Origin of the sequence: Streptomyces sp. NPDC051677, from assembly GCF_044453465.1 — a bacterium.
Taxonomy (GTDB): Bacteria; Actinomycetota; Actinomycetes; order Streptomycetales; family Streptomycetaceae; genus Streptomyces.
Genome location: NZ_JBITCT010000009.1, coordinates 35270 through 79006, shown reverse-complemented (window position 1 = coordinate 79006; position 43737 = coordinate 35270). Strand labels below are relative to the sequence as shown.

General features: G+C 71.4%; 40 protein-coding genes. 20 read left to right on the top strand and 20 right to left on the bottom strand.

Features of this window, described 5'->3' with window-relative positions; translation table 11 throughout:
• Positions 1–255 precede the first annotated feature (255 nt).
• From ACIBAF_RS12980 to ACIBAF_RS12930, 11 genes are all read left to right on the top strand, one after another.
• The gene (locus ACIBAF_RS12980; protein ID WP_399463237.1) at positions 256–1548 is read left to right on the top strand and encodes a hypothetical protein; all 1293 of its coding nucleotides are present in this window, start codon (positions 256–258) and stop codon (positions 1546–1548) included.
• Positions 1545–2021 (top strand): hypothetical protein, encoded by a 477-nt coding sequence (locus tag ACIBAF_RS12975; protein WP_399463236.1) that lies wholly within the window; start codon positions 1545–1547, stop codon positions 2019–2021. Before ACIBAF_RS12980 ends, ACIBAF_RS12975 begins: the two co-directional genes overlap by 4 nt.
• 55 nt (positions 2022–2076) lie before the next feature.
• A complete protein-coding gene (locus ACIBAF_RS12970) occupies positions 2077–3585 on the top strand; it encodes an AlkA N-terminal domain-containing protein (RefSeq protein WP_399463235.1) in 1509 nt (502 codons plus the stop codon).
• A gap of 9 nt (positions 3586–3594) precedes the next feature.
• Positions 3595–4092 carry a methylated-DNA--[protein]-cysteine S-methyltransferase gene (locus tag ACIBAF_RS12965; RefSeq protein ID WP_399463234.1) on the top strand — a complete coding sequence of 166 codons (498 nt, stop codon included), beginning with the start codon at positions 3595–3597 and terminating at the stop codon, positions 4090–4092.
• Between the two features lie 171 nt (positions 4093–4263).
• Positions 4264–5154 carry an alkaline phosphatase family protein gene (locus ACIBAF_RS12960; protein ID WP_399463233.1) on the top strand — a complete coding sequence of 297 codons (891 nt, stop codon included), beginning with the start codon at positions 4264–4266 and terminating at the stop codon, positions 5152–5154.
• Positions 5155–5159: 5 nt separating this feature from the next.
• On the top strand, positions 5160–6428 hold the full coding sequence (locus ACIBAF_RS12955; protein WP_399463232.1) for an MFS transporter: 1269 nt from the start codon (positions 5160–5162) through the stop codon (positions 6426–6428).
• Positions 6425–7447: a TolB family protein gene (locus ACIBAF_RS12950; protein WP_399463231.1), complete on the top strand. Its 1023-nt coding sequence runs from the start codon at positions 6425–6427 to the stop codon at positions 7445–7447. Before ACIBAF_RS12955 ends, ACIBAF_RS12950 begins: the two co-directional genes overlap by 4 nt.
• A gap of 153 nt (positions 7448–7600) precedes the next feature.
• Positions 7601–8242, top strand: a complete 642-nt coding sequence (locus ACIBAF_RS12945; RefSeq protein ID WP_399463230.1) for a hypothetical protein — start codon at positions 7601–7603, stop codon at positions 8240–8242.
• Between the two features lie 113 nt (positions 8243–8355).
• On the top strand, positions 8356–8580 hold the full coding sequence (locus ACIBAF_RS12940; RefSeq protein WP_399463369.1) for a ferredoxin: 225 nt from the start codon (positions 8356–8358) through the stop codon (positions 8578–8580).
• Entirely contained in the window at positions 8537–9961 is a 1425-nt protein-coding gene (locus tag ACIBAF_RS12935; RefSeq protein ID WP_399463229.1) for an NAD(P)/FAD-dependent oxidoreductase, read from the top strand. The genes ACIBAF_RS12940 and ACIBAF_RS12935 overlap by 44 nt, the downstream gene beginning before the upstream one ends.
• Positions 9962–9985: 24 nt before the next feature.
• Positions 9986–11221: a cytochrome P450 gene (locus tag ACIBAF_RS12930; protein ID WP_399463228.1), complete on the top strand. Its 1236-nt coding sequence runs from the start codon at positions 9986–9988 to the stop codon at positions 11219–11221.
• 25 nt (positions 11222–11246) lie between these two features.
• Here ACIBAF_RS12930 and ACIBAF_RS12925 read toward each other — a convergent pair whose 3' ends face one another.
• The 3 genes from ACIBAF_RS12925 to ACIBAF_RS12915 all read right to left on the bottom strand — a co-directional run bounded on the left by ACIBAF_RS12925 (position 11247) and on the right by ACIBAF_RS12915 (position 13735).
• Positions 11247–11975, bottom strand: coding sequence for an SIR2 family NAD-dependent protein deacylase (locus tag ACIBAF_RS12925; protein ID WP_399463227.1), 729 nt, complete (start codon positions 11973–11975; stop codon positions 11247–11249).
• Positions 11976–12080: 105 nt separating this feature from the next.
• Entirely contained in the window at positions 12081–12581 is a 501-nt protein-coding gene (locus ACIBAF_RS12920) for an NUDIX domain-containing protein (RefSeq protein ID WP_399463226.1), read from the bottom strand.
• Positions 12578–13735, bottom strand: coding sequence for an ADP-ribosylglycohydrolase family protein (locus ACIBAF_RS12915; protein ID WP_399463225.1), 1158 nt, complete (start codon positions 13733–13735; stop codon positions 12578–12580). The genes ACIBAF_RS12920 and ACIBAF_RS12915 overlap by 4 nt, the downstream gene beginning before the upstream one ends.
• 218 nt (positions 13736–13953) lie before the next feature.
• Between ACIBAF_RS12915 and ACIBAF_RS12910 the strand changes: the two genes are divergently transcribed.
• Positions 13954–15072 (top strand): glycerate kinase, encoded by a 1119-nt coding sequence (locus tag ACIBAF_RS12910; protein ID WP_399463368.1) that lies wholly within the window; start codon positions 13954–13956, stop codon positions 15070–15072.
• A 53-nt stretch (positions 15073–15125) separates the two neighbouring features.
• Here the strand turns inward: ACIBAF_RS12910 and ACIBAF_RS12905 are convergent, their stop codons facing one another.
• The 10 genes from ACIBAF_RS12905 to ACIBAF_RS12860 form a co-directional block, all read right to left on the bottom strand.
• The gene (locus ACIBAF_RS12905) at positions 15126–16355 is read right to left on the bottom strand and encodes an alpha/beta fold hydrolase (protein WP_399463224.1); all 1230 of its coding nucleotides are present in this window, start codon (positions 16353–16355) and stop codon (positions 15126–15128) included.
• A gap of 177 nt (positions 16356–16532) precedes the next feature.
• Positions 16533–17351, bottom strand: coding sequence for a CDP-diacylglycerol--serine O-phosphatidyltransferase (pssA, locus tag ACIBAF_RS12900; protein ID WP_399463366.1), 819 nt, complete (start codon positions 17349–17351; stop codon positions 16533–16535).
• A 22-nt stretch (positions 17352–17373) separates the two neighbouring features.
• Entirely contained in the window at positions 17374–18030 is a 657-nt protein-coding gene (locus ACIBAF_RS12895) for a phosphatidylserine decarboxylase (RefSeq protein WP_399463223.1), read from the bottom strand.
• A gap of 171 nt (positions 18031–18201) precedes the next feature.
• A complete protein-coding gene (locus ACIBAF_RS12890; protein WP_399463222.1) occupies positions 18202–19407 on the bottom strand; it encodes an acyl-CoA dehydrogenase family protein in 1206 nt (401 codons plus the stop codon).
• 3 nt (positions 19408–19410) lie between these two features.
• Positions 19411–19917 (bottom strand): MaoC family dehydratase, encoded by a 507-nt coding sequence (locus ACIBAF_RS12885; protein WP_399463365.1) that lies wholly within the window; start codon positions 19915–19917, stop codon positions 19411–19413.
• Between the two features lie 5 nt (positions 19918–19922).
• Positions 19923–20882 carry an HpcH/HpaI aldolase/citrate lyase family protein gene (locus ACIBAF_RS12880; protein WP_399463221.1) on the bottom strand — a complete coding sequence of 320 codons (960 nt, stop codon included), beginning with the start codon at positions 20880–20882 and terminating at the stop codon, positions 19923–19925.
• On the bottom strand, positions 20879–22927 hold the full coding sequence (locus ACIBAF_RS12875) for a protein meaA (protein WP_399463220.1): 2049 nt from the start codon (positions 22925–22927) through the stop codon (positions 20879–20881). The genes ACIBAF_RS12880 and ACIBAF_RS12875 overlap by 4 nt, the downstream gene beginning before the upstream one ends.
• A 17-nt stretch (positions 22928–22944) precedes the next feature.
• Entirely contained in the window at positions 22945–24282 is a 1338-nt protein-coding gene (gene ccrA / locus ACIBAF_RS12870) for a crotonyl-CoA carboxylase/reductase (protein ID WP_399463364.1), read from the bottom strand.
• Positions 24283–24713: 431 nt separating this feature from the next.
• Entirely contained in the window at positions 24714–25529 is an 816-nt protein-coding gene (locus ACIBAF_RS12865; protein WP_399463219.1) for a TetR family transcriptional regulator, read from the bottom strand.
• Between the two features lie 136 nt (positions 25530–25665).
• Positions 25666–27471, bottom strand: coding sequence for a 3-hydroxyacyl-CoA dehydrogenase family protein (locus ACIBAF_RS12860; RefSeq protein ID WP_399463218.1), 1806 nt, complete (start codon positions 27469–27471; stop codon positions 25666–25668).
• Between the two features lie 388 nt (positions 27472–27859).
• On the opposite strand from ACIBAF_RS12860, the gene ACIBAF_RS12855 reads away from it, so the two are divergent.
• Positions 27860–28435 (top strand): adenylosuccinate lyase, encoded by a 576-nt coding sequence (locus ACIBAF_RS12855; protein ID WP_399463217.1) that lies wholly within the window; start codon positions 27860–27862, stop codon positions 28433–28435.
• Between the two features lie 30 nt (positions 28436–28465).
• On the opposite strand, the gene ACIBAF_RS12850 is transcribed toward ACIBAF_RS12855, so the two are convergent.
• Complete coding sequence (locus tag ACIBAF_RS12850; protein ID WP_399463216.1) at positions 28466–28993, bottom strand: GNAT family N-acetyltransferase; 528 nt, start codon at positions 28991–28993, stop codon at positions 28466–28468.
• On the bottom strand, positions 28990–29418 hold the full coding sequence (locus tag ACIBAF_RS12845) for a RidA family protein (RefSeq protein ID WP_399463215.1): 429 nt from the start codon (positions 29416–29418) through the stop codon (positions 28990–28992). The genes ACIBAF_RS12850 and ACIBAF_RS12845 overlap by 4 nt, the downstream gene beginning before the upstream one ends.
• 140 nt (positions 29419–29558) lie before the next feature.
• Between ACIBAF_RS12845 and ACIBAF_RS12840 the strand changes: the two genes are divergently transcribed.
• Positions 29559–30686, top strand: a complete 1128-nt coding sequence (locus ACIBAF_RS12840) for a tryptophan dimethylallyltransferase family protein (protein WP_399463214.1) — start codon at positions 29559–29561, stop codon at positions 30684–30686.
• Between the two features lie 91 nt (positions 30687–30777).
• Here ACIBAF_RS12840 and ACIBAF_RS12835 read toward each other — a convergent pair whose 3' ends face one another.
• On the bottom strand, positions 30778–32352 hold the full coding sequence (locus ACIBAF_RS12835) for an alpha/beta hydrolase (RefSeq protein WP_399463213.1): 1575 nt from the start codon (positions 32350–32352) through the stop codon (positions 30778–30780).
• A 143-nt stretch (positions 32353–32495) separates the two neighbouring features.
• Positions 32496–33548, bottom strand: a complete 1053-nt coding sequence (locus tag ACIBAF_RS12830; protein ID WP_399463212.1) for an Rv2578c family radical SAM protein — start codon at positions 33546–33548, stop codon at positions 32496–32498.
• 199 nt (positions 33549–33747) lie between these two features.
• On the opposite strand from ACIBAF_RS12830, the gene ACIBAF_RS12825 reads away from it, so the two are divergent.
• From ACIBAF_RS12825 to ACIBAF_RS12805, 5 genes are all read left to right on the top strand, one after another.
• Positions 33748–34191, top strand: a complete 444-nt coding sequence (locus ACIBAF_RS12825; RefSeq protein WP_399463211.1) for an SRPBCC family protein — start codon at positions 33748–33750, stop codon at positions 34189–34191.
• Positions 34192–34344: 153 nt separating this feature from the next.
• Positions 34345–36738, top strand: a complete 2394-nt coding sequence (locus ACIBAF_RS12820) for an MFS transporter (protein ID WP_399463210.1) — start codon at positions 34345–34347, stop codon at positions 36736–36738.
• A gap of 151 nt (positions 36739–36889) precedes the next feature.
• Positions 36890–39430: a SpoIIE family protein phosphatase gene (locus ACIBAF_RS12815; RefSeq protein WP_399463209.1), complete on the top strand. Its 2541-nt coding sequence runs from the start codon at positions 36890–36892 to the stop codon at positions 39428–39430.
• A gap of 159 nt (positions 39431–39589) precedes the next feature.
• Positions 39590–40315 carry a class I SAM-dependent methyltransferase gene (locus tag ACIBAF_RS12810; protein ID WP_399463208.1) on the top strand — a complete coding sequence of 242 codons (726 nt, stop codon included), beginning with the start codon at positions 39590–39592 and terminating at the stop codon, positions 40313–40315.
• 105 nt (positions 40316–40420) lie between these two features.
• Positions 40421–40762, top strand: a complete 342-nt coding sequence (locus ACIBAF_RS12805) for a DoxX family protein (protein WP_399463207.1) — start codon at positions 40421–40423, stop codon at positions 40760–40762.
• A gap of 47 nt (positions 40763–40809) precedes the next feature.
• On the opposite strand, the gene ACIBAF_RS12800 is transcribed toward ACIBAF_RS12805, so the two are convergent.
• On the bottom strand, positions 40810–41751 hold the full coding sequence (locus ACIBAF_RS12800; protein ID WP_399463206.1) for a sigma-70 family RNA polymerase sigma factor: 942 nt from the start codon (positions 41749–41751) through the stop codon (positions 40810–40812).
• A 48-nt stretch (positions 41752–41799) separates the two neighbouring features.
• A complete protein-coding gene (locus tag ACIBAF_RS12795) occupies positions 41800–42429 on the bottom strand; it encodes a rhodanese-like domain-containing protein (protein ID WP_399463205.1) in 630 nt (209 codons plus the stop codon).
• 101 nt (positions 42430–42530) lie between these two features.
• Here ACIBAF_RS12795 and ACIBAF_RS12790 point away from each other — a divergent pair, with 101 nt between their 5' ends.
• Complete coding sequence (locus tag ACIBAF_RS12790; RefSeq protein ID WP_189712054.1) at positions 42531–42809, top strand: metal-sensitive transcriptional regulator; 279 nt, start codon at positions 42531–42533, stop codon at positions 42807–42809.
• A gap of 15 nt (positions 42810–42824) precedes the next feature.
• On the opposite strand, the gene ACIBAF_RS12785 is transcribed toward ACIBAF_RS12790, so the two are convergent.
• Entirely contained in the window at positions 42825–43568 is a 744-nt protein-coding gene (locus tag ACIBAF_RS12785) for a sulfite exporter TauE/SafE family protein (protein ID WP_399463204.1), read from the bottom strand.
• Between the last annotated feature and the right edge of the window lie 169 nt (positions 43569–43737).

Sequence of the window (43737 nt, the reverse complement as noted above, 5' to 3'; positions counted from 1 at the left end):
CCTCCCGGTGCCGGCTCTCCCGGTGCCGGCCCTTCCGACGCCGGGCCTCTGGACAGCGGGCCCCCGGGCCGTGGCGCTGCGGACAACGGTGCCCTGGGCGACCCTGCCCCGGACAACCCTCGCCCCGACACTGGCGCGCACGGCAACCCTGCCTCCGGCAACAGTGCCCCCGACAACCCTGTCCCCGACATCCGTGGCCCGGACAAGTCTGCCCCCGACCACCGCGGCCCGGACAAGTCTGGTCGCGATGATCAGGTGTCGGGCAGCGGTGCCGTCGGTGGGGCGGAGTTGGAGGCGCTCAGGGCGCGGGTCGCGGTGCTGGAGGCGGAGCGCACTCGCACTCGCCGTCCCCCGCACCACCGGATCCGCTCGCTCGTCGCGGTCGTGCTGATCGTCCTCGGTTGTGTCCTGGCCCCCCTGGGGGCGTTGGCCGCCTGGACGGCCGACATCGTGGGCGACTCGGATCGCTATGTCGACACCGTTCGCCCCCTCGCCTCCGACCGCGACGTGCAGAACGCGGCCGCGAGCCGGGTCACGAACGCCGTGATGGACCACCTGGACCTCAACGCCCTGCTGCAGGACGTGGTCCCGACCCAACGTCCGCTCGTCCAGAAGGCGTTGGGCAAGCTCGGCGGCTCCATCGAGGGCGCCGTCGGCAGTTTCGTGCAGGACAAGACGCAGGCCGTCATCGCCTCCGACGCCTTCGAACGGATCTGGGTCGACGCCAACCGCCGCATCCACAGCACCGTGGTCAAGGCCCTCACCGGCAGCGGCGGCGGCGCCGTGAAGATCGAGAACGACACGGTGACCGTGGACCTCGCCCCGGTCGTCGACCAGGTCAAGAAACGACTGGTCGACTCCGGCCTGACGGTCGCGGGAAAGATCCCCGAGGTCCACACCGACTTCACGGTCGTCAGGTCCGACGACATCGGCAGGGTGCGGACCTACTTCCGGCTGCTGCAACTGGCCGGTCTGTGGCTGCCGATCGTCGCTGTCCTGCTGGTGGCGTCCGGTGTCCTGCTCTCCACCCACCGGCGACGCGTTCTCATCGTTTCCGCGCTCTGTTTCGCCTTCGCCACCCTCCTGCTGGGCGTCGCGCTCACCGTTTTCCGGGTCGTCTACCTCGACGCGCTCCCGGCCGGCATCTCCCAGCCGGCCGCCGGATCCGTCTACGACACGCTCACGCGTTTCCTGCGCACGTCCGTGCGGGAGGTCGTCGCCGTCGGGGTGGTGCTCGCGCTGGCCGCCTGGCTGACCGGGCCGGGCCGCCGCGCCGTTCTCGTGCGAGGGCTGTGGCATTCGGGCATCGGCGCCGTGCGGGCGACCGCCGACCACGCAGGACTGCGGACCGGCCCCGTCGGCCCGTTCGTGAACCGCTTTCGCAACTGGATCAGCTGGATCCTGGCTGGGGCGGCCGTCCTGGCGTATCTGCTGTGGCCGTACCCGACCGGCTGGGTCGTGATCGGCCTCGCCCTCGCCCTGCTCTTCGCGCTGGGCGTCGTCGACTTCCTCGCGGACCGGCCCCGCCGAAAGGACAGCCCCGCATGAGCGCGAACCCCCCGGCCGACGAGCCGCACGGCGAGATCGGCACCGCCTGGTCCATGCCGCGCGGCGGACCGCGCCGGCCCACCCCGCCCCGCAGCCGGTTCGGCGGCGGCGTCGTCTTCGCCGGCGTCCTGATGCTGTGCGGCGGCGTGCTCGCCGTCCTCCAGGGCATCGCGGCCATCGCCGAGGACGACGTCTACGCCCGCGTCGGCGCCTACGTCTACGAGCTCAGCCTCACCGGCTGGGGCTGGATCCACCTCGTCCTCGGCATCGTCACGGCCGCGACCGGCGCGGCCCTCCTGAAGAAGGCGGACTGGGCCCGCTTCCCGGGCGTCTTCCTCGCCGCGCTGAGCCTGGTCGCCCAGTTCCTGTTCCTGCCGTACGAGCCGCTCTGGTCGGTCACTGTCATGGCGATCGACGTGTTCGTGATCTGGTCGCTGGCGTCTGCCTGGGAGGGAGCGGGCCAGGCCACGTGAGGTCGATGTCGGATTCTCGCCAGCGTCGGGGCGGTCGTCGGCCGATGCTGGAGGCATGCAGAACGGGATGTACACCGATCGGGAGCGCTGTGTGCGCGCCGTACAGTCCAAGGACGCGCGGTTCGACGGCTGGTTCTTCACGGCGGTCCTGACCACCGGAATCTACTGCCGGCCCAGCTGCCCGGTGGTGCCGCCCAAGCCGGAGAACATGGTCTTCCATCCGAGCGCGGCCGCCTGCCAGCAGGCCGGGTTCCGCGCCTGCAAGCGTTGCCGGCCCGACACCACCCCGGGGTCCCCGGAGTGGAACCAGCGCGCCGATCTGGTCGCCCGCGCCATGCGGCTGATCGCCGACGGAGTCGTCGACCGCGACGGCGTCCCCGGACTCGCCGCGCGCCTCGGTTACAGCGCCCGTCAGGTCGAACGCCAACTCCTCGCCGAACTCGGCGCGGGCCCCCTCGCGTTGGCCCGTGCTCAGCGCGCCCAGACCGCTCGCCTCCTCATCGAGACGACCGAACTCCCCATGGCCGATGTCGCGTTCGCCGCGGGTTTCTCCTCCATCCGCACCTTCAACGACACGGTGCGCGAGGTCTTCGCACTCTCCCCGAGCGCACTGCGAGCCCGCGTTCCGCGGAAGAACCCCTCAGCCCCCGCGCACACCTCAGCCCATCCGGCCACGCCCGCCACGCTGGCCCTCCGCCTCCCCTTCCGCGCCCCCCTCAACCCCGACAACCTCTTCGGGCACCTCGCCGCCACCGCCGTGCCGGGCGTGGAGGAGTGGCGGGACGGTGCGTTCCGGCGCACGCTCCGGCTGCCGTACGGGCACGGGATCGTGGCGCTCACCCCGAACCCCGACCACATCGGCTGCCGTCTCACCCTCAGCGACCTGCGCGATCTCACCGTCGCCGGCAGCCGGTGCCGACGCATGCTCGACCTGGACGCCGACCCGGTCGCCGTCGACGAGCAGCTGCGCACGGACCCGCTGCTCGCGCCCCTGGTGGACAAGGCCCCCGGCCGCCGGGTGCCGCGCACGGTCGACGAGGCGGAGTTCGCCGTGCGCGCCGTGCTGGGCCAGCAGGTCTCCACGGCGGCCGCCCGCACCCACGCGGCCCGCCTGGTCACCGCGTACGGCGACCCGGTCGACGATCCCGAAGGCGGTCTCACCCATCTGTTCCCGACACCCGAGGCGCTCGCCGTCGTCGACCCCGAGCAGCTGGCGATGCCCCGCACCCGCCGCACCACCTTCACCACGTTGGTCGGTCAACTCGCCGACGGCACACTCCACTTGGGTGTGGAGAGCGACTGGGCCGAGGCCCGCGCCCGTCTCCTCGCGCTGCCCGGCTTCGGGCCGTGGACGGTCGACGTCATCGCGATGCGCGCCCTGGGCGACCCCGACGCATTCCTCGCCACCGACCTCGGAATCCGGCGCGCCGCCCAGGAGTTGGGCCTGCCCTCTACCCCGGCGGCACTCACGGCCCGTGCGGCGGCCTGGCGGCCCTGGCGCGCGTACGCCGTCCAGTATCTCTGGGCGACCGACAGCCACCCGATCAACTTCCTTCCGGTATAGGGGTGTTCAGTGAACCAGCACACGATCGTCGACAGCCCGTACGGCCCCCTGACCCTCGTCGCCGACGACGGCGTCCTGTGCGGCCTCTACATGACCGAACAGCGCCACCGCCCGCCCGAGGAGAACTTCGGCCCTCGCGACGACACCCTCTTCGGCGACACCGAGGAACAGCTCGAAGCCTATTTCGCAGGCGATCTGCAGGATTTCTCCCTCTCACTCCGCCTGCACGGCACCCCGTTCCAGCAAAGCGTCTGGGCCGAACTGCGCAGGATCCCGTACGGCGAGACCCGCACCTACGGCGAACTCGCCGAAGCCCTCGGCAATCCGGCCGCCTCCCGCGCGGTGGGCCTCGCCAACGGCAAGAACCCCGTCGGCATCATCGTGCCCTGTCACCGTGTGATCGGAGCGGGCGGCGGCCTCACCGGCTACGGTGGCGGACTGGAACGCAAGCAGCGCCTGTTGAACTTCGAGAACGGCACCGCGCCCGGCGAAACGACCCTCTTCTAGACAGAGCCGGAAGGACCGGACGGCTTTTGTTGTGCATGACCTGCGCCTGGTGTGACCTTTGCCTGATGAGGTCCACCGTTCGTCTGGCCTTCACTCAGGCCCGGCCGAGGGCTTCTAGGGTTTGCGGCGCTGCCCCCTCGCACGTCCGTCCCTTCTGTCCGGAGGACAGTCATGGCCGCCGTCAAGGCTTCCCAGCGCAACAGACGCCCCCTCGCCGCACTCGCCGGGGCCGTCGCCCTCACCGCCACGTCGATCGGCGTGTGGGCCGCCACGGCCTCCACCGCTGAGGCCGCGGCTCTCCCGACCCCCGACCACGTGGTGGTCGTGGTGATGGAGAACCACGCCTACTCGCAGGTGATCGGCAGCTCCAGCGCCCCCTACATCAACAACACCCTCAAGGCGGGTGGCGCCAACCTCACCCAGTCCTACGGCCTCACCCACCCCAGTGAGCCGAACTACTACATGCTGTTCTCGGGCTCCAACCAGGGCCGCACCGACGACAGTTGCGTCAGCGTCGGCTCCATCAACAAGCCCAACCTCGCCTCCGAGCTGATCGCCGCAGGCAAGACCTGGGCGAGCTACAACGAGTCGCTGCCCAGCCAGGGTTCCACGACCTGCAGCAGCGGCAACTACGCGCAGAAGCACAACCCGTGGTTCGGCTTCTCCAACGTGCCCACCAGCACCGCGAAGACCATGACGCAGTTCCCGACCGACTACACGACCCTGCCGAAGGTCTCCTTCGTCGTGCCGAACCTGTGCAGTGACATGCACGACTGCTCGGTCTCCACGGGCGACACCTGGATCAAGAACAACCTGGGCGCCTACGCCACCTGGGCCCAGACCCACAACAGCATCCTCGCCGTCACCTTCGACGAGGACAACAAGCTGTCCGGCAACCGCATACCCACCGTCTTCTACGGGCAGCACGTCACCCCCGGCAGCTCCAGCGCCACCACCTACAACCACTACAACGTCCTGCGGACCGTGGAGGACCTGGCCGGTCTGAGCGCGCACGCGGGCAACGCCGCCTCCGCCTCCGACATCAGCGGCATCTGGAACTGACGCCCGTGTATCTCGCGGACTCCCGCAGCACCAAGGCCGCCGTCGCCCCGGACCCCCGTCCGGGGCGGCGGCCGGCCGCCGTGCCCGGCACCGTGCTGGCCCTGGGTGCGGTCAGCCTGATCACGGACGTCTCCTCGGAGATGGTCACGGCGGTCCTGCCGCTCTACGTGGTCGCGGGCCTCGGTCTGTCGCCGCTCGGGTTCGGTCTCCTCGACGGCATCAACAACGGCGTCGGGGCCCTGGTCCGGCTGGCCGGAGGCCATCTCGCCGACCGGGGAGGCCGCCGGCACAAGGTCGTGGCAGGCCTCGGCTACGGACTGTCGGCCCTGTGCAAGCCGCTGCTGCTGCTCGCCCACACCCTCCCCGTGATCAGCGCCGTGCTCGCGGCCGACCGCACCGGCAAGGGGCTGCGCACGGCCCCCCGGGACGCGATGATCTCGCTGGCCACCGAACCCGCCCACCGGGGACGGGCGTTCGGGGTGCACCGTGCCATGGACACCACCGGCGCCCTCCTCGGCCCGCTCGTGGCCTTCGCCGTGCTGCGGGCCACCGTCGACGGCTACGACGCGGTCTTCGCGGTCAGCGGCTGCATCGCCGTACTCGGGGTCCTGGTGCTGGTGCTCTTCGTGCCCCGCCACATCGCCCCCGCCGACGCCGTGCCACGGCCCGAACCGGCCCGGCCGCTGCTGCGGGACGCGCTCGGACTGCTGCGCCGCCCCGAACTGCGCAGGCTCACCGTGTGCGCGACCCTGCTCGGCCTGACCACCGTCAGCGACTCCTTCCTCTACCTGCTGCTCCAACGCGAAGGGGACCTGCCCGCCCATCTCTTCCCGCTGCTGCCGCTGGGCACCGCCGCCGTCTTCCTGCTGCTCGCCTTTCCGCTCGGCGCACTCGCCGACCGGGTCAGCCGCCGTCGGCTCTTCCTGGGCGGCCACGGCGTCCTGCTGCTCGGCTACGGCCTGGTGCTCTCCCCTTGGCACGGCGCCCCCGCCGTGATCGCCGTCCTCGTCCTGCACGGCGCCTTCTACGCCGCCACCGACGGAGTCCTCGCGGCCGCCACCGCCGGCGCCGTGCCGGACCAGCACCAAGGGGCCGGGCAGGCGCTGGTCGGCACCGGCCAGGCGCTGGCCCGGTTCGCCTGCTCGCTCGCCTTCGGCGCGGCCTGGAGCCTGTGGGGCGGGCACACCGCGCTCGCCGTCACCGCCGTCGCGCTGGCCGTCAGCGCCGTGGCGGCCTCCTTCATCCTCCGTACGGCCGACGAGGTGCCCGCATGACCAGAACCGCCCGCCTGCTGATCCTGCTGGTCTCGGTCCTGCTGCTCGGGGGCGTGGGCACCGGGGCGGTGCTGTACGCCGCCCACCGGTCGGGCATGCGTGACCAGCAGCAGGCGCACGGTCCGACCGTGCGGGCCGGCGACGTCTCACTCCGGCCGACGACCGGCCGCCGGCTGCTGGTGCGCAACCTGGCCTGGGGCCCGCACCGCGACGAGATCGCCACCGTGCCCGCCGACGAACCGCAGGGGCCGCGGACCGCCTCGGGCGTCAAGTGCCTGCGCTTCCACGCGGCGGCCGGCACCGGCATCTGCCTGCAGGCCGTGCACGGCGCACTGCAGGACACCTACCGAGCGGTGGTGCTCGACTCGCACCTGCACGAGCTGCACCACTTCCCGGCCGCCGGGATCCCCACCCGGGCCCGGGTCTCGCCCTCCGGCCACCTGGTGGCCTGGACGGTCTTCGTCAGCGGAGACTCCTACGCCGGCACCGACTTCTCCACCCGCACGGCCATCGTCGACACCCGCACCTGGGCGATCGACGACAACCTGGAGACCTTCCGCATCATGAAGGACGGTCGGCCCTACCGCGCTGCGGACATCAACGTCTGGGGCGTCACCTTCGCCGACGACACCCGCTTCTACGCCACGCTGGCGACCGGCGGCCGGACCTACCTCGTCCAGGGCGACGTCACCGCACGCACCCTCACCACCCTGCACGGCAACGTCGAATGCCCCTCCCTCTCGCCGGACGGCACCCGGATCGCCTACAAGAAGCGCGTCAAGGGGGCCTCCGCCGACGCCCCCTGGCGGCTGTACGTCCTCGACCTGCGCACCATGAAGGAGACCGCGACCGCCGAGCAGCGCAACATCGACGACCAGGCCCTGTGGTCCGACGACTCCACCCTCGTCTACGCCCTCCCCGGCGACTACGGCTCGGACCTGTGGACCGTCCCCGCCGACGGCAGCGGCACGGCCCGCACCCTCATGACCTCCGCTGTCGCCCCCGCCTACCTGGGGTGACAGCTCTCCCACGGCAGGCCGCCGCGTCGAGCCGCTGGGGTGCTGTTCACCTCTATGGCGCATCAGGGTCTTCCTCCCGAGTGACCCAGGTGGCGCGAGCGCCTGGATCGCGAGTGTCTGTGCGAAGGAGCACCAGGCAGAAGGCGAGAGACCATGGAGCTGAAGCGCGAGCTCAAGCAGGATCCCCTCGCGACACCCTGGGCCGCCGGGGTGGCCGGGGTGGTGTTCGCGATCCTGATGGCCACGGCGATCGCCCTGATGCGCACCGCTCTGCCCGACGGCGGCGACGCGACCGTCGATGCCGGACAGCGTGGCGCCGTGCGGACCGCGCTGGAGCTGCTCCCGTTCGCCGGGATCGCCTTCCTGTGGTTCATGGGCGCCCTGCGCGAGCAGGCCGGGGAACGCGAGGACCAGTTCTTCTCCACCGTGTTCCTGGGCAGTGGCCTGGTCTTCGTCGCCACCCTGTTCGGCGCTGCCGCGGCGGCCGGAACCGTGCTCGGCGAGAGTCAGCAGCACCCTCCTTTCGGCCGGGACTTCGCCTACGCCCTGCTGACCACGTACGCCATGCGGATGGCGGCGGTGTTCATCATCACGACCTCGACCATCGGCCGCCGACACGGCGCCCTCCCGCGCCCGCTCGTCGTCCTCGGCTACCTGGCGGGCCTTGCGCTGCTCCTGGTGGGAGCGAGCGTGCCCTGGTCCGAACTGGTCTTCCCGGCCTGGGCGCTGCTCCTCAGCCTGAACATCCTGCGGGGTCGGCGTCCCGCACGCCCGCGGCCCGCCCCGTCGACCTGAGCCGACCGCACCGCTCACTCGAACGGCCTCCTTCTCGTCGCCGGATCCCGCCCGGCCGCCGAAGGTGGCAGCAGGGGACTGACCGGGCCGTTGGAGAGGAGACCGATCCCATGCTGAGGATTGCCGTCGACCTGAACCGCTGTCAGGGGTATGCGCAGTGCGCGTTCCTCGCCCCCGAGATCTTCACCATGCACGGTGAGGAGGCGCTGCTGTACGACCCGGAGGCCGACGAGGCGCAGCGCGCGAAGCTGGCCCAGGCTGCCGCGGCCTGTCCGGTCCAGGCCATCCTCGTCGATGCGGTGGACGCACCGGCCGAGGCGGTGTCCGGTGCACGGTGACGGAGCCCTGGAACAGTTCAAACGCGAGGGCCGCATCGTCGTCGTAGGCGCTTCGCTGGCCGGGCTGCGCGCCGCCGAAACCCTGCGGGCCGAGGGCTTCGCGGGCTCCCTGACCATGATCGGCGACGAGCCCCACGAGCCGTACGACCGGCCCCCGCTCTCCAAACAGGTGCTGTTGGGCAGGGCGGCCGCCGACCGCACCGCGCTGCCCAGGCTCCGCTCGGTCGACGCGACCTGGCGGCTGGGCGTCCCGGCCACCGGCCTGGACATGGCCGCAAGGCGGGTGCGGCTGGCCGACGGCGACGAGGTGCCGTACGACCGGCTGCTGATCGCCACCGGCGTTCGGGCGCGAGCGTGGCCGCGGGAGGCCGAGGCGGAACTCGACGGCGTCTTCGTCCTGCGGACCCGCGACGACAGCGTCGCGCTCGCGCGGCGGCTCGAGGAGGGCCCCAAGCGGGTCCTCGTCATCGGGGCCGGGTTCACCGGCTCGGAGATCGCCTCCGCCTGTCGCGAGCGCGGCCTTGCCGTCACCGTCGCCGAGCGCGGCGCGGCGCCTCTGGTCGGCGCTCTCGGCGGGGTGGTCGGCGCGGTCGCCGCAGAGCTCCAGCGCGCGCACGGTGTGGACCTGCGGTGCGGGATCATGGTGACCGCTCTGGAGGGCGACGCCTCGGGACGGGTGCGCGCCGCGCAGCTGTCCGACGGCTCCACCGTGCAGACCGACGTGGTGATCGTCTCGCTCGGCGCCATCCGCAACACGGACTGGCTCGCCGGATCAGGACTGGGGGCAGGCCCCCGGGGCATCGCCTGCGACGCCGGCTGCCGCGCCTTCGACATCCGCGGAATCGTCACCGACGACATCTATGCGGCGGGCGACGTCGCACGCTGCCCGCACCCCCTCTTCGGCTACCAGTTCCTGTCCCTGGAGCACTGGGGCAACGCCGTCACCCAGGCCCGGATCGCGGCGCACAACATGATCAGCGAGAGCGCCGACCGCATCCCCCACATGGAGGTGCCGGCCTTCTGGTCCTCACAGTTCGGAGTCAACATCAAGTCGGTCGGGGTGCCGTCGCTGGGGACGGAGATCGTCATCTCGCAGGGCACACTCGAGAGTCACCGGTTCATGGGCGTCTACGGCTACCAGGGGCGCGTCATCGGCGCGGTCGCCTTCGACCACGCCCGGTGGCTGCCGTTCTACCAGGAGCTGATCGAGACCACCGCGCCGTTCCCGCCGCCGTTCACCACGGTCGACCGGCACGCGGACGGACAGCGGCCGGTCGACGCGGACTTCCCCGACCCGTCGGTCCCCACGCACGGCCCCACCGTGACCCTCGGCGGATATGCGCCGACCGACCGCCGGATGACGTTCACCCCCGCGCACTGACCCGTACGGCCACGAGGACTCGCCATGACGCCATCCTTGCTGCACCAGATCCTGGACTACGCCAACCGCGCCAACCCGTACCCGATCTACGAACAGCTGCGGAAGACGCCGGTACACCACGAAGACGGCGGGCCGTACGTCATCAGCACCTACTACGAGATCCGCAGCCTCCTGCACGATCCGCGGATCAGCTCCGACGCCCGCAACCTGGCCTCGACCGCCCACGACCCGCTGGCCGAGCCGACCCAGGAGGAGAGCGCCCTGCCGCCCGGGTTCCTGCGGCTCGACCCGCCCGAACACGACCGGCTGCGACGCATGACGAACCGGCCCTTCGGCCCGCCGCACTCCCCGCACCGCGTCGACGGGATGCGCGCAGAGCTCCACGACATCGTCTCCGGCCTCATCGACGGCATCGGCGACCCGAGCCGGATCGACCTGGTCGAGCAGTTCTCGTATCCCTTCCCGGTGACCGTGATCTGCCGACTGCTCGGCGTACCACGCGAGGACGAGGCGCGTTTCCACACCTGGGCGGACACGCTCGCCGCGAGCCTGGACCCCGACCCGGACGCGGACCCTGCTGAGCGGGGCAAGGGCGCGCACGACGCCCGCATGCAGCTGGGCATGTACCTGGCCGGCCTGATCGAGGAGCGCCGCAAGAATCCCGGCGACGACATGCTCTCCCAGCTGGCCACGGCCAAGGGCGAGGACGGCGCGATGACGACGATGGAGCTGCTCAGCACCGCCGCGCTGCTGCTGATCGCGGGGCACGAGACCACCGTCAACCTCATCACCAACGGAATGCTGACCCTGCTGCGCCATCCCGACGTCCTGCAGCGGCTGCGCGAGGATCCGCGGCTGGCCGTGCCCGTCGTCGAGGAGCTGCTGCGCTTCGAGCCGCCGGTGCAACTGGTGCCACAGCGCACCACCCTCGCCGACATCGAGGTCCGCGGCGTCACCATCCCCAAGGGCGCCTCCCTCTGGCTGGTTCTGGCGTCCGGCAACCGCGACCCCCAGCGCTTCGAGGACCCGGACCGCTTCGACCCGGACCGCCGGGACATCCAGCACCTCGGCCTGGGCAGCGGCATCCACAGCTGCTTCGGCGCGCCACTCGCCCGGCTGGAGACCCAGTTCGCCCTGTCGGAGCTGGCCCGGAGGCTGGAAAACCCACGTCTGCTCAAGGACCCGCCCCCGTACCGGCAGAACGCCGTGCTCCGCGGGCCACGGCGTCTGCACATCTCCTGCGACGGGATCCGCCCCTAGGGCTCCCTTGAGGCGTGCCCGGGGGCTACTCGGCGCCGAGTTGGCGCAGCAGCTTCGGCAGGGCGGTGCCGATGGGCTCGCGGATGACCTCCCCGGCCCGTTCGTCGTACGGCGTCGCCTCGGCGTTGACGATGACGAGCCGAGCGCCGTGATCCGCGGCGACGCCGGCGAGCCCGGCGGCGGGCTGCACCTGAAGACTGCTTCCCACGGCGACGAACACCTGACATGCCTTGGTGATCGCGACGGCCTGACCCAGCACCACCGGATCGAGCCGCTCCCCGAACATCACGGTCGCCGACTTGAGGATGCTTCCGCACTCCAGGCACGGCGGATCCTCCTCCCCGGCCTCGACCCGGGCGAGGGCGTCCTCCATGGGCCCGCGCGCATGACAGCCGGTGCATACGAAACTCCGTGCGGAGCCGTGCAGTTCGAGCACCTTGCGGGCGGGCATCCCGCCGAGCTGGTGCAGCCCGTCGACGTTCTGCGTGATGACCCGCACCGGTACGCCGGACTTCTCCAGCTCGGCCACGGCGAGATGCGCGGCGTTCGGCTCGGCCCGCAGCGCCCGGTTCTTGCGCCGCAGCTGCCAGGATTGCCGCCGGATCTGAGGATCACCCATGTAGTACTCGTACGTGACGAGCTTCTCCGCCTCCGGATCCCGCCGCCACAGCCCGTTCGGACCGCGATAGTCGGGGATCCCGGAATCCGTGGAGATACCGGCCCCGCTGAGGATGGCGACGAGTGGCTTGCTCATGCGTTCGAGCGTAAGGCGGGGGATCCGGGAGCCGCGAGCGGATATCGCGGCGCCCCGCCGGCAGCCGCGTACGACCAGGGGGAGTCCGGGCGCGCCGTCCGGCGGTCAGCTCACCCGGTGGCCGTTCTCGAGCTCGGCCGTCAGCGACGGGTCCGCCAGGGCGTCCAGCGCGGCCAGGACCCGGTGGCCCAGCTGGCCCGGCAGGTAGTCGGTGAGCTCCTCGGGCCGGACCAGCCGCCAGGACAGCAGCTCCGCCTCCTGCAGCCGGATCGCCGCGAAGTCGTCCTCGCCGAGGACACCGCCGTCGTACACGTACGCCACCCGCGGCGGCAGGCCCGGGTCGAGCACCCAGTCGACCGCGAGCAGTCGGCCGAGCTCGCGGTCGAGACCGATCTCCTCGAGCGTCTCGCGCCGCGCGCCCTGCCGCGGGGTCTCCCCGCCGTCGGACTCGATCGTCCCGCCCGGAAGCGCCCAGCCCGCCCGGTAGTTGGGCTCGACGAGCAGCACCCGCCCCTCGGCGTCACGGAAGATCGCGGCGGCGCCCGCCAGGATCCGGGGCAGGGAGGCGAGGTAGGCGGCGAAGTCGGTCGTACCGGAAGCAGTCACCCGGAAAGGGTAAGGGGCGGGGGATCGACCGGTGGCGCGTCCGGCCGGTTCTGCGTCGGGCGTCGGGTGCGCGTGTCGTCCAGCCGGGCGAGCCGTGCCAGTCGAACCGTCCGTTGCGCCAGCTCGCTGATCCGTGCGCCGTCGAAGCCGAACACCGCGCTGCGGACCGTGTCCTGAAGCGGCTGGGTCCACTGGGGCGGGATCGCCGCGGCACCGGTCAGCACACCGGCCACCGAACCGGCCGTCGCCCCGTTGGAGTCGGTGTCCAGGCCGCCGCGCACGGTGAGCGTGATCGTGCGGGTGAAGTCGCCGTCGCCGTACAGCAGTCCGGCGGTGAGGACGGCGATGTTCGGGACGGTGTGGATCCAGCCCAGGCCCGCCGTCTCCGCCTCCATCGTCGTGAGCGTGTCCTCCCAGCTCATACGGGTGGCGTGCAGGGCGACGACCCGGCGTACGGTCCGGGCGAGACGGCTGCTCGCCGGGACGACGGCCAGCGCCTCCTCCAGCGCGTCGCGCACCGTCGGCGCGGTGAACGCCGCCGAGATCAGCGCGGCCGCGAACATCGCGCCGTACACGCCGTTGCCGGTGTGCGACAGCACCGCGTCCCGGCGGGCCAGGGAGGCGGCGCGACGGGGGAGTCCGGGGCTGGTCCAGCCGTGGACGTCGGCACGGATCAAAGCGCCGATCCACTCCTGGCAGGGGTTGTCGTACGTCGCCGTCAGCGGCGGCCTGAGCCCGTTTGCGAGGTTGCGATAGGCGGCCCGCTCGGCGGTGAACGTCTGCAGATACGGCAGCCGCAGCAGCCACAGCTCGCCGACCTGCTCGGTGCTGAAGCCGAAGCCGTGGGTCTCCAGGAGGTCGAGGCCGAGGATGGCGTAGTCGACGTCGTCGTCGCGGCAGCTGCCGTGGATGCGGCCGCGCACGCACGCGCGCCACTCCGGGCGCAGCCGCAGGGCGTCCTCCTCGGTGGGCGGTTCGGGCAGGTAGTCGGTGAGGGGCAGGGCGGCGGCCCGCCGCAGATAGCGGTCGATGCGTGTCCGCGTCCACAGGTCGCCCTGCTCGACCGGTTTGCCGAGCATGTTGCCCGCGATCCGGCCCAGCCAGCCCCCGAGGACACGGTCGGCGAGGTCCGGCTCGCCGCCCACAGGGGTCATGGTTCCGGTTTACCCGATTACGGATCCCGGGAACACTCGTGCGGGCCCCGACGGCCCACAGGCGGCGCTCAGGCCTGGTCCAGGGTCCGGTCTCCGCATGACGGCGGGGGCGTCCTCCGGTTAGGGTCGCAGCGGCGCGACTGGCCCTGACGTGCGCGGGGCCCGGAGAGCAAGGGGATGGCAAGGTGGCGGACGCTGCAGCGCAGGGCACCCGACGGGTGCTCGTGGCCGCGGACAAGTTCAAGGGCTCGCTGACGGCCGTGGAGGTCGCCGAGCGGGTGACGGCCGGGCTGCGCCGGGTCGTGCCGGACGTCGAGGTGGAGGCCCTCCCCGTCGCCGACGGAGGCGACGGGACGGTCGCCGCGGCGGTCGCGGCCGGGTTCGAACGCCGCGAGGTGCGGGTCGCCGGCCCCCTCGGGCACGAGGTCACCGCCGCTTTCGCGGTGCGCGGCGACACCGCGGTCGTGGAGATGGCCGAGGCGAGCGGGTTGCAACGGCTCCCGGCCGGCGTGTTCGCACCGCTCACGGCGTCGACGTACGGCTCCGGGGAGCTGCTGCGGGCCGCACTGGACGCGGGCGTGCGCACGATCGTGTTCGGCGTCGGCGGCAGCGCCACCACGGACGGCGGCGCGGGCATGCTGTCCGCGCTCGGCGCCCGGTTCCTGGACGGGGACGGCGAGCCGGTGGCGCCGGGCGGCGGCGGTCTCGCGGAGCTGGCCCGCGCCGACCTGTCGGGCCTGGACCCGCGCCTCGCCTCGGTCGAACTGGTCCTGGCGAGCGACGTCGACAACCCGCTGACCGGCCCCAAGGGGGCGCCGGCGGTGTACGGGCCGCAGAAGGGCGCCTCGCCGGACGACGTAGAGACCCTGGACGCGGCGCTCACGCACTACGCGACGGTGCTGGAGGCGGCGGTCGGGTCGAGGGCGGCGGAGTACGCGGCCGCGCCGGGCGCGGGCGCCGCGGGCGGCATCGGCTACGGCGCGCTGCTCGTCGGGGCCCGCTTCCGCGCCGGGATCGACGTCATGCTCGACGTGCTGGGCTTCGCGCCGGCGCTGGAGCGGGCGGAGCTGGTGATCACGGGCGAGGGGTCGCTGGACGAGCAGACCCTGCACGGCAAGGCTCCCGCGGGGGTCGCCGCGGCGGCCCGTGCGGCCGGCAAGGAGGTCGTCGCCGTGTGCGGCCGTCTCGCCCTGTTGCCGGCGGAGCTGGGCCGGGCGGGGATCCGCCGCGCGTACCCTCTGACCGACGTCGAGCCGGACGTGGCCACGTGCATCGCGGACGCCGGACCGATCCTGGAACGGGTCGCGGAGCGGATCGGGCGGGACTTTCTGTCCTGAGCCCCACGTGCCCTGGGCCCCTTTCCCGTACGGGTCTCATACCCGTACGGGTCTCATAGGGGGTACAGAACGCCGAGGTCGTCCCGGTAGTAGCTGCCGCTGGTGAGACCCTCGACCTTGCTCTTGTCGAGCCAGTGTCTCGCGTAGCGCTGTACGACCTTGGCGTTGCGCTCCCAGACCACGGAGTGTCCCGCACCGGCCAGCTGGAACATCAGCTTGTCCGGTCCCTGGATGGCCGTGTAGAGGTCCGGGACGGAGAAGTGCAGGACCGGAGGGAGCGCCGCCGACGTGTTGGCCTGCGTGTCCTGCTCGCCGTAGAGGATGAGTACGGGTACCCGGTCACCGAGGATGTAGGTGTCGCCCGGGTCCTTGTGCGGGACGGTCTGGTTGTTCCAGCCCCACCAGTAGGAGTTCCGGTACCGCAGGACCCCCTCGAACACGCCGGGTGACACCGCAGGGCCCCAGGTGCTGCCGAGGGGATCGTTCTGCATGATGGCGCGCCACACCTTGTCCTCGATGCCGGGTTCCCGCTGCGTGGGGCCGGCCTGTTCCTTGTCCCAGCCGGCCTTGAAGCCGGTCTTGCTGCCGACGTTCATCGGGAAGCCGAACGTGACGGCGGGCAGGGACAGGGGCAGCGCCGCGGCCTCGGGCGGACGCCCGAAGGGGTCTGCGGGGTTCGTGGACCAGCGGCCCCGCGGCGGGAAGATCGGGGCGAGCAGGAGCAGGCTCTTGACCTCGCCGGGGTGCTGGAGCGTGTAGGGGCCCATGACGAAGGCGGCCGCGGACCAGCCGACGAAGTCGATCGAATGGTCCCTGCCGGGCAGTGCCCTGATGAACTTGACGACGGTGTCCAGCTCCGCCCACTCGCTCTCGGCGTTGCCGAGCTGGTGCGGGTAGGGAGGCGGGCACGGGGTGGTCGTGAGGGGGTTCGGGTTCAGGACGTCCGTCTGCTGCGCCGGGTTGGCGTTGCAGGGCTCGTCCATCTGCGGACGCGGTGAGCGTCCGCTGCCCTGGAGGTCCATCAGGAACACGTCGTAACCGTCGTCGGCGAGGTCCTGCGCCCAGCTGTAACGGGTCTCGGGACCCTCGGCTCCCGGGGGGAGCACCAGGTCGAACCCCGCAACCGCGGGCACGCTTCTGCCGTGGAGCATCAGGACCGGCTGAGGCGTGTGGGACGGCTTGGTGCCGTTGTACTCCCGGACGAACAGCTGCACGTCGGTGCCCGCGTTCGCCGGGATCGTCGAGACGTGTGGGACCAGGTGGTCCACCTTGGATGCGGGCATGGTCGTCCTCCGATCCATCGAACAGGATGAATCCCGGATAAACCCCCTGATTCCACCGTCCTCTTCTTGCCTGCCGCCTGCAAATGGGCGTGAGGGAGAGGTAGTTGACCTGTCAAACGGGTGTGGCCCGAGCCTGGAAGAGGCTCGGGCCACACCCGGTCGACGGTGAGGTGAGGGTCAGGGCAGCTGCGCTGCCCGGGCCTCGCGCCGGTTGTCGCGGAAGTTGTTCACCCGGCGGGCCGTGGCGAACAGCGGGATGACCGCGCCCATCACCAGCTGCAGCGCGCAGCCGGTCTGGAGCAGGAGCTGACCGCTCGGGGCGTCGAACGCCCAGGCCGCCAGCAGGCCCATCGACAGCACGATCCAGGCGAGCATCGCGCCGGCGAGACGGCCCCGCGGCTTCGGGTACTCGACCCGGCTCACCATCAGCCAGGCGGTGCCCAGGATGGCCATCAGCGTCGCGGCGAAGGGCAGCTCGAGGAGCACGATCGAGACGACCGTCAGCGCGCCGAACGGCGAGGGCATGCCTTGGAAGGTGCCGTCCTTGACGGTGACGCAGGAGAATCTCGCGAGCCTCAGGACCACCGCCAGCAGTACGACGATCGCGCCGACCGCCGCCACCCGCTGGTGTGCGTCGTCGGCGACCATGCCGTAGACCAGGACGAAGTACGCCGGGGCCAGACCGAAGCTGATCAGGTCCGAGAGGTTGTCCAGCTCCGCGCCCATCGGAGACGAGCGCAGCTTGCGGGCGACCAGGCCGTCGAAGAGGTCGAAGACCGCCGCGCACAGCATCAGGATGACCGCCGTGGCCGCGCTGTGGCGGGCCATGCCGGTCTCCTGGTCACCGGTGAGGTGCGGGATCAGGATGCCGGTGGTGGTGAAGTACACCGCCATGAAGCCGCATGTGGCGTTGCCGAGGGTGAGGGTGTCCGCTATCGACAGGCGGAGAGAGAGGGGCATCTCCTCCTCGTCGTCCACCTCGTCGGCCTCGGGCACCCAGCCCGCCTGGGTCTCAGGGTCAATCACGGTCAATGCGAGTCACCCCCGCCACGGTCTTCTCTCCCACCTCGACCGCGACCTCCACGCCCTCGGGCAGGTAGATGTCGACGCGCGAGCCGAAACGGATCAGGCCGATCCGCTCGCCCTGCTCGACCTTCGTGCCCTCGGGGATGTAGGGGACGATGCGGCGGGCGACGGCGCCGGCGATCTGGATCATCTCGATGTCACCGAGCTCGGTGTCGAAGTGCCAGACGACGCGCTCGTTGTTCTCGCTCTCCTTGTTGAACGCAGGAACGAAGCCGCCGGGGATGTGCTCGACCGACGTCACGGTGCCGGCCAGCGGCGCGCGGTTGACGTGGACGTTGAGCGGGCTCATGAAGATCGCGACCCGGGTGCGCCCGTCCTTCCACGGCATGATGCTCTGCACCACTCCGTCGGCGGGGGAGATGACCCGGCCCGGGGCGATCTCACGCTCGGGGTCGCGGAAGAACCACAGCATGCCCGCCGCGAGAGCGGTGGCGGGCACGGCGACGGCCTTGGCGGCACCCGAGCGGCGAGCGCGCAGCAGGCTGACGGCTGCGGTGGCGACGGTCGGCAGGAGCCACGGCGATGCTCCGCGCGCGAGGCGTGCGCCTACCAGGCTGTCGCGGTGTGCAGAGGTTTGGCTGTGGGGCATGGATGACCTTCGTAGCGGATGATGCCGCGCTTCGACAGGGGGGACGGCGGCTTTCCGCGATCGTAGCGGTTCGGGGCCACAACTGGGTAAGCCAGGAAGCCGAGTCGACGGCTGAGGAAAGTTGACAGGGTGTGATCTTCTTCTCGAAGAAAACACCCCCAACCCTGACAATCAGCCCTGGAACCGGTACTCCTCGAGCAATCGGCGCCCGATGATCATTTTCTGGATTTCGGCGGTGCCTTCACCGATCAGCAACATCGGGGCCTCGCGGTAGAGGCGCTCGATCTCGTACTCCTTGGAGAAGCCGTACCCGCCGTGGATCCGGAAGGCGTCCTCCACGACCTCCTTGCAGTACTCGGAGGCGAGGTACTTCGCCATCCCTGCCTCAAGGTCGTTTCGTTCTCCGGAATCCTTTTTGCGTGCGGCGTTCACCATCATCGCATGGGCGGCCTCGACCTTGGTAGCCATCTCGGCCAGCTTGAACTGGATCGCCTGGTGCTGGGCGATCGCCTTGCCGAACGTGTGACGCTGCTGGGCGTACTGCACGCCCAGCTCGAACGCACGCTGTGCGACGCCGCAGCCACGCGCCGCGACGTTCACGCGCCCAACCTCGACGCCGTCCATCATTTGGTAAAAACCTCGGCCGGTGACCCCGCCGAGCACCTGGTCGGCGGGAAGTCGCAGGCCATCCATGATGAGCTCGGTGGTGTCGACGCCCTTGTAGCCCATCTTCTCGATCTTGCCCGGGATGGTCAGGCCGGGGCGGACCTCACCGAAGCCGGGCTCCTTCTCGATCAGGAAGGTCGTCATCGACTTGTGGGGCGCGGTGCCCTCGGGGTGTCCTTCGTCACTTCGCACGAGAACGGCCACCAGCGAGGACGTTCCACCGTTCGTCAGCCACATCTTCTGGCCGTTCAGGACGTACTCGTCGCCCTCCTTCACCGCCTTCGACGTGATCGCCGACACGTCCGAGCCCAGGCCCGGCTCCGACATCGAGAACGCGCCCCGGATGTCGCCGGCCGCCATGCGCGGCAGGTAGTGGTCCTTCTGCTGCTGCGTGCCGTGCTGCTTGAGCATGTACGCCACGATGAAGTGCGTGTTGATGATGCCGGAGACGGACATCCAGCCGCGGGCGATCTCCTCGACGCACAGCGCGTACGTCAGGAGCGACTCGCCCAGACCGCCGTACTCCTCGGGGATCATCAGGCCGAACAGGCCCAACTCCTTCAGGCCGTCGACGATCTGCTGGGGGTACTCGTCGCGGTGCTCCAGCTCGGTCGCGACCGGGATGATCTCCTTGTCCACGAAGTCGCGGACGGTGGAGAGGATCTCCTGCTGGACGTCGGTCAGACCGGCGGTCTGGGCGAGGCGGGCCATCGATCAGCCTTCCTGAAGTTCCGGGCGGCCGGGCTGCTCGCCGCCGCGCTCCTTGATGTACGTCTCGGTCGGCACCATCACCTTGCGGCGGAACACGCAGACCAGCGTGCCGTCCTGCTTGTAACCCTTGGTCTCGACGTACACGATCCCGCGGTCGTTCTTCGACTTCGACGGCCACTTGTCGAGCACGGTCGTCTGGCCGTAGAGCGTGTCGCCGTGGAAGGTCGGGGCCACGTGCTTGAGGGACTCGATCTCCAGGTTGGCGATCGCCTTGCCGGAGATGTCCGGCACGGACATGCCGAGCAGCAGGGAGTAGATGTAGTTCCCGACGACGACGTTCTTGCCGAAGTCGGTCGTCTTCTCCGCGTAGTTGGCGTCCATGTGGAGGGGGTGGTGGTTCATGGTGAGGAGACAGAAGAGGTGGTCGTCGTACTCCGTGACCGTCTTGCCCGGCCAGTGCTTGTACGTCGCCCCGACCTCGAACTCCTCGTAGGTGCGTCCGAACTGCATCGCGCTCACGCCTCCGGGATCTCGAACTTCGACGTGCGCTGCATGCCCGCCGCGCGGCCCTTGCCCGAGATGACCAGCGCCATCTTGCGGCTGGCCTCGTCGATCATCTCGTCGCCGAGCATCGCCGAGCCCTTCTTGCCGCCCGCCTCGGAGGTGTAGTAGTCGTACGCGTCCAGGATCAGCTCGGCGTGGTCGTAGTCCTCCTGCGAGGGCGAGAAGATCTCGTTGGACGCCTCGACCTGACCGGGGTGCAGCACCCACTTGCCGTCGAAGCCGAGGGCGGCGGCGCGCTGGGCGACCTCGCGGTAGCCGTCGATGTTGCGGATCTGCAGGTAGGGGCCGTCGATCGCCTGGAGGTCGTTGGCGCGGGCGGCCATCAGGATCTTCATCAGGATGTAGTGGTAGGCGTCGGCCGGGTAACCGGGCGGCTGCTCGCCCACGACCAGCGACTTCATGTTGATCGACGCCATGAAGTCGGCGGGGCCGAAGATGATCGTCTCGACGCGCTGGGAGGCAGTCGCGATCTCGTTGACGTTGTTGAGGCCCTGCGCGTTCTCGATCTGCGCCTCGATGCCGATCCGTCCGACCTCGAAGCCCATGGTCTTCTCGATCTGCGTCAGCAGCAGGTCCAGGGCGACGATCTGCTGGGCGTTCTGCACCTTCGGCAGCATGATGCAGTCGAGGTTGGGGCCGGCTCCCTCGACCACCGTCACGACGTCCCGGTACGTCCACTCGGTCGTCCAGTCGTTGACGCGCACGACCCTCGTCTTACCGGTCCAGTCGCCCTCGTTGAGGAACTTGACGATGGTGTGCCGTGCCTCGGGCTTGGCGAGCGGCGCGCACGCGTCCTCCAGGTCGAGGAAGACCTGGTCCGCCGGGAGACCCTGCGCCTTCTCCAGGAAGCGGGGGTTGCTGCCCGGGACCGCGAGACACGAGCGGCGGGGACGCAGACGGTTGACGGTCATGCGGGGACCTCCAGGGGGTCGAGCTGGTTCGCTGTCCGGATCTCGTCGACGATGCGGCCGATGATTCCGGTGATGTCGAAGTCCTTCGGGGTGAAGACCGCGGCCACGCCCGCAGCCCTGAGCTGTTCGGCGTCTCCATTCGGGATGATGCCACCGGCGATCACCGGGATGTCTGTGGCACCGGCCACACGGAGCCGTTCGAGGACGTCCGGCACCAGTTGGGCGTGCGAACCGGACAGGATGGACAGGCCCACCGCGTGGACGTCCTCCTCCAGCGCGGCGTCCACGATCTGCTCGGGCGTCAGCCGGATGCCCTGGTAGACCACCTCGAAGCCGGCGTCACGCGCCCGCACGGCTATCTGCTCGGCGCCGTTGGAGTGCCCGTCCAGGCCCGGCTTGCCGACCAGGAAGCGCAGCTTGCCGACCCCGAGGTCCTTCGCCGTCAGGTCGACCCTGCGGCGGACGTCGGCCATGGCCGAGCCCTCCTCCGCCGGCACCGCCACCGGCGCCGACGACACCCCGGTCGGGGCCCGGAACTCGCCGAACACCTCGCGCAGCGCCCCCGCCCACTCGCCGGTCGTGACCCCGGCGCGGGCGCACTCCAGGGTGGCCTCCATGAGGTTGGCGGTGCCCTTCGCGGCCTCCTTCAGCTTCTCCAGCGCCTTGCAGGGGCGCGGGTGGTTGAAGGGCGGCTGGTACCGCGTGTCGCGCCAGTTCTGCAGGGAGGCGATGACACGGGCCTCGACCGCCGGGTCGACCGTCTGGATCGCGGTGTCGAGATCGGCGGTCAGCGGGTTGGGCTCGGTCGTCTCGAAGATGTTGACGCCGACGATCTTCTCCTGCCCGGACTCGATACGGGCCCGGCGCTCGGCGTGCGAGGAGACCAGCTGCGACTTGAGGTAGCCGGACTCGACGGCGGCCATCGCGCCGCCCATCTCCTGGATCCGCTCGATCTCCGCGAGGGAGGCCTCGACCAGCGTCGCGACCTTCGCCTCGATGACGTGCGAGCCCTCGAAGATGTCCTCGTACTCCAAAAGGTCGCTCTCGTGGGCGAGGACCTGCTGGATGCGCAGGCTCCACTGCTGGTCCCAGGGGCGGGGCAGGCCCAGGGCCTCGTTCCAGGCGGGGAGCTGCACGGCACGCGCGCGTGCGTCCTTCGACAGCGTCACCGCCAGCATCTCCAGCACGATGCGCTGGACGTTGTTCTCCGGCTGCGCCTCCGTCAGTCCCAGGGAGTTGACCTGGACGCCGTAGCGGAAGCGGCGCTGCTTGGGGTCGTCGATGCCGTAGCGCTCGCGGGTGACCTGGTCCCAGATGCGGCCGAAGGCGCGCATCTTGCACATCTCCTCGACGAAGCGGACGCCCGCGTTCACGAAGAAGGAGATCCGGGCGACGACGTCGCCGAACTTCTCGGCCGGCACCTGCCCCGAGTCCCGGACGGCGTCCAGCACGGCGATCGCCGTCGACATCGCGTACGCGATCTCCTGGACCGGGGTGGCGCCCGCCTCCTGCAGGTGGTAGCTGCAGATGTTGATCGGGTTCCACTTCGGGATGTGGGAGACCGTGTACGCGATCATGTCGGTCGTCAGCCGGAGCGACGGCCCCGGCGGGAACACGTGCGTGCCCCGGGACAGGTACTCCTTGACGATGTCGTTCTGGGTCGTGCCCTGGAGCCGGGTGATGTCGGCCCCCTGTTCCTCGGCGACGACCTGGTAGAGCGCCAGCAGCCACATGGCGGTGGCGTTGATCGTCATCGAGGTGTTCATCTGCTCCAGGGGGATGTCCTGGAACAGCCTGCGCATGTCACCGAGATGGGCCACCGGCACGCCGACCCGGCCGACCTCGCCGCGGGCGAGGACGTGGTCGGAGTCGTAGCCGGTCTGGGTGGGCAGGTCGAACGCCACCGACAGACCCGTCTGGCCCTTGGCGAGGTTGCGCCGGTACAGCTCGTTGGACGCCTCGGCGGTGGAGTGACCGGCGTACGTGCGCATGAGCCACGGCCGGTCCTTCTCCCGCTTTCCTTCGGCGGGCTGACGCTCAGTCATCTATGACCTCGGGTGTCTCAGATGTTGCGGAAGCGGTTGATGGCGTCGATGTGCTGGGCGCGCTTGGCCTCGTCGCGCACGCCCAGGCCCTCCTGGGGGGCCAGCGCGAGGACGCCGACCTTGCCCTGGTGGAGGTTGCGGTGCACGTCGTAGGCGGCCTGGCCGGTCTCCTCCAGGGAGTAGACCTTCGACAGCGTCGGGTGGATCTTGCCCTTCGCGACCAGCCGGTTGGCCTCCCAGGCCTCGCGGTAGTTGGCGAAGTGCGAACCGATGATCCGCTTCAGGGACATCCACAGGTAACGGTTGTCGTACTCGTGGTTGTAGCCGGACGTCGAGGCGCAGGTGACGATGGTGCCGCCCTTGCGCGTGACGTAGACGGAGGCGCCGAAGGTCTCCCGGCCGGGGTGCTCGAAGACGATGTCGACGTCCTCGCCGTCGGTGAGTTCGCGGATGCGCTTGCCGAAACGCTTCCACTCCTTCGGGTCCTGGGTGTGCTCGTCCTTCCAGAACCGGTAGTCCTCGGCGGTGCGGTCGATGATCGCCTCGGCGCCCATGGCCCGGCAGATCTCCGCCTTCTGCGGCGAGGAGACGACACAGATGGGGTTGGCGCCGCCGGCCAGCGCGAACTGTGTGGCGTAGCTGCCGAGGCCGCCGCTCGCGCCCCAGATCAGGACGTTGTCGCCCTGCTTCATGCCGGCGCCGTTGCGGGAGACCAGTTGCCGGTAGGCGGTGGAGTTGACGAGGCCGGGGGCCGCCGCCTCCTCCCAGCTCAGGTGGTCCGGCTTGGGCATCAGCTGGTTGGACTTGACGAGTGCGATCTCGGCGAGGCCGCCGAAGTTCGTCTCGAAGCCCCAGATGCGCTGCTCCGGGTCGAGCATCGTGTCGTTGTGGCCGTCCGAGGACTCCAGCTCGACGGACAGGCAGTGCGCGACGACCTCGTCGCCCGGCTTCCAGGCGTTGACGCCGGGGCCGGTGCGCAGGACGACGCCCGCGAGGTCGGAGCCGATGACGTGGTACGGCAGGTCGTGCCGCTTGGTGAGCTCGCTGAGCCGGCCGTAGCGCTCCAGGAATCCGAACGTGGACAGCGGCTCGAAGATCGAGGTCCACACGGAGTTGTAGTTGACCGAGGAGGCCATGACGGCCACCAGGGCCTCGCCCGGGCCGAGCTCGGGCACCGGGACCTCGTCGAGGTGGATCGACTTGCGGGGGTCCTTGTCGCGGGTCTCGAGGCCCGCGAACATCTCCGTGTCGTCCTTGTGCACGGTGATCGCGCGGTAGGACTCGGGAAGCGGCAGAGCGGCGAAGTCGTCCGAAGTCGAGTCCGGCGACTGGATCGCGTCCAGGATCTTCTGCATGGTCACGGTGTTGCCTCCGGCGGTGAGCGCCCTGAGGGCGGGGCGCTGAGGGTTACGTCGGTGCTGCTGAGGGATGTGAGGGAAGGGCCGTCGGTTCGGCGGCGGTGCTGTTCGGCAGCGCTTTGTGGCGCGGGAGGTTGCCTGTGACGCAGGCGTCCGGGCGCGCAGGCCATGTGCTTGCGGGGACAGCCGACGTACGAAAGGTCTCTGCACGCCGGCCGCCCGGACACTCTCAACGTATGACACCGCGTGTCACCTCGCAAGGCACTGAGTGCCAGAAGTTCCTCTCAGCTGAAATCTTTACGTAACAAATGAGCGATGATCGATCGAACGGGGTCTGAAATCCGCGAGAAAAGGTGCCCTGACATGCCAAAACGGCCACCCCGTGGGGTGGCCGTCGTCACAGCGTGAAGAGTCTTTCCGGCAGCGGCTCAGCGCTCCTTGAGGGCCTGCTCGATGGTGCGCATGACCTCGTCCAGCGGGGCGTCGGTGCGGGCGACCGTCACCAGGACCTCGCCCTGCGCGGAGATCGTCGCCGGGACCTGCGCGGGGGCGCCGGCGACGCTGCGGCCGACTCCGATGCCCGTCCCGAACGTCTTCTGGACGATCGCGAAGGCGTGGTCGAGCTGGGCCTCGACGTCGCCCTGGCCGCCCGCCCTGAGCCAGCGGCGCAGGACGTGGTTGTGGGCGGTGACCACGGCGGACGCGGCGACCTCGGCGAGCAGCGGGTCGTCGTTGGCGTCGTCGTCATGGGCGTGCTCGTCGAAGTGGCCGAGCAGATAGCGGGTGAAGAGCCGCTCGTAGCGGGCCACGGACGCGATCTCCGCCTCGCGCAGCGTGGGCACCTCGCGGGTCAGCTTGTAGCGGGCGACGGAGATCTCCGGCCGGGCCGCGTACATCTTCATGACTTCCTTGATGCCGCGGCACACCGTGTCGAGCGGGTGCTCGTGCGCCGGGGCCGCGTTGAGCACCGCCTCGGCCCGGACCAGGGTGTCGTCGTGGTCGGGGAAGATCGCCTCTTCCTTGGAACGGAAGTGGCGGAAGAAGGTGCGGCGGGCGACCCCGGCGGCGGCCGCGATCTCGTCGACGGTGGTCGCCTCGTACCCCTTGGTCGCGAACAGCTCCATGGCCGCGGCCGCCAGTTCTCGGCGCATCTTGAGCCGTTGGGCGGCCGCGCGGCTGCCTGCGGCACTCTCCGGCGCGTCGGGCGTGGCTGGTGTACGTGAGGACCTGGCGGGCTGGGACATGCCCCGAACGTACTGCATGTGCGCAGCTCGGTGCGCGTGTCCGGGGTTTCCCCCGCCTTCGGCGGGCGGGGGTCCGCCAGTGGGGTCGAGCAGTCCGCCCCAGTCCTCGTGCGCTCGGAACCAGTCGCCGACGCCGTCAGCGGCGGGCATATTCGCGGAAGCCGCGGCCGGTCTTGCGGCCGAGGCAGCCCGCGGCCACCAGGTGCTCCAGGAGCGGCGCGGGCGCCAGGCCCGGGTCGCGGAACGCGCGGTGCAGGACCTTCTCGATGGCGAGGGAGACGTCGAGCCCGACGACGTCCAGCAGCTCGAAGGGGCCCATCGGGTAGCCGCCGCCCAGCTTCATCGCGGCGTCGATGTCGTCGAGGGACGCATAGTGCTCCTGCACCATCTTGATCGCGTTGTTGAGGTACGGGAAGAGCAGCGCGTTCACGATGAAGCCGGCCCGGTCGCCGCAGTCGACGGCGTGCTTCTTGATGTTCACGCACACCTCGCGGACCGTCGCGTGGACGTCCTCGGCGGTCAGCACCGTGCGCACGACTTCGACCAGCTTCATGGCCGGCGCCGGGTTGAAGAAGTGCATGCCGATCACGTCCTGCGGGCGCGAGGTGGCGCGGGCGCAGGCGACGACCGGCAGCGAGGAGGTCGTCGTGGCGAGGACCGCGCCGGGCTTGCAGACCTTGTCCAGCGTCGCGAAGAGCTGCTGCTTGACCGCGAGGTCCTCGGCGACCGCCTCGACGGCCAGGTCGACGTCGGCGAAGGCGTCGTAGGAGCCGGCGGCGGTGATCCGGTCCAGGGTCCGCGCGGCGGCCTCGGCGGTCAGCCGCCCCTTGTCGACGGATCGGGCAAGAGACTTGCCGATCCGGGCCTTGGCGGTCTGCGCCTTCTCCTCGCTGCGGGCGGCGAGGACGACGTCGTAACCGGCCTTGGCGAAGACCTCGGCGATGCCGGAGGCCATGGTGCCGGAGCCCGCGACGCCGACCGAGCGCACCGGACGGCCGGCGCCCGCGGCCCCGCCGGTCAGGGGTGTCAGCGCGTCCGGGACGACCGTCGCGCTGCCGGGGGCGTCGTAGGTGTAGAAGCCGCGGCCCGACTTCCGGCCGGTCAGGCCCGCCTCGCTGAGCTGCCCCAGGATCGGCGCGGGGGCGTGCAGCCGGTCGTGGGACTCGGCGTACATGGCCTCCAGGACCGTACGGGCCGTGTCGACGCCGATCAGGTCGAGCAGCGCGAGCGGGCCCATCGGCAGTCCGCAGCCCAGCCGCATCGCCGCGTCGATGTCCTCGCGGGAGGCGTACCGGGCCTCGTACATCGCGGCCGCCTGGTTGAGGTAGCCGAACAGCAGGCCGTCGGCGACGAACCCGGGCCGGTCGCCCACCGCGACGGGCTCCTTGCCGAGGTCCAGGGCGAGGTGGGTGACGGCGGCGACGGCGGTGGGCGCGGTCAGCACCGAGGAGACGACCTCGACCAGCTTCATCGCCGGCGCCGGGTTGAAGAAGTGCAGGCCCAGCACCCGCTCCGGGCGGGCGGAGTCGGCGGCGAGGCGGGTGACGGACAGCGCGTTGGTGCCGGTGGCGAGGATGGTCTCGGGACGCACGATCCCGTCCAGCTCGCGGAAGATCTGCTGCTTGATCTCGTACGACTCCGGCGCCACCTCGATGACCAGGTCGGCGTCGGCCGCCGCGCTCAGGTCGGTGGAGGTGCGGACGCGGGCCAGGACGGAGTCGCGCTCCTGCTCGGTGAGCCGGCCGCGCTGCACGGCTCGGTCGGTGGAGGCCTCCAGCGCGGCGAGGGACCGCGCGGTCTGCGCCTCGCTGATGTCGATGCCGATCACCTCGCGGCCGGCCTTGGCCAGGACCTCGGTGATGCCGGTGCCCATGGTGCCGAGGCCGATGACGGCGATCGTCTGGAGCGGGGACAGAGGGGTGTCGGACAGGGGAGCGGCCATCGCGGGACTCCAGGAATGAGTGACGACTGGGAACGCGCCCGGGTACGCCGAGGGGGCCTTGGCGAGGCCCGGGCGCACCGGGTGCGGAAAGCGAGGAGTTGCGGGTGGTGCCGGGCTGCGAGCGCACACGCCCGGTGCCGTCGCCGTGGGCGTGCACACGCCCGGAGACGAACGGGAGATCCGAACCGGCCCTGTCCCGTGGCCGGGTCGTACAGCGGTACGAGGTACCGAACCGACTTCTCGCGGCGACTGCGTCACCAGGCCACCGCGAGGAGGTGAAGCGAAAGGGTGATTCGCTCGTATGAGCTTAACCGGTGGGTAACGAGCGCGCCAGCCCTCGTGGCTGTGATGTAACTCCCTGAGCGGGCCGAGCCTCTAGGCTCGCGTCATGGACGAAGAGTTGCGAACGCTCACGGAGCGTTTACGGCGGGAGTCGGGTGGCGCTGCGCCGTACGAGCGGCTGACGACCACGGGCGATCACGACGAACTGGCCGGCGTGCTCATCGAGTCGGGGCAGCCGTTGTGGGCCCGGGAGCTGGCCGCGTTCCGGCTGGGGCTCGCCGGGGACCGGCGCGCCTTCGAGGCGCTCGTCCTGCTGCTCAACCACCGGGACCCGCCGCGCTGCGCCGCCGCCGCCCATGCGCTGGCCCGCCTCGGCGACCCCCGCACCGCGCGCGCCGCGGCCGCCCTGGCCACCAACGAACTGCGCGTCGCCTACGCCCTGCACCCCGTCCGGCTGCTGGTGGAGCTGCGGGCGCCCGAGTCCGTGCCCGCGCTGATCACGACGCTCCGCAGGCGGCTGCGGCCGCACGACCCCTACCGGCGGGTGGCCCTGGCGTGCGTGGAGGGGCTCGGCGCGCTGGGGGACGGCCGGGCCCGGCCGGTGCTGAACGACGCCCTCGCCCACCCGGTGCTCGCGGAGGCGGCCGTGCACGCGCTGGCGCGGATCCCCCGGCAGCGGTGAGGAGCGGCAGGCCGGCAGCCGTCGGACCGGTCAGACCGGGAGGGGGCTGAGATACCGCACCTCGGGCACGGCGACGCCCGCCACCTCGAAGGGCTCCTCGGCGCCGTCCGCATGGAACCCGGCCCGCTCGTAGAAGTGACGGGCCGGGGCGTTGTCCCTGAGGACCCAGAGGTACATGCGGGGGTGGCCGAGGGCGCCGGCCTGCCGGACCGACTCCTCCAGCAGGGCACGTCCGACGCCCGTGCCGATGTGCCCGGTGTCGACGTAGAGCGCGTACAACTCGGCGTCGGCGGTGCGGACTTCACCGTCCCGGTAGGCGCCGTGGGCCGCCCAGCCGACCACCTTTCCGCCCTGCTCCGCGACCAGGTTCACCACGTCGCCGGCCCCGCGCCCGAAGTGCGCCCGGCGGCGCTCGGCGTCTTCGCCGACGCTCAGCGCGTCCAGGTAGGACTGCGGCATCAGGCCCCGGTAGGCGGTCTGCCAGCCGCGGACGCGGATCTCGGAGACCCGGTCGACGTCGGCGAGCGCCATGTTCCGTACGGCGACCGGGGCGGTCATTCGCCCACCAGTGCTGGGGGTGCCCCCACGCCATTGGGCAGTGGGGGAGCCTCGACCTCCATCAGGAACTCGGGTCGGACCAGCGCGGCGACCTGCACGGCCGAGGCGGCCGGGAGGCGGTCGTCGGCCAGATACGCGGCCCGGGCCGTGCGGATCGCGGGCATGTGGGCCATGTCCGTGACGAAGTAGGTGAGTTTGACCACGTCGTCGAAGCCGGCGCCGGCCGCGGTGAGGCAGCGCCGCAGGTTCTCGAAGACCTGGCGGGCCTGGGCCTCCGGATCGCCCTCGCCGACCAGTCGGCGGTGTTCGTCAAGCGGGAGCTGACCGGCGACGGCCGCGAAACGGCCCGTGCCCGTCACGACGTGGGCGTACTGGTCCGCGGCGGCGACTCCGTCGGGGGCGGGAATCCTGGTCGGTTCACTCATGCGTCCATGGTGAACCACGCGTGTCATTGCTTGTCGCTAATTAGTTCGAGATTCGAATATCTTCCCGATGGGAAGATCGCATTCCGCCGAAGTGAGCGCGGACGAGGCCGGGTTGGCCCGGCTGTGGAGGGTGATGGAGAGTGAGCGGTGCACGACTTCCCGATGAGATACCCGGCCTGGACACGCGTCAGGACGCGACGAAGACGTTCGGACAGTACCTGGAAGAGAAGTGGACAGCGGTCTGCCGTGGCCTGGGAGTGGACCAGTGGGAGACGGAGGCCGTGCTGCAGGACCTGCGGGAAGTGATCCACCCGTGGGGCGCACGGCCCGTCGGGACACGGTGCGATCCACCCTCGTTCGTCTCCGCCGACGGCTTCCCCGCCGAACTCTCCGTCAGCTGGAAGGGCGGCCGGCCCGAGGTCCGCATCCTCTTCGAGTCGCTCGGCTCCGACGGCACCCCGCTCGGCTGCCAGGAAGCCGGCCGGGAGCTGACGCGTCGACTCGCGGGAAGCCCCGGGACGGACATCGCGCGGTACCTGAGCATCGAGGACCTGTTCATCACCCCCGCCCCCGATCGCTACCGGGCCACCCTCTGGCACTCGTTGGCCTGGCGGCCGGGCAAGCGGCCCCACTACAAGGTCTACCTCAACCCGCAGGTGCACGGCCTGGACGGCGCGTACGACGTCATGGCGGAGGCCATGCACCGGCTGGGCCTGGCGGACGCCTGGCAACCGGTGGCGCGCCGCGGCGAGGAACTCGCCCGGCGCGGGCACGAGTTGGAGCTGATGGCCCTCGACCTGGACGGCGGAGACACCTCCCGGGTGAAGGTCTACTACCGGCATCTCCCCATGCCCATGGGTGAGCTGGACACGGTCGCGGCGATGGCGCACCGCTACGAGCAAGCCCGGGCGGCCCGCGCGCGAAGCGTCATCTACGGGCGGGTCGGCGGCACCGTGAGCAACGAGCCGATGACCTGTCTGGCGTTCCGGGAGGGCACGCCCGGACCCGAGGAGGCCAACGTCTATCTGCGGCTGCCGGACAACACCCGTTCCGACGCGGAGGCGGCCGAGCGCATCGCCCGGCTCATGGAAGTGGAGGGCGTCGACCCGCGTCCGCACGCCGAGATCCTGCGACAGCTGACGGCGGGACTGCGCCAGGACGCCGGGGGACTGCAGGAACTGTGCAGCTACCGGACGATCTCACCGGAACTCCCCGCGGACATAGGCGTGTACCTGCGGTTCCCCACGTATGCCGACCCCGTGCTCTGACCACGAAGCCATGACCCGGGGCAGCGTGAAGGCTCCGCTCGGCCGATGACGACCTCGCGGAGCCCCCTCACCGCCTCAACGCAGCCGCGCGTCAGCCACGGAATCCCAGCAGCCCGTGCAGCGCGGCGCCGCGGGCCGTGTGCGGCGCGACCTTCGCGCCCAGCGGCTTCGGGTCGGGCTGCGCCTTGCACACCGCGTCGACCTCGCCCGTCCCGCGCGGCACGGCGCCGTCGCTCAGGTAGCTCGCCAGGTGCTTGTCCAGGCAGGTGTTCCCGCTCAGCGTGACGCCGTGGTTCTGGCCGCCCTCCTCGACGACCAGGCTGGAGTCGCGCAGCAGCGCGTGGACCGTGGCGCCGCCTTCGTACGGGGTGGCCGCGTCGTTCGTCGCCTGGAACAGCAGGACCGGCGGCAGGTCGTCGTTCACGAGGTTCAGCGGCCCCAGGGGCTCGGCCGGCCAGAACGCGCACGGCGCGTTGTACCAGGCGTTGTTCCAGGTCATGAACGGCGCCTTCGCGTACGCCGTCCAGTTGTCCGTGCGCCATTGGTTCCAGTCGTGCGGCCAGGAGGCGTCCCGGCACTGCACGGAGGTGTAGATGCTGTAGCCGTTCTCCCCCGCGGCGTCGACGGCGGCGAAGTTCTCGTACGCCTCGACCAGCGGGTCGTCGTCCTTGTCGTTCACGTAGGCGGCGAACGCCTCGGCGAGGTGGGGCCAGTAGCCGTTGTAGTAGCCGCCGGGCATGAAGGCGTCCTCCAGCTCCGAGGCGCCCACCTTGCCGCCGGCCGGCTTCCTGGCCAGGGTCGCCCGCATCGCGTACCACTTGGCCTCGACCTGGGCCGGGTCGGCGCCGAGCCGGTACGTCTTGTCGTACCTGGCGATCCAGGCCATCAGGGCGCGGTGGCGGTCATTGAAGGCCAGGTCCTGGACGAGGTTGTCCTCGTACCAGACCCCGGTGGGGTCGACGATCGAGTCCAGGACCAGGCGCCGCACCCGCTGCGGGAAGAGCTTGGCGTACACCGTGCCGAGGTAGGTGCCGTACGAGTAGCCGAAGTAGCTCAGCTGCCGCGTGCCGACGGCGGCCCGGATCGCGTCCATGTCGCGCACCGCGCTGAGGGTGTCGATGTACGGCAGGACGCTCGCGTACTTCCTGCCGCAGGCCGCGGCGAACGACCGGGCGCGCTTGAGGTTGGCCCGCTCGATCGCCGCGGTGCTCGGCACGGAGTCCGGGCGGACCGCCGCGAAGTGACCCGGCTTGCAGTTCAGCGCGGGGGTGCTCCTGCCGACCCCGCGCGGGTCGAAGCCGATGACGTCGTACTGGGCCGACACCGCCTTCGGCAGCGCCGAGGCGACGAATCCGGCGAGGCTCAGCCCCCGGCCGCCGGGGCCGCCGGGGTTGACCAGCAGCGGTCCCTGGTATGCCTTCGCGGTGTGTTGGACGCGGGACAGCGCCAGCGTGATCTGCTTCCCGCCGGGCTGCTCGTGGTCGAGCGGCACCTTCAGGGACGCGCACTGCAGACGCGGTTGGCCGGTGGTGGCGCAGCTCTTCCAGGAGAGCTTCGCCGCGCGGGCGGGCGCGGGGTGCGACGGGCTCGCTCCGGCGGGCACGGCCGTGACCGTCCCGGCCACGACGGCGGCGGCAGCGCACAGCACGGCTGCGCGTTTGTTCATGAGTGCTCCCGGGACGCAAGGGACGGCGGCGGACGGACCGCGCAGGTCACGGCCCTCGCCGCATCGTCCCGAAAAGATCGTCCGGAAGAACCTGTTCTGGCGTTACTTGACCCGTTCGGGTTGCCGGATGCGCTCGAACGCGCTCAGATCAGCGTGAGTTGGACCGGCCCGGACCCGGTGGGCTCCTCGACGGGGTCGGTGGGGTCGGGCTGCGGGATCCGGCGGGGCATCCCCGCGCGCGTGGGGCCGATGCCGTACTCCTCGGCCAGCTCGTGGACCTGACGGGTGATCCGGCGCTGGTACCACTTCGGGGCGTACGCGCCGTCCGCGTACAGCCGCTCGTACCGGCGCACCAGGTGCGGGTGGTGCTGCCCGAGCCAGGTCATGAACCACTCGCGGGCGCCGGGGCGCAGATGCAGCGCCAGCGGGGTGACGGAGGTGGCCCCGGCGGCCGCGATCGCCCGCACGGTGGCGCGCAGCTGGGCCGGCTCGTCGCCGAGGAACGGGATCACCGGCGCCATCAGCACCCCGCAGCCGATGCCGTGGTCGGTGAGGGTCCGCACGACGTCCAGGCGCCGCTGCGGGGCCGGGGTGCCCGGCTCGACGGTGCGCCAGAGCTCGGTGTCGGTGAAGCCGACGGAGACCGAGACGCCGACCTCGGTCACCTCGGCGGCCTGCCGCAGCAGGTCGAGGTCGCGCAGGATCAGCGTGCCCTTCGTCAGGATCGAGAAGGGGTTCGCCCGGTCGCGCAGGGCGGACAGGATGCCCGGCATCAGCCGGTAGCGGCCCTCCGCGCGCTGATAGCAGTCGACGTTGGTGCCCATCGCGACGTGCTCCCCCTGCCAGCGGGGCGAGGCCAGCTGGCGGCGCAGCAGCTCCGGCGCGTTCACCTTGACGACGATCTGGGTGTCGAAGCCGACGCCGGTGTCGAGGTCGAGATAGCTGTGCGTCTTGCGGGCGAAACAGTAGACGCACGCGTGCGTGCACCCTCGGTAGGGGTTCACGGTCCATTCGAACGGCATCCGGGAGGCGCCCGGCACCCGGTTGAGGATCGAGCGGGCCCTGATCTCGTGGAACGTGATGCCGGCGAACTCGGGCGTGTCGAACGTCCTGGTCGTGACCGTGTCCGCGCCGAACAGCGCGGCGTCCGCCGCCCGGTCGTGGCGGGTCTGAACGGTGAGGTTGTCCCAGCGCATGACGCCTCCTCGGTAGCTCTGCCCACACAATAGAACATGTGTTCCCATGATCGTGCGACGGACCTTCGGCAGTCCTTTTCGATCGCCCGGCGATCGCTTCCGCGACCCCGATTTGGGCGGCTGCGGACCGGGGTGGTTGGCTTGCCCCGCACCTGAGCAAGCTGAGCAACCCTGAGCAACAAGGACCTGGAGGAACCCCATGGCGCAGGTCGAGGCCACCACCGAGCGGGTCGTCGCTGCGGACCCGGAGAAGGTGTTCGACACCATCGCCGACTACAGCGGCACGCGCGCGAAGCTGCTGCCCGAGCACTTCAGCGAGTACGAGGTGCGCGAGGGCGGCGACGGCGAGGGCACCCTCGTCCACTGGAAGCTCCAGGCCACCAGCAAGCGCGTCCGCGACTGCCTCCTGGAGGTCGCCGAGCCGACCGACGGCGAACTCGTCGAGAAGGACCGCAACTCCTCGATGGTCACCGTCTGGCGCGTCACCCCCGCCGGCGAGGGCGCCTCCCGGGTCGTCGTCACCACCACCTGGGACGGCGCCGGCGGCATCGGCGGCTTCTTCGAGAGGACCTTCGCGCCCAAGGGTCTCGGCCGGATCTACGACATGATCCTCGCCAACCTCGCCACCGAGGTCGAGAAGTAGATCAACACCCGTGCGCTCCCTGCGCGTTGATCCCCTTCACCGGTTCGAGTGGATCTCCCTTGTGACCGGGATGGCGCCGTAACTCGTCGCGCTTGCTCGTGGTTGTCGCTTTACGCGGCAATTGTGTGGCAGGTGCGACGAGGGGAGCGGGACATGGGCGGGACCACTCTGGTGCAGGACGAGCCGGTCACGGCACGTCCCGCGGAAGCGGAGGACCCGCCGGGGGCGCCGACTGCCGGGAGCGGACCGGGCGGGCGCGGGGTGCGGCTGGTCTTCTTCGCCCTCATGCTCGCGCTGCTGCTCGCGGCGCTGGAGCAGATGATCGTCGCCACCGCGCTGCCGAAGATCGTCGGCGAACTGCACGGCCTGGACCGGATGTCCTGGGCCATCACCGCCTATCTGCTCACCGCCACCGTCGGACTGCCCGTCTACGGCAAGCTCGGCGACCTCCTCGGCCGCAAGGGCGTCTTCCAGTTCGCGATCGTCGTCTTCGTCCTCGGCTCCGCGCTCGCCGGGCGGGCGCAGACCATGGACCAGCTGATCGCCTTCCGGGCCGTCCAGGGCGTCGGCGCGGGCGGGCTCATGATCGGCGTGCAGGCGATCATCGCGGACATCGTGCCGCCCCGGCAGCGCGGCCGGTTCATGGGCCTCATCGGCGCCGCGTTCGGCCTCGCCTCGGTCGCCGGACCGCTGCTCGGCGGCTACTTCACCGACCACCTCTCCTGGCGCTGGTGCTTCTACGTCAACGTCCCCTTCGGACTCCTCACCCTCGCCGTCGTCACCGTCGTGCTGAAGCTGCCGAAGCCGACCGCGGCCCCCCGACTCGACGTCCTCGGCGTCCTGCTGCTCGCCGTCGCCTCCACCTGCCTGGTGCTGCTGACCAGCTGGGGCGGCACCGAGTACGCCTGGGACTCGAGCGTCGTCGTCGGTCTCGGCGCGGGCGCGGCCGCCGCCACCGTCCTCTTCCTCGTCGTCGAGGGCATCGCCGCCGAACCCCTCATCCCCTTGCGGCTGTTCAGGGACTCCGTCTTCAACGTCACCGCACTGGTGGGCCTGGTGATCGGCGTCGCGCTGTTCGGCGCCGCGAGCTATCTGCCGACCTTCCTGCAGATGGTCGACGGGGCCTCCGCCACCGAGTCCGGGCTGCTCATGCTGCCCATGATGGGCGGCATCGTCGGCTCCTCCGTCCTGTCCGGGCAACTCATCACCCACACCGGCCGCTACAAGATCTATCCCGTCCTCGGCAGCGCCCTCGCCGCCCTCGGCATGTGGCTGCTGTCCCGGCTGGAGGCCGACACGCCCCGGCTGCAGTACAGCCTCTGGATGGCCGTCCTCGGCGCCGGCATCGGCCTGGTGATGCCCGTGCTCGTCCTCGCCGTGCAGAACTCCGTGCGCCCCACCGACCTGGGCACCGCCACCAGCGCCAACACCTACTTCCGGCAGATCGGCGGCAGCGTCGGCGCGGCGGTCTTCGGCACCCTCTTCGCGGACCGGCTCGCCGACGCGCTGCGCGAGGGCCTGCCCGCCCGTGCCGGCGCCGGCCTCCCGGACCCCGAGTCCCTCACCCCGCAGCTCGTGCACGCACTGCCCCCGGCGCTGCGCGACGCCTACATCCGGGCGTACGCCGACGCCATGCCGCGGATCTTCCTCTATCTCGTACCGGTGCTCGTCCTCGGGCTGCTCATCGCCTGCTTCCTCAAGGAGAAACCGCTGGTGTCCCACAACGCCGCCGAAACGGAGCTCGCGTCCGCGACCACGCCCGTCCTGCAGGCCCGTGCCCCGTACACCGCCGGAATCCCCGTCTGCGGCACGGTGCAGCACCCCGACGGGACGGTCGTGCCCCGCGCGGCGCTCACCCTCATCGATGTGACGGGCCGCCAGATCGGCCGGGGCGCGAGCGGCGAGGACGGACGGTACGCGCTGTCCACCCCCGGCTCCGGCGCGTACGTCCTGATCGCCGCCGCAGGCGGCCACCAGCCGCAGGCCGTCTCCGTCACCGTCGGCGAACGCCCCGTCGAACTGGACATCGTCCTCGGCGGCGCGGGCCGCCTCGCCGGGAACGTCGTGACGGCGGACGGCTCCCCGGTGCGGGAGGCCGCCGTCACCCTCACCAACGTCCACGGCGAGGTCGTCGCCAGCACCCGCAGCGGCCGCGAGGGCGGCTACGTCATCACCGAGCTCGTCGCCGGGGAGTACACCCTCGCCGCCAGCGCGCCCGCTTTCCGTCCGGCCGCCCTGCCGGTCAGCGTCCAGGCCTCCCGCGAGACCCGCCAGGACGTCGAACTCGCCGGCGGCGCCGTGCTGCGCGGCACGGTCCGGACCACCGGCGGGCGTCCCGTCGAGGACGCGCGCGTGACCCTCCTGGACGCGGCGGGCAACGTCGTGGACACCCTCACCACGGGCTCCGACGGCGTGTTCCGCTTCGTCGACCTGTCCGGTGGCGAGTACACCGTCATCGCCACCGGCTACCCGCCGGTGGCCACCGTCCTGCACCTGGCGGGCGGCGGCCGCACGGAACGCGACCTGCAGCTCGGCCACGCGGACTGACCGGCCCGCGCGGGCCCGGGACGTGCGGCGTACCCCGGCGCACCCCGGTGAAACCAATTCCATCATTGCCGCACATGCCGACGGACGTGCACCGTACGGTGGGGGCTGCGGGACAGATCTTGCGTAGCTCTGGGGAGAGAGGGCCTGGGCCATGGACCGTGGCACCGAGAGGGACGCACCTCCCAGCCGCGGAGCAGGGGGCGAGACGGCCGACGGCGTGGCCGACGCCGGGCGCGTCCCGCTGGCCGTGGTCGTGGTGGACCGCGAGGGCCTCGTCTCCCACTGGAGCACCGGCGCACGCCGGCTCTTCGGCGCCGTCAAGGAGGAGGCGATCGGCCGGCCTGCGATCGACCTGCTCCCCGTGTCCGGCGCGCTCCCCGACCCCGACGACGACCTTCCGGACGCCGGATACGGGGCAGCCGGGGGCTACGGGGACTACGCCGCCTACGACGGCCTCGGGCCCGGGTTGGACTCCTCCCTCGACCGGGGCCTCGGCTACCCGGCGGCCGGGCGGGCCCGGCTGACCGTCCCCGAGCGAAGCGATGCGGGGGTACCCCCGCCCGTAGGGCCGGGGAGGGACCGCGACGGCGACCGTGTCGATGTCCTGTGGTGGGCCTACCCCCTGGTCGGACCGGGAACGGAACGGCTGCTGGTACTGGCCGCGGACGCCGCGGCACTGCACAGGGCCGATCCGGCGGACCGGGCGGCCGTCGAACGCATCGCCCCCGGCTTCGCCCTGCACACCGACTTCCCCGGCGCCGAGGACCTCGCCCGCCGACTGCCCGAGATCCTGCCCAGCATGAGCGTCGGCGAAAGCGCCCGCATCGTCGCGCAGATCCTCGAACTCGGCTACCCCGTCCTGGAGTTCAGCCAGCACGACCGGGTGCCCGTGACTCCCGACTGGGGCGTGGCCCGGCGCGTCGAACGCAGGGTCCGCCGCGAGCGGGCCGTCCGCGCCGCCGCCGAAGGGACGCCCCTCCCGGAGGACCTGGTCGACGAGGGGGAGGACCTCGAGTACGTCGCCGTCCGCGAACGCCTGGAGTTCCTCAACGAGGTCAGCGGGAAGATCGGCACCTCCCTCGACCTGTCCCGCACCATCGTCGAGGTCAGCAGAGCCGTCGTCCCGCGCTTCACCGACGTCGCCGGCACCTATCTGCGCGAACAGGTCGTCGCCGGTGAGGGATTCCCCGACGGCGTGCCTGACACGACCACCATGTGGCACCGGGTCGCCCTGGAGCACACCGACGAGCCCGGCCGTTGGGACGACGTCGTGCCCGTCGGCGAGGCCATGCCGTTCCCCGCGCACACCCCGTTCTTCCAGTGCATGACCACCGGCGAACCCGTCCTCGTGCCGCGCATCAGCGAGCAGATGGGCCACGCCATCGCCTCGCAGTTCGAGAAACGCGACATCAGGCCGCTCATCACCGGCCGCTCCATGCTCGTCGTCCCGCTGAAGGCCCGTAACGTCGTCCTCGGCTTCATGATCCTGCTGCGCCACCCCGAGCGCGCCGTCTTCAACGACATGGACCGTGTCACCGGTGCCGAACTCGCCGCCCGTGCGGGCCTCGTGCTCGACAACGCGCGCATGTACACCTACCAGGAGAGCGTCGCCGAGACCCTCCAGGACAGCATGCTGCCGCACATCCCGCCCCGCATGGCGGGCTGCGACATCGCCACCCGCTATCTGCCGGGCACGCTGCTGGGGCGCGTCGGCGGCGACTGGTTCGACTCGGTGAAGCTGCCCGGCTCCCGCACCGCCCTCGTCGTCGGCGACGTCATGGGTCACGGTCTCAACTCGGCCGCCATGATGGGGCAGTTGCGCACGGCCGTGCAGACCATGGCCGCCCTCGACCTGCCGCCCGCCCAACTCCTGCGCAACCTCGACGACTTGGCGCAACGGCTGGGCGACACCTATCTCGCGACCTGCCTGTACGCGGTCTACGACCCGATCGAGAGCGAGCTGCACCTCGCCAACGCGGGCCACATCCCACCGGTGTTGGTGCGTGCCGTCGACGGCCGCAGCGAACTCCTCGACCTGCCCACCGGCGCGCCCATCGGCGTCGGCGGGGTGCCCTTCGAGGCGGTCCGCGTGCGCGTGGAGCCGGGCGACCGGCTGGTCATGTGCACCGACGGCCTGGTGGAGGTGCGCGGCGAGGACATCGGCGTGGGCCTGGCGACGCTCTGCGAGTCCGCCGCCCACCCGGCCGCCGCCATGGACGACGCCTGCGACACCATCATCCGCGCTCTCAACGTTCACGGCGGCCGCAAGGACGACGTGGCTCTGCTCATGACCCGGCTCAACGGCATCGAGCCGGACGACGTCGCGGAATGGCGGCTGCGCCTCGACCCGGCCGAGGTGAGCCGGGCCCGCGCGGTGGTCCGCGAGCAGCTCCACGACTGGGGGCTGGCGAAACTGGCCGGCGCGGCCGAGCTGATGGTGAGCGAACTCGTCACCAACGCCCTCGGTCACTCCCACCGGCAGCCCGTGGCCCTGCGACTCGTGCGCGGCGACACACTGCTGTGCGAGGTCGACGACGACGATCACGAACTGCCGACGCTGCTGAGCGCCGGGCCCGGCGACGAGTTCGGGCGGGGGCTGCGCGTGGTGAGCGCGCTGGCCCGTGAGTGGGGCGCCAGCCGTACGAGGGCCGGGAAGTCCGTCTGGTTCGAGCTGACGCTGCCGCGCCGCTGAACACCGGCCGCCCCGAGGACGGGGGCGCACGGCGGCGTACGGATGTCGAAGGCGGAGTGAAAAGAATGCGCTGCGCGCTTGTAGCGGAAACCCTGGAGCGATAAACCGTACTCGCCCGTCACTTACGGCGGATCGGCCTTGCATCCTGGGGAGTTGGGCATGAGCGTGGCGAGTCGGTACCGGGAGGCGTGGGAGGGTTTCTGGCGGGAGGCCCCGGACGAGCCGGGCGGGGTGTTCTGGGACGCGGATCCACGCGTGACCTCCGCCGTGCACCTCGCCTTCTTCGAGCCCCATATCGCCGACGCCGGGCTGGCGTTGGTGGACCTCGGCTGCGGCAACGGCACCCAGACCCGCTACTTCGCCGACCGCTTCCCGCACGTGGTCGGCGCCGATCTGGCCGACGCGGCCCTCGACCATGCCCGGCGCGCCGACCCCGCAGGAGTGGCGACGTACCGGCTGCTGGACGCTGCCGAGAAGGGCGCGGCCGACAGCCTGCACGCCGAACTCGGGGACGCCAACGTCTACCTGCGGGGCGTCCTGCACCAGTGCGAGCCCGCCGACCGGCAGCCGTTGGTGGAGGGGATCGCCGCGCTGCTGGGGGAGCGCGGCCGGGCGTTCCTCGTCGAACTGTCGGAGGCCGCCCGTCCCGTCCTCGGCTCGCTGGCGCAGGGCCCGGACGGTCCGCCGCCGAAGCTCGCGCCGATCTTCCGGCACGGCATCGCCCCCGGCGAGGTCGCCGACGACGCGGTGCCCGAGTATCTGCGCGCGGCCGGGCTCACGGTGCTGGCCTCCGGTGAACTTCCGCTCGTCACCACCGAGTTCACGTCGGACGGCACCCGCATCGAGCTGCCGTCGAAGTGGTTCGTGGCGGCCCGGGTCATGTGACCGCCCTCACATCGAAAGCGGCTCCTGTGGCGGTCACACATGCGCGCCGCGCCGTGTCAGGGGGGTGAAGGAACGCACGGAAACCCCCGCTGAGGAGCTGCTGACATGTCCACTGCCTACGTTGTCGTCACCGTCGTCGGAGCCGTCATGGCGGGCTTCTCGGCCGCCTCGGTCTTCCTGCACGCCGAGTGGACGGTGAAGCCGCTGGCCGACTACGGAGTGCCGCGCGCGTGGTGGCCGTTCCTCGGCGCGGCCAAGGCCGCCGGTGCGGCCGGGCTGCTGGCGGGGCTGTTCGTGCCCGTGGTCGGCGTGCTCGCCGCGGCCGGTCTGGTGCTGTACTTCCTCGGGGCCGTCGTCACCGTGCTGCGGGCCCGCTGGTTCTCGCACGCGCTGTTCCCGCTGGTCTACGCGGCGCCGGCAGTGGCCTCGCTGGTGCTGGCGTTCTGACGAACGGGCGGGGGCGACCGGGAACCCCGGTCGCCCCCGCCGTTGTGTCAGTCGTCGAACCCGACGGCTTCGAGCACCGCCACCTCGATGCCGTCCAGCCGCTCCCGGTCCGCCACGACGTCGATCCCGGTGATCCCGCTCTCCGTGATCGTGAACATCAGGACCAGCCGCAGCCTGCCCTGCGGCGCCATCGCGAGGCCGACCCGGCCGTCGAGCAGGGCGAGGCCGGTGAACCGGGCGCGGCCGGTCGCCGCCATCGCGCCCTCGGCCACGGGACGGGCCCCGCCGACCGTGACGGGCTCGGGCGTCGGGACGACGAAGCGGTCGGCGGTGAGGACCACGTCCGGGTGCAGCAGGGCGAGCAGCGCCTCGAAGTCGCCGCCGCGCGTGGCGGCCAGGAACGCCTCGACGACCTCGCGCTGCCGGCCCCGGTCGACGGCAGACACGGCAGCGGGAAGGGCGGGAACCGCAGCGGGCGCATCCGCGGGCGCGGAGCCCCGGACGCGTCGGCGGGCCCGGCTGGCCAGTTGCCGCGTGGCGGCCGGGGTGCGCTCGATCATCGGGGCGATGTCGTCGAACGGCACGGAGAACAGGTCGTGCAGCACGAACGCGAGCCGCTCGGCCGGGGCCAGGGTGTCCAGGACGACGAGGAGCGCGACCCCGACCGAGTCGGCGAGGAGCGCCTCCTCCTCGGGATCGCCGCCCTCACCTGGGCCGACGGCGGGCTCGCTCACCCGGTCGTCGAGCGGGACCTCCGGCCGAGTTCGTCGGGAGCGCAGCATGTTCAGACACACCCGGCCCACCACCGTGGTCAGCCACCCGCTGAGGTTGTCCACCCCGCCGACGTCCGCCCGGGCCGCCCTGAGCCAGGTCTCCTGCACGGCGTCCTCCGCCTCGCCGAGCGAGCCCAGCATGCGGTAGGCGACGGCGCGCAGATGAGGCCGGTCGGCCTCGAAGCGCTCCGGTGGCAGCGTCGTGTGCGTGGTCATGAGCGGATCCCCGTTCGTGTCACAGCGGTGCAGGCTTGTGTGGGGAGATCACAACACGGGGGCGGCCAGCCGCACCAACGTCTCCTCGAAGGAAGGGGCGTCCTTGGGCGGCCGGTTGTGCGGAAGCCGGGCCAGCAGGGCGGCCATGCCGCAGGTGTCGGTCACCGCCGAGAAGACCAGGCCCGCGCCGATCAGCCCGGACAGCCGGTGGGCGCGCGGCCGGGCCAGTCCCGCGGCGAAACCGGCGACCACCAGAGAGCCGGCGGCGAGCCGGACCTGGCGGTCCATCGGCCAGGGAGTGCGGGCCCCCGCGGGACGCTCGACCGGGTGGCCGGCCGCCGCCCAGCCGCCGGTGCCGCCCTCCAGTGTGGCCGCCTCGACGCCGAGGGCCGCGAGCTGCGCGCAGCCCTTCGCGGACCGGTTGCCGGAGACGCACACGAGCAGCAGCGGCCCGCGCGCGGCGGCCGCCCGCAGGGCGCGCGCGGCTTCGCCGAGCCGGTCCAGGGGGACGTTGTGGGCGCCGGGCAGCCGGCCCCCGGCGTACTCGCCGGGCGTGCGCACGTCGACGACCGTGAACTCGTCGAACCGGGCCGCGGCCTGGGCGACGGTCAGGCCGGTGGGGGCGGACGCGGGGGTGGACGCAGGGGTGGTCGTACGGTCGATCGTGGGGTCGGTCACGGAACAGAACCTTTCGGTGGGGTGTTGTCCCCCACGGGTAGGATACCCGTGGGGGTATATGGGTCCGTCTGGACGTGTATGCGGGTCATGGAGGAGGAAATGTGCAACTCGACATGTCGGCCGAGGAACTGAAGTCGGCGCTCAACCGGCTGCGGCGCGCCCAGGGGCAGCTCGCGGGGGTGATCCGGATGATCGAGGAGGGCCGTGACTGCGAGGACGTGGTCACCCAGCTCGCCGCCGTCTCCCGGGCCCTGGACCGGGCCGGCTTCGCGATCATCGCGACCGGGCTGGAGCAGTGCATGACCAGCGAGGACCCGGAGATCCGGGACTCCGCGCAGATGCGGGCCCGTCTGGAGAAGCTCTTCCTGTCGCTCGCCTGAGCGCGTGGGATCCGTTCACCGGACGGCGCTCACGCCCATGCCCACCGCCACGGCCAGCAGCACGCCGCCGAAGACGCGTTGCAGGGTCGCGGGGGAGACCTTCGCGGCCAGCCGTCTGCCGTCCCAGGCCCCGAGGACGGCGGTCGCGAGAAACGGCATGATCAGCGTCCAGTCCAGGTGGACGGCCGTGAACGCCCGGGCCGTGAGGGCCGCCAGCGCGTTGGCGGCGACGACCAGCAGACTCGTGCCCACCGCCGCGCTCATCGGCACGGCCAGCACGCCCACCAGCGCGGGCACGGCGAGAAACCCGCCGCCGACCCCGAGGAACCCGGTCACCGCGCCCAGCCCGGCCCCGGCGCCCGCCGCACGGGCCGCCGACGCCCGCCCTTCCGCGCGCGGGGCGCGGTGACGCAGCATGCGGACGGCGGCCAGGGCGGCCAGCGCCGCGAACATCAGCGTCAGCAGCGGTTCGGGGATCCGTGCGGACAGCGCGCCCGCCGCCGCGGCGGGCGGCAGACCGGCCGCCGCGAACAGCAGCCCCGCCCGCCAGCGCACCGCCCCGGCCCGCGCGTGGGCGAGCAGCGCGGTGACCGCCGTGGCGATGACGATGACCAGGCCCGCGGTGGTCGCCGCGGCCGGACTGAACCCGAGCAGGTAGATCAGCGCGGGGACGGTCAGGATGCTGCCGCCCGCCCCCAACGCGCCCAACGCCAGACCGACCAGCCCCCCGGCAAGCAGCGCCAGGACGAACACGCTCATATACCGGGCGCGACGGGGCGGGGGCTGCCGAGGCCCGGGGTGCCGTGGTCGGTGGTGGCGTGGGCCGGGGTGTCGAGGCCCGGGGTGCCGTGGTCGGTGGTGGCGTGGGCCGGGGTGTCGAGGCCCGGGGTGCCGTGGTCGGTGGTGGCGTGGGCCGGGGTGTCGAGGG

Coding starts and splice junctions, on each gene's coding strand:
- ACIBAF_RS12975 (WP_399463236.1), top strand. CDS start 1,545: ATGAGCGCGAACCCCCCGGCCGACGAGCCGCACGGCGAGATCGGCACC.
- ACIBAF_RS12970 (WP_399463235.1), top strand. CDS start 2,077: ATGCAGAACGGGATGTACACCGATCGGGAGCGCTGTGTGCGCGCCGTA.
- ACIBAF_RS12960 (WP_399463233.1), top strand. CDS start 4,264: ATGGCCGCCGTCAAGGCTTCCCAGCGCAACAGACGCCCCCTCGCCGCA.
- ACIBAF_RS12950 (WP_399463231.1), top strand. CDS start 6,425: ATGACCAGAACCGCCCGCCTGCTGATCCTGCTGGTCTCGGTCCTGCTG.
- ACIBAF_RS12945 (WP_399463230.1), top strand. CDS start 7,601: ATGGAGCTGAAGCGCGAGCTCAAGCAGGATCCCCTCGCGACACCCTGG.
- ACIBAF_RS12935 (WP_399463229.1), top strand. CDS start 8,537: ATGCGGTGGACGCACCGGCCGAGGCGGTGTCCGGTGCACGGTGACGGA.
- ACIBAF_RS12930 (WP_399463228.1), top strand. CDS start 9,986: ATGACGCCATCCTTGCTGCACCAGATCCTGGACTACGCCAACCGCGCC.
- ACIBAF_RS12925 (WP_399463227.1), bottom strand. CDS start 11,975: ATGAGCAAGCCACTCGTCGCCATCCTCAGCGGGGCCGGTATCTCCACG.
- ACIBAF_RS12915 (WP_399463225.1), bottom strand. CDS start 13,735: ATGACCCCTGTGGGCGGCGAGCCGGACCTCGCCGACCGTGTCCTCGGG.
- ACIBAF_RS12905 (WP_399463224.1), bottom strand. CDS start 16,355: ATGCCCGCATCCAAGGTGGACCACCTGGTCCCACACGTCTCGACGATC.
- ACIBAF_RS12895 (WP_399463223.1), bottom strand. CDS start 18,030: ATGCCCCACAGCCAAACCTCTGCACACCGCGACAGCCTGGTAGGCGCA.
- ACIBAF_RS12890 (WP_399463222.1), bottom strand. CDS start 19,407: ATGGCCCGCCTCGCCCAGACCGCCGGTCTGACCGACGTCCAGCAGGAG.
- ACIBAF_RS12885 (WP_399463365.1), bottom strand. CDS start 19,917: ATGCAGTTCGGACGCACCTACGAGGAGTTCGAGGTCGGGGCGACGTAC.
- ACIBAF_RS12880 (WP_399463221.1), bottom strand. CDS start 20,882: ATGACCGTCAACCGTCTGCGTCCCCGCCGCTCGTGTCTCGCGGTCCCG.
- ACIBAF_RS12875 (WP_399463220.1), bottom strand. CDS start 22,927: ATGACTGAGCGTCAGCCCGCCGAAGGAAAGCGGGAGAAGGACCGGCCG.
- ccrA (WP_399463364.1), bottom strand. CDS start 24,282: ATGCAGAAGATCCTGGACGCGATCCAGTCGCCGGACTCGACTTCGGAC.
- ACIBAF_RS12865 (WP_399463219.1), bottom strand. CDS start 25,529: ATGTCCCAGCCCGCCAGGTCCTCACGTACACCAGCCACGCCCGACGCG.
- ACIBAF_RS12860 (WP_399463218.1), bottom strand. CDS start 27,471: ATGGCCGCTCCCCTGTCCGACACCCCTCTGTCCCCGCTCCAGACGATC.
- ACIBAF_RS12855 (WP_399463217.1), top strand. CDS start 27,860: ATGGACGAAGAGTTGCGAACGCTCACGGAGCGTTTACGGCGGGAGTCG.
- ACIBAF_RS12850 (WP_399463216.1), bottom strand. CDS start 28,993: ATGACCGCCCCGGTCGCCGTACGGAACATGGCGCTCGCCGACGTCGAC.
- ACIBAF_RS12845 (WP_399463215.1), bottom strand. CDS start 29,418: ATGAGTGAACCGACCAGGATTCCCGCCCCCGACGGAGTCGCCGCCGCG.
- ACIBAF_RS12835 (WP_399463213.1), bottom strand. CDS start 32,352: ATGAACAAACGCGCAGCCGTGCTGTGCGCTGCCGCCGCCGTCGTGGCC.
- ACIBAF_RS12830 (WP_399463212.1), bottom strand. CDS start 33,548: ATGCGCTGGGACAACCTCACCGTTCAGACCCGCCACGACCGGGCGGCG.
- ACIBAF_RS12825 (WP_399463211.1), top strand. CDS start 33,748: ATGGCGCAGGTCGAGGCCACCACCGAGCGGGTCGTCGCTGCGGACCCG.
- ACIBAF_RS12820 (WP_399463210.1), top strand. CDS start 34,345: ATGGGCGGGACCACTCTGGTGCAGGACGAGCCGGTCACGGCACGTCCC.
- ACIBAF_RS12815 (WP_399463209.1), top strand. CDS start 36,890: ATGGACCGTGGCACCGAGAGGGACGCACCTCCCAGCCGCGGAGCAGGG.
- ACIBAF_RS12810 (WP_399463208.1), top strand. CDS start 39,590: ATGAGCGTGGCGAGTCGGTACCGGGAGGCGTGGGAGGGTTTCTGGCGG.
- ACIBAF_RS12805 (WP_399463207.1), top strand. CDS start 40,421: ATGTCCACTGCCTACGTTGTCGTCACCGTCGTCGGAGCCGTCATGGCG.
- ACIBAF_RS12800 (WP_399463206.1), bottom strand. CDS start 41,751: ATGACCACGCACACGACGCTGCCACCGGAGCGCTTCGAGGCCGACCGG.
- ACIBAF_RS12785 (WP_399463204.1), bottom strand. CDS start 43,568: ATGAGCGTGTTCGTCCTGGCGCTGCTTGCCGGGGGGCTGGTCGGTCTG.